Source organism: Paracandidimonas soli, assembly GCF_004342005.1.
GTDB lineage: Bacteria > Pseudomonadota > Gammaproteobacteria > Burkholderiales > Burkholderiaceae_B > Paracandidimonas > Paracandidimonas soli.
In genome coordinates this window covers 1-56455 of sequence record NZ_SMBX01000011.1, presented here as the reverse complement: position 1 = coordinate 56455, position 56455 = coordinate 1, and the positions used below count along the sequence as shown (strand labels likewise).

The window sequence follows — 56455 nt, the reverse complement described above, 5'->3', positions numbered from 1 at the left end:
TGGCCGCCTCGACTTCGATGGCGATGCGGACCTCCAGCAGCGCAACGGCATCGATGGCTGTGCTGACGGAACTCAGCGGGATGTGCATCGGATTTTCCGCCGGCTGCGCCACGAATGTGCCGATGCCATGGCGCGTTTCGACCAGGCCGCTGGCCTGCAGGCGCGAAATGGCCTCACGCACGACGGTGCGGCTGACTCCCAGCTGGCGCATGATTTCCGATTCAGTGGGCAGCTTGTCGCCCGGGCCGAGCTGGCCGCTGTGGATGGGGGCGGACAGGGCTTCGACGGCTTCCTCCGCGAGCGTGCGCGAAGAGCGTCGAATCAGTGAGGTCAGGCGAGGAGAGGTGGTTGTCATGTCCGGGGCTGGTGGTGTGGTGATCGGTTATCCACAGGATTATAGATGGCCCGGCTGCCGGATGGGGCCTGCGCCCTGTCGGCGGCAGGCCCGTCGGCCGTCAGAAAATATCTGGTTCTCCGGCGGCCTTGCCGAAGTCGCGGGTCAGGTAGTCGAAGTCGCAGCCCTCGTTGGCCTGGCTGATGTGCTTGGAGAACATCCAGCCGTAGCCGCGTTCGAACTTCGGCTCCGGCTGCTTCCATTCGGCGCGGCGCTTCTCCAGCTCCTCATCGCTGACCAGCATGTTCAGCGTGCGCGCGGGGATGTCGATGCTGATCAGGTCTCCGGTGCGCAGCAGCGCCAGCGGACCGCCGATATGGGCTTCGGGCGCGACATGCAGCACGCAGGCGCCGTAGCTGGTGCCGCTCATGCGCGCGTCGGAAATGCGCAGCATGTCTCGGTGTCCCTGCTTGAGCAGGGCCTTGGGCATGGGCAGCATGCCCCATTCCGGCATGCCGGGGCCGCCCAGCGGACCAGCGTTGCGCAGCACCAGGATATGGTCGGGCGTGACATCCAGGTTTTCGTCGTCGATGGCGGCCTTCATTTCGGGGTAGCTGTCGAACACCAGCGCGGGACCCGTGTGCCTCTGGAAACGGGCGTCGCAGGCAGCCGGCTTGATGACGGCGCCGTCCGGGCACAGATTGCCGCGCAGCACGGCCAGCGAGCCTTCGTGGTAGACGGGGTTGGACAGCGGGCGGATGACGTCCTCGTTGTAGACCGGCGCATCGGCGATGGCCTGGCCCAGGGTTTCGCCCATGACGGTGAGGCAGTCCAGGTCCAGCTTTTCCTTCAACTGGCCCATCATCCCCAGCAGGCCGCCGGCATAGAAGAAATCCTCCATCAGGTAAGTCGAACCCGATGGCCGGACATTGGCGATGACCGGCGTGGTGCGGCCCAGCGCATCCAGGTCGTCCAGTGACCAGTGCACGCCCGCGCGGCGCGCCATGGCCAGCAGGTGGATGACCGCGTTGGTGGAACAGCCCATCGCCATGGCGACCACGGTGGCGTTGCGCACGGCCTGCGGCGTGACGATCAGGTCGGGCGTCAGGTTTTCCCAGACCATTTCCACGATGCGCCGGCCACAGGCGGACGCCATGCGGATGTGGTTGGCATCCGGCGCGGGAATCGAAGAAGCGCCCGGAATGCTCAGGCCCATGGCGTCCGCGATGGCCGTCATGGTGGAAGCCGTGCCCATGGTCATGCAGTGGCCGTACGAGCGCGCGATGCCGCCTTCCACGCCCAGCCATTGCTGGGCGGTGATCGTGCCGGCGCGGCGCTCGTCCCAGTACTTCCAGGCGTCCGATCCCGAGCCCAGCTGCTGGCCCGCGTAGTTGCCGCGCAGCATGGGGCCGGCCGGCAGATAGATCATGGGCAGGCCCGCGGTCAGCGCGCCCATGGTCAGGCCCGGGGTGGTCTTGTCGCAGCCGCCCAGCAGCACGACGCCGTCGACCGGATGGGCGCGGATCTGCTCCTCGACTTCCATGGCCAGCAGGTTGCGGTACAGCATGGTCGTCGGCTTCATGAAGTTTTCCGACAGCGTGATCGCAGGCATTTCCACGGGGAAGCCGCCCGCCTGCAGGACGCCGCGCTTGACGTCCTCGACGCGGTGCTTGAAGTGCGCATGACAGGGATTCAGGTCGGACCAGGTGTTCAGGATGCCGATGATGGGCTTGCCGGCCCAGTCCTCGGGCGCATAGCCCATCTGCATGATGCGCGAGCGGTGGCCGAAGCTGCGCAGGTCGTCGGGAGCGAACCAGCGCGCGGAGCGCAGGTCTTCCGGCGACTTGCGGCGAATGCGTTCGTAGGGTTGTGTCATTTGGGGTGCCTGTTGTTCGTATGAATGACCGCGGGCGGAGAGAAGCCGCCCGGGTGTTGTGCCGCGTGGCTCAGACGGGCGTGACCAGCGGCCTCTGCTGGAAGTGCGCGATGAGATTGTCGACCACCAGTTGCGACATGGCGTCGCGCGTTTCCGTCGTGCCGCTGGCGTGGTGCGGGTAGAGCACCACGTTGTCCAGCGTCGAGAAGCGAGGATCGATATTGGGCTCGTTCTCGAACACGTCCAGCGCGGCCCCGGCGATGCGGCGCTGCTCCAGCGCGTCGATGAGCGCGGCTTCGTCCACCACCGAGCCGCGCGCCAGGTTGACGAGCCAGCCCTTGGGGCCCAGGGCTTCGAGGACGGCCGCATCGATGATGTGGTAAGTCTGCTTGCCGCCGGGGCAGGTCAGCGCCAGCACGTCGCTGTTGCTGGCCAGTTCGGCCAGGCTGGCGTAGTAGGTGTAGCCGACATCCTGCTTGTTGCGGCCGGTGTAGGCAATCTGCATTTTCAGCGCGGAGGCGCGGTCGGCCAGCTCGTGCCCGATGCGGCCCAGGCCGACGATGCCCAGGCGCTTGCCTTTCAGCGACGTGGTCAGCGTCATCATGCCGAGGCGGCCCCAGTCGCCGCTGCGTGTATAGGCGTGGCCGTCGCCGAGGCGGCGCAATGCGTTCATGATGAGGCCGATGCCGAGATCGGCGACATCGTCGTTCAGGACGTCGGGCGTGTTGGTGACGGCGATGCCCCTGGCATGGCAGGCGGCGATGTCGATGCTGTCGGTGCCGACGCCCGAAGAGGCCACGATCTCCAGCAGGGGTAGAGACGACAGCATCTCGGCCTTGAAGCCCAGTCCGCCGCTGGTGACGACGCCGCGGATGTTCGGGCCGACGGCGGCAAGGAGCGACGCCTTGTCGTCGGCCTGGTTCAGCCGGTGCAGAGTGAAGGACTGTTCCAGTTGCTCCATCTGTGCGGGCCTCAGGTTGTAGAGAACCAGCAGTTGGGGCTTTGCGGAGTCGGGTTGTGCCATGGTCGGGGATCCTGTTCGGGGTTATACGGGTTTGCCGGGAATGAAAGATCCGCTATCGTGCGTCTCTTAAGATGTCTGACATCATATATTGTCCGAATTATCTATTCAATCATCAGCATCATGGGAGACTATCCGATATGAGCATGGAAATCACGAAAATCATCAAACAAGGCTCCTCGCTGCGTCGCCGCGCATTGCTGGGCGGCATGGCAGGCCTGACCGCGGCGTTAGCGCTGGGCGCGCCGGCCGCGTCCCAGGCGCAGGAAACGGACTGGCCCACCAAGCCGATCCGGCTGGTCGTGCCGTTTCCGCCTGGAGGCAGTACCGATGCGGTAGGGCGCATGCTGGGCAACCTGCTGGCAGAACGGCTTGGACAAAGCGTGATCATCGAGAACCGGGGCGGAGCCAGCGGCACGATCGGTTCCAACGTCGTGGCAAAGGCGGAGCCGGACGGCTATACGCTGTTGCTTTCCGGCGTGGGTTCCAATGCCATCGGTTATGCGCTGTATCCGCAGATCGCCTATCAGGACAGCGAATTCGCGCATGTGTCCCTGCTGGCCACGGGGCCTAACGTATTGGTGGTAAACCCCTCGTTCGAAGCCAAGACCTTCAAGGAGTTCATCGATATCGTCAAGGCCAATCCGGGCAAGTATGTGGCGGCCAGTTCCGGCAGCGGATCTTCGGGCCATCTGTCGATGGAAATGCTCAAGCAGGTCGCCGGACTGGACATCGTTCACGCGCCGTACAAGGGCGGCGCGGCCGCGATCACCGCCGTCATGGGCGACCAGGTCAATGCGTTGCTGTTGAATCAGGATAACCTGCTGCCTCATGTGGAGGGGGGCAAGTTGCGCGCGCTCGCGGTCACCAGTCTTGAGCGCAACCCGGCCTATCCCGACGTACCCGCGATCGCGGAATTCTATCCCGGCTATTCGGCCGAATCCTTCTTCGGCCTGAGCGCGCCGGCGGGAACGCCCGAGCACATCATGGAGAAGCTGCATCGCGAAACCGTGGCTGCCATGAACGATCCCGCCATTCGCGAAAAGCTGGAAGAGGTCGGTTTTGTCGTGGTCGCAAATTCGCCCAAGGAGGTTTCCGATTTCATGACGGCCGAGATCCGGAAATGGGGTGATACCGTCAAGAAATCCGGCGCCAAGATGGATTGAGGGCGATCGCCGCCGAAGATTCTTGCGGATGCATGAAGCATGACCGGCGAGCGTTGCGTCCAGGCCCCGGCCTCCGGGCCGGGGTTCCGCGTTCTCCGGGCGGGCAAGAATGACGCTGGCCCCGGAACCGCCGCAAGCGGTTTCAGATGACGCCGACGCTTTTCAGCATGGTCTTCATGCGTTCCTGCTGCGAGGTTGTCAGCGGCCAGGCGGCGGGCGCGCGCGTGGGGCCGCAATCGTTGCCGAGCAATTGCAGCGCGGCCTTGACTCCGGTTACGTTGGTGCCGTTCAACTCTTCGGCCCGGATGGCTTCGAACTCTTCGATTTCTCCGATCAGGCGCATGGCTTCCTGGTACTGGCCGGCGCGCAGCGCTTCGAGGATGGCGACGGAGCGGGCGGGCCAGACATTGATGAGGCCTGACGTGAAGCCCTGTGCGCCGACAGCGTACATGGACGGCGCCCAGACTTCGGCCAGTCCGCAGACCCAGACGATCTCCGGCGCGGCGGAACGGATGGCCTGCGCCAGCTTCAGCGGGGCGGGGGTCGCCCATTTCACGCCGGCGACGCCGGGAATCTCTGTGAGCTTGACGATGTTGTCGATGCCGATGGCGTCATTGCGCAGGTACAGCATCAGCGGCAGGCCGTCGGCAGCGTCGGCCACGCGGCGGATGTATTCCAGCACGCCGCGCGGCGCGGCGAAAGGATCGGGCGGCTGATGCACCATGATGGCGTCGACGCCGGCCTTCCTGGAAGCGCGCGCCAGCGCGCAGGCTTCGCCGACGCTGCGGCCCACGCCGTTGAGCACGGGAGCGCGCCCGGCCACTTTCTCGACGACGGCCTGCATCATCCGCTCGGCTTCGTGCGCCTGGAGAGAGTAGAACTCGCTGGTGTTTCCGTTGGCGACCAGGATGTCGACCTTGGCTGCGATAGCGCGCTCGATGATGGGGTCAAGCTTGCCGGGCTCGATATTGTCGTTGGCGTCGAACGGCGTCACCAGAATACCGGAGATGCCGGTAAGCGCCTTGCGCAGGCCGGCGGAAATTTCAGCCATGTGTGGCTCCTGAAAGTGAAGGTTTGGGTTGCGTGTCTATTGTCAAACAAGTATATTTTTACTGTATTTAGTTGTCAACCAAGTTGCGGGGGCGGCGAAAGCTCAAGGCAGGTACTGTGGTTATGGCGCCGACATGCGGGCGTGCGGCCAAAGGCAGGCGCTGCGAGGTTATGATGCGGCATTGAACGCTTTCACGCGCAGGCGCGGAGCCTGATCATCGATGAAAAAGAAAACTACGGAATCCGGATCCAGGACGGAGCTTGCGGCAGTTGGCGTGGCGCGTCCCGACCAGCGCCAGAGGCTGGGCGACAAGCTGTACGGCCTGATCCTGGAACAGATCATGTCGGGCGAACTGAAGGTGGGAGACCGTCTGGCTTCCGAACACGAAATCAGCCGCCAGCACGACATCTCGCGCCCCGTCGTGCGCGAGGCCTTGTTGCGGCTGCGGGCGGACGGCCTGATCACCGCTCACCAGGGAATGGGTACATTCGTCACGCACCAGCCCGAGGTGCGACTGAAGACGTTCGACGACGCCGGCAATGTCGCGTTCTACTTGCGCGCGCAGGAGCTGCGCCAGACTATCGAAGGCGATGCCGCCAGGCTCGCCGCCTTGCGGCGCAGCCGTGCCCAGCTCAAGGCGATCGAGACTGCGCACCGGAAGTTCAATGCCCTCGTGCAAAAAAAAGGAGCCACGGCGGAAGCCGACCTGGCCTTTCACATGAGCATCGCGCACGCCAGCGGCAACGAGCTGTACGCTTCTGTGCTGGAGTCCGTGCTGGAGCCGGTGCAGGGGTTCATGCGGCTCGCGCTGAACCTCACGCGCACGGGAACGCAGCAGCGTTCGATCATGGTGATGGCCGAGCACGAAGCGATCGTACAGGCCATCGCCAAGCAGGACAGCGAGCAGGCGCGCATCGCCATGAAGTATCACCTGGGACAGGCGCGCGGCAGGCTGGTCGGCCAGTCGGCCGATGCCATGCAGGATACGGGCAATCGCGCATGAGACGTTTCGCGCCCGTCTTTGCTCGGGTGCGAGGCTCGACGAACATCGGATACAACATGAACTGAAGCATCTTCGAAGGAGAGCAGTATGGCTGCAAGCGATGTACTCAACGGATTCCGCCAGCGGATCCTCGACCGTGAGCAATTGATCGGTTTCTGGAACTGCCTGACCGGCAGCGTTACGATGGAAATAGCCGGGCTGGCGGGCTACGATTGGCTGCTGCTGGACAGCGAGCATTCCCCCACGTCGCTGCCGCTGCTGATGGCGCAGTTGCAGACGCTCAACGGCAGCACAGCGGCAACCGTCGGCAGGCCGGCCGAGAACAATCCCGTCATGATCAAGCAGTTGCTGGACATTGGCTTCTACAATCTGCTGATCCCCTTCATCGAATCGGCCGACGATGCCCGCAAGGCCGTGTCCGCCACACGTTATCCGCCGCACGGCATTCGCGGTGTGGCCGGTGCGCATCGCAGCAATCGCTATGGCAGCATCGCCAACTACAACCAGGTCATCAACGACAGTATCTGCGTGCTGCTGCAGATCGAAAGCGTGAAGGGTATCGAGGCGTTCGATGACATTCTCGCGGTCGAAGGCGTGGACGGCATTTTCATCGGCCCGTCCGATCTGTCGGCTGCGCTGGGCCATCTGGGCAACCCCAATCATCCCGATGTGCAGCGCGTGATCCGCGATCTGCACGACCGCGCCCAGGCCGCAGGCAAGGCCACCGGCATCCTGGCTCCCATCCAGGCGGATGCGAAGCGCTACCTGGAATGGGGTTTCAACTTCGTGGCCGTGGGTACGGATCTTGGGGTGTTCAAGCAGGCGGTGTTTGGGTTGAGGGATGCGTTTCGCTGATTGATAGGCGGTGACGCAGGATTCGTGATCTGTAGTCTGCATTGATGCGTTCTTATTGACTGTTGATTCGCAGTAACCCGCCTGGAGGCTGAGCGAAGACTGCCGGGCTAGCGTTGCCGGGTCCCTGCGCTGCGTTCCGGGACTGCCCGGCAGTCCTTGGTCAGCCTCCAGGCTCGACGTCATGGAGAATTGCGGCAGAAGAATGACGAAAAAACAATTCGAATAAAAAGGGCGGCCAAGATGAAAAGGCCGCCCAAGCAAGAAAGAAGAAAGCGCTATCAGATATCGGGTATCAGGTAATCGGCGCCGGATTGAACAAAGCCAGAGAGTTATAAATCTTCAGGCTTTCGGCGCACGTTTGCTTGCGCCCGCTGGCCACGTCGATCATGTAGCGGAACATCTCCCAGCCCATTTCCTCGATCGTCGCATCGCCGTCCACCACGCGGCCCGCGTTGATGTCCATCAGATCGTGCCAGCGCCGTGCCAGATCGCTGCGCGTGGCCACCTTCACCACCGGCGCTTCCTTCAGACTGTAGGGCGTGCCGCGTCCCGTCGTGAACACATGCATCGTCATCCCTGCAGCCAGCTGCAGCGTGCCGCAGACAAAATCGCTGGCCGGCGTGGCCGAGAAATTCAGCCCGCGCGTCGTGCAGCGCTCGCCTGGAGGCACCACGCCCTGGATCGGCGTGCTGCCCGATTTCACGATCGAACCCATGGCCTTTTCCACAATGTTCGACAGGCCGCCGCGCTTGTTGCCCGGTGACGTATTCGCACTGCGGTCCGCGCTGCCGCGGCCCAGATACTGATCGTACCAGCGCATCTGATCGATCAACTGCTGTGCGACCTCCGGACTGGCCGCCCGCGCCGTCAACTGGGCGATGCCATCGCGCACTTCCGTTACCTCCGAGAACATCACCGAAGCGCCCGCACGTACGAACAGATCCGTGGCGTAGCCCACCACCGGGTTGGCGGAAACGCCCGAGAACGCATCGCTGCCGCCGCACTGCACGCCGATTACCAGATCGGAGATGGGACAGGTGGTGCGCACACGCTTGTTCAGGACAATGAGATGCTCCTCCGCCGCGCGCATGATGGACTGGATCATTCCTTCGAAACCAATGTTCTCCTCATCCTGCAGCGTCACCAGCGCGATATTCTCGTCCTGGCGCTGGAACCCCCCATTCTTGATCGGAATGAACCTGTCCGGGAAGAACACGTCCGCCTGCAGCTTCTCGCAGCCCAGGCTGACGACCAGCGTGCGGCCGCCGAAGTTGGGATTGCGGGCGATATTGCGCAGCGTGCGGATCGGGATCACCGCGTCCGGCGCCTGGATGGCGACGCCACAGCCGTAGATGTGCTCCAGCGAAATCACATTGTCGACATTGGGGTACTTGGGCAGCAGCTCGGCGCGGATGCGCTCCACCGCATGGGCGACGACGCCGGACACGCATTGCACCGAAGTGGAAATGGCCAGGATGTTGCGCGTGCCGACGCTGCCGTCCGGATTGCGGAAGCCCTCGAACGTATAGCCTTCGAGCGGATCCAGCGTCGTTTTCTCCGTGGCGATCGGCAGATTGTCCAGTTCCGGCGGCGCGGGCATGTCCAGCCTGTGCTCGTTCAGCCAGCTGCCCTTGGGCAGGTCGGTCTTGGCGTAGCCGATGACTACGTTGTAGCGGCGCACGATATCGCCAGCGGCCAGATCCGTCAGGGCGACCTTGTGGCCCTGGGGGATGGCTTCGCGCAGCTCGATGCCGTTGTCCAGCACAGTGCCGGCGGGCAGGCCGCCATTGTTGGCGATGATGACGACATTGTCGTTGTCGTGCATCTTCACGTAGCGGGGTTGTTGGGAACTCATGGTGTCTCTCCGTATGAAAGCAGGGAAGCGGAGCCGGCGCGGCCGGCCCCGGACTTGTCCGTAGAAGCTCAGCGCCCCAGGTCGCGCACGATGGAGGAATCCAGCTCGCTCAGGCGGTTGATGCCCAGCAGCGCCATGTTGCGATGGATCTCCGTGCGCAGGATATTGATGGCGTGGTTGACGCCTTCCTTGCCGCCGACCGTGGCGGCATAGTTGAAGGGACGGCCGAGGAATACGCACCGGGCGCCCAGGGCGAGAGCCTTGAGCACATCGGAGCCCCGGCGGATGCCGCTGTCCATGATGATGGTGGCGCCGCCGGCGGCGCGCACGATCTCGGGCAGGACCTCCATCGGCGAAATGGCGCTGTCCACCTGGCGGCCGCCGTGATTGGACACGATCAGCCCGTCGACGCCCATGCCCGTGGCGATGGCTGCGTCGCCGGCCGACAGAATGCCCTTGAGCAGCAGCGGCCCCTTCCAGAGCTCGCGCACGCGCTGCAGGTGCGACCAGTCCAGGTGATCCCGGGCCTGGAAGTCGCGCTCCACCGTGGCGGAAAGAATCGGCGCGCCGCGCTCCGCCCGCCAGTTCTCGAAATGGGGCATGCCGTGCCTGGCCAGCGTGCGGAAAAAGGTGCCGAACAGCCAGCGCGGATGGCTGATGCCGTCCCAGGCCAGCCGCAGGCTGGGGCGCAGCGGCGTGCTGAACCCGTTGCGCAGGTAGTTTTCCGGGTTCACCTGCACGGGCAGGTCGGCGGTGATGACCAGCGTCTTGAAACCGGCATTGGCGATGCGCGTGATCAGGGCTTCCACGCGGGCGGGATCGCCGGGCATGTAGGCCTGGAACCAGGTATTGGGCGCCGCCTTGGCGACGGTTTCCATGGGGATGAGCGAGGCGCCGCTCATCACGGCGGGGATATTGTTCTCCTGGGCAGCCTCGGCCAGGACGACATCGCCCCGATAGCACCACATGGCGCTCAGGCCGACCGGTGATATGCCGAACGGCGAGGCGTACTCCTGGCCGAACAGCGTGATCTTCTGCTCGCGTTCGGACACGCCGGTCAGCAGCCTGGGGACGAAGGCATAGCGATCGAAGGCCTTGCGGTTGTCTTTCATCGTGCGCTCTTCGTCGGCGCCGTTGTAGATATAGCTGAACAGTTGCCGCGGCAGTTTGCGTCTTGCGGGCTGTTCGAAGTCGTTCAGGGAAAAAATGCGTTTCATGATCAGGTTGCAGGGTTGCGGATGGTGCCGGCGGGCGGAAGCGCCCTGATATTGCGAGGCCGATGCGTGCAAGGACTCTATCTTACGAGAGTCTGTTGTTTATATATATTGAATATATATATCTTATAATGTTCGGAAAATTCGAATTTCCTGAAAGCTCATGACACTCAAGCAACTGGAGGCGTTCTACAGGGCGGCCATCTGCGACAGCTTCGCCATTGCCGCCGAACGGCTGCATGTCTCCGTTTCCACCTTGTCCAAGCGCATCACCGACCTGGAAGCCTCGCTGGGGCAGACCCTGTTCGACCGCGATCAGTACCGCGCCAGCCTGACGACCGCCGGCCATGCGCTGCTGCCCCATGTCCGCCAGTTGCTCGACCAGGCCGACGCCCTGCGCCAGGTGGTGCGGGACGATGCGGGCGTGCAGGGCAATTTCCGCTTTGCCGTGGGCGAGCTGTCCTCCCTGACGTGGCTGCCCAGGTTCATTGCGCAGGCGGCGCAGCGCTATCCGAACCTGCATCTGGAGCCGCACATCGATGTCGGCCCCGCGATGGAGGCGGGAGTGGAGAGCGGCGAGCTGGATTTCGCGGTCATCTCCGGGACTTCGTCGCGCCAGCGCATCGTGTCCTTTCCTGTCGGGGAAGCGGACTTCGACTGGTTCGTGTCGCCGGCGCTTTATCCTTCCTGCCGGACCGTGGCCGATGCCGCCGCCAGGCATATCTCCCTGATCACCATGCCGCAGGGGGCTGGCACGTACCGCATGCTGGAGGAGTGGATACGTTCGCACGGCATCTTCTGGCGCAGTTGCCTGACCTGCAATACCTGGGGCGGGGTGACCTCGCTGGTCCTGGAAGGCGTCGGCATAGGCTTCATGCCCAATGCCTGGGCCCGGCCGCTGGCCGAGCGCGGCCTTTTGGTGAAGCTGGAGCAGTGGCAATCGCTGCCGTCGATGTCATACTCCATGCAGATGCGCCGGGACGACTCCCGCGCGGGCATGCTCCTTCTGAAGGAACTGCTGATGGAGGTGGTCGACTTCAGCCTGCCCATACGCTTTCTTTCCGCCGGCAGCGACCGCGCGGCGGCCTTTGTTCCCGGCCCGCCGCTCGCCGATCGGACGGCGCGAGGCTCCTTTACGCATAAACAGGGCTGCCCATGAATCCATCCACGATAGAGTTCTTCGTCATGGTTGCCCGACTGGGCAGTATTTCCCGCGCCGCTCTCGAGCTCGGCATCGAGCAGTCCACCATCACCAGGCATATCGGCAAGCTGGAGTCCGATATCGGCGTGCGCCTGTTCCACCGCAGCGGCAGAGGCGTCATGCTGACGGATGCCGGGCGCGTCTTCCTCGCCAGGGCGCAGGAGGTCGTGCAGGCGCTGGAGCAGGCCAGGCAGACGGCCGCGCACCTGGCGGGCTCAGGCCCGGCGCAGATCGTCATCGCGGCGCAGCCCACGATCGCGTGGCAGATGTTCGGCAGGCTGGCGCATGTCCTGTCCGCCCGGTTTCCCGACGCGAAGCTGCGCTTCATGGAAGGGCTCGGCAGCCAGTTGATGAACTGGCTGGTCGAGGGGCAGATCGACATGGCATTGCTGTATGTGCCGACCCAGGCCAATGTCGTCGATTTCGACGAACTCCTGAAAGAGCCCCTGTATTGCGTTGCCGCGCAGGATTTTCCGCTGCCGGCCGGTCCGCTGGACATGCGGGCGCTGCTGTCGCTGCCCATGGTGCTGCCCAGCACGCAGCACGGCTTGCGCGGCCTGATGCAGTCCCTTGCGCACCAGGAGGGCCTGTCGCTGCATACGGCGATCGAGTGCGATGGTTCGATCGCCGTCACCAAGCGCCTGGTAGAGGCCGGCCACGGCTGCACCATCTTGCCGCTGGCCGCCATCGCGCGCGAGCATGAGGCCGGGCTGTTGAAGGCTGTGCCGGTGAATGACGCGCGCCTGCTGCGGACCGTGGCGATCGCCACCGCCAGGAATCGTCCCCTGATGGATGCCAACTGGGAAATCGGCCAGATGATACGGCAGGTCGGCGCTGAACTGGTGCAGGCGGGCGCATGGCCGGGCGTGCAAGGCATGCAGCGGCGCGCTTGACCACGGGCCCAAGCGCAAGCCTCGTCGTTCACGACGAGGTCAAGCGAGGCAGTAGTTATACGGCGCCGCAGGCGCCCCCGTATTGTGGCGAGGAAGCTCCCGACTTGAGGCGGGAGTGACTCACAATCATGGCCGCCCGCATCGGCCTGCGAAAAATGCCTCCCACGCTGCGCCTTCGGCTTGCTGCCCTCCCGAGGAGGGCGCTTTTTGCCTTGGGGCGGCCCGGCGGCAAAAAATGCCTCCCACGCTGCGCCTTCGGCTTGCGCTCCACCGCGCGGCTTGCAAGCCGCTTGGATTCGCCAGGCCCAGGACAGTCCGCAGTGGACTGTCCTGGGTCCGGGCTCATCCCCAAGGGTGCGCTTTTTGTCTAGGGGCGGCCCGGCGACAAAAAAAACGCCAGTACAGTCTTTATGCTGTACTGGCGTTTTTCCTGGCCCGGGCGTGTGCCGGGATGCCGTGGCGCGGCCTTGCGGACCGCACCTGTCGAAGCGGCGCTCAGTCCATCGTGATGTTGGCGTCTTTGGCGACCTTGGCCCACTTCTCGACTTCGGCCTTCTGGAATGCCAGCAGTTCATCGGGGCCTGCGCCGGAGATCGTCAGGCCGACGGACTTCAGACGTTCCTGCACATCGGGCTTTTGTAGTGCCGCATGCATGGCCTTGTAGAGTTTGTCGATGACCGGCTTGGGTGTTCCCGCAGGCGCGAACGTGGCCTGCCAGGACACGACTTCGTAGCCGGGCAGACCGGACTGGTCCAGCGGCTTGACGTCGGGCAGCGCGGAATCGGGCTGCTTCGACGTGACGGCCAGGGCCTTCAGGTTGCCCGACTGGATGAAGGGCATTGCGGAGGTCAGGTTGTCGAACAGCAGGTCGATCTCGCCGGCCAGCAGTGCCTGCAGCGACGGTGCGCTGCCCTTGTAGGGCACGTGCAGCAGTTCCGCGCCGACCATCGATGCGAACAGCTCGCCCGCCAGGTGCTGGGAAGAGCCCACGCCCGAAGAGCCGAACGTCAGGTTTTCCTTTTTCTCGCGCGCGGCGGCGATGAGTTGCTCGACCGAGTTGTAGGGACTGTCCTTGCGCACGACGAGAACATTGGGCAGCGTGCCCGTCAGGATGATGGGCGTGAAGGATTCGACCGGGTCATAGCCGATATCGGGGTAGATGCTGACGTTGATCGAGTGCGAACTGATCGTTCCGCCGACCAGCGTGTAGCCGTCGGCCTTCTGGCGCGATACATAGGCCGAGCCCAGGCTGCCGCCGGTGCCGGGGCGGTTTTCCACCACGATGGGCTGGCCCAGCTCGTTGCCGATGCTCTGGCTGTAGATGCGGCCGATCATGTCGGTTGCGCCACCGGGGGCGAACGGTACGACATAGGTGACGGGGCGCTTGGGCCAGTCGTCCTGCGCGTGAGCGGGGGAGGCCAGCAGGCCGCCGGTCAGCAGCAGAGCGCTGCCCAGGGCGGAAAATTGACTTTTGATATTCATTTGTGCTCCTTCTGAATGCGCCTGAGGATAGGGCGGCATTCCTTTCCTTGACTGGATGGTTTCTCATGGCGGCGGGGCGGTTTTGCGCACTGCACCATGAAGGGAGGACACTGTACGTTCGTCTCGCCGATCGGGCCATGGATTTTGTTCATATCAGAAATGCGCGAATATGGGTGCGCCTGATTAAATGTAGAAACGCCGGCTCTTTTGAACCGGCGTTTTCGATGGCTCGATATTGTGTCGAGACCCCGCGCAGCCCCGGCGGGCAGCGGCGTCCGGTTTGTCGCCTACGTTTCGATTGGTGTGTCCACGAACAACTGATAACGCTGACTCTTGGGTTTGTTGAGGTCTGCTGGGTTCACATAGTGAATGGAGGAATGGCCTCCGAGTAATGCGCGCGGCAGCACCATGCATCGGGCAAACGCGGTCGGTTTCGTAGCATCCGCCGCTGCGTATACCGGATCGGGGCCGGCTTCAAACCACGCCCCCATTGGGGCATGGATAGTGGAGTGCCCTTGGGTGTCGACGCGGATGGAGCCCGTCAGGAGACAGCGGATGCCGCCGCCCTGGTGCGTATGCGTGAGTGCTTCTCCAGAGGGAGGGAAATCGACACGATCGCAACGCAGCAAATACTCCTCGTTTGGTTTCAGTGTGAGTGGCGCAGAAAGAAGCAGTCGGCTTTCGCTGGCGGCCGGCACAAGCAGGTGTTGTGGCGCGCCGGCTCGCACCAGATCCCAACGTAAAACACGCGCCGGCTGGCTTGCGCCGGCGATGCTCCACTCGGAACTCAGAGCCGCGCCGCTATTGGAAGACAGCACTATCGTGGTGGCTTCACCTCCGCTAGGGCGTAGTGCAAGCGCCCCCTCGATGACGTATATTGCGCGCGCAGGTACCGCTTCGGGTTGGATGCAGGACGACTTCGCCTCGAAAACATCAAGATATAGTTTCAGTTCATATGACATCTGCTTGCTCCAGTTGTGTTGATACCCAATCGGCAAAGAAACCAGCGGGTCGCAGGATCCGTGTTTCCTGTACCAGAATCAAGGGCCTAATCTTGAGAATGTAGGCCTGCCATTCGGGATTCTGCGTGAGCGCTGCGCGGCGGCGCTCACGTTCCGCGAGGCTGTCGTATGCCCAAAGATGAACCACTGTATTTTGTGGGCCGATGTCGACGCTGTAGTAGCCGACATTGCATCCCAATATTCGGAGCTGGATATCACGGCCATCCTGTTCGTACAGAGCGAGGTATTCTGGTACTTTTCCGTGGTGCAGCGTGTAGATGCGTTCCTCGACCACCATCTTATTTCTCCAAAGAGATGCCGCTGTCGCGAATGACTTGTTCCCAGCGATCGATCTCGCCCTTGAAATAGCGGGCGAATCCATCGGGAGGGTTGATCTGTGCTTCGGCGCCCAATTGCATCAATCTTTCGCTCAGGGCCGGCGCAGCCATAGCCTTGTTGATGGCGGCGTTGAGTTGTTCGACCATCGCGGGCGGAGTGGCGGATGGCGCAAATACGCCGAACCAGGCGCTGAACTGATAGTTTGGAACACCTGCTTCGGCGACTGTCGGCAGATCGGGGAAAAGCGGCGACCTCGTAGCGCCCGTTACCGCCAGTGCCCGCACTGTATTATTCTGGACATGTGGCAATGAGGATGGCATGAGATCAAACATCACTTGCGTGGTGCCTGATATCAGGCTGGGAATGACTTCCCCAGCGCTCTTGTAGGGGATATGCAGCATGTCTACGCCGGCCTCGATCTTGAACAGCTCTGCCGCCAGGTGGTTGGAGGATCCGATGCCGCTCGAGCCAAAGCTGAGCGCGCCGGGATTCGCCTTGGCATAGTCCACTAGCTCCTGGATGCTGTGTATGGGAAGACTATTGTTCACCATGACGATGTTTTGCAGCGTGATCGGACCGGCTATGGCTGTCAGATCCTTTTGAGGATCGAAGTTCATCGTCTTCATGAGGCTGGGGTTGCTGGCCAGGCTAGTCGCCGTGAACAGTAACGTGAGCCCGTCGGGCCGGGCGTGTACCACCCGCTCCGCGCCTACATTGCCTCCGGCGCCGCCTCTGTTCTCGACCACGCAGGCATTGCCGGTCACCGCGGCCAGCTCGTGGGCGAGTGCCCGGCCAAGAATGTCTCCGGTTCCACCCGGCGAGTAAGGTACGACGAGTGTGATTGGACGGCCTTCGGCCAACTGAGCCCAGGCGGGTACGGCGAGCGTTGCGATACCGCAGGCACCGGCCTGCAGTAAATGGCGGCGGGAACGAATGAACATCATGGTGACTCCTCCAGTCAAGGAAAGATTGACGGTATAGTTTTCTACGCTGTTTCTATACAGCTGTTTGGCAAGGGGGGTATACGATTGTTATTCCACTTGCTTATTTCAGCACTACAAATCCAGGGACTGTTACGATCTCGGCACGTAGTAAAGACAATGTACAGTGCGCTCCTGAAATTCAGCCATGGATTTTGTTCATATCAGAAATGCGCGAATATGGGTGCGTGCGGGTGGGGAGTTGTTTATGCTGTCCGGGAATTTCCAGGCCGCCGGATAGCGGCGCGCCCGGGCCGTGAAAATATCACTATGAGTCGTGGAGAATAACGTGCAACAAGACAAACAGAACGATGCAGTCGAACCAAGGACGGGAGGGCGGCTTATCGTCGAATCGCTGCGCCAGCATGGCGTGGATCGCGTCTACTGTGTGCCGGGCGAAAGCTACCTCGAGGTGCTGGACGCCCTGCACGACGTGCCGGAAATCGAGCTGGTGGTCGCCAAGCACGAAGGCGGGGCGGCCAATATGGCCGAAGCCGACGGCAAGCTGACCGGCCGTCCCGGCATCTGCATGGTGACGCGCGGTCCCGGTGCGACGCATGCCAGCATCGGCGTGCACATCGCGCAGCAGGACTCCACGCCCATGATCCTGTTCGTGGGCCAGATCGCTCGCAGCCACGTCGGCCGAGAAGCCTTCCAGGAAGTCGACTACCAGGCCATGTTCGGCGGCCTGGCGAAGTGGGTGGTGGAAATCACCGATGCGGCGCGCGTTCCGGAAATCATGGCGCGCGCATTCCACACGGCGGTTTCGGGTCGTCCCGGCCCCGTCGTGGTTTCGCTGCCTGAAGATATGCTGGTGGACAAGGCGGCGGTTCCCGTCTGCGCCGCCACGCCGATGCAGCCCGTGGCGATGGCCGAAGAGACCACGCGCCAGATCGTCGAGGCGCTGTCCGCCGCGAAAAAGCCGATGCTGCTGATCGGCGGCCCTGACTGGAGCGACAAAGCCGTCCAGGACCTGAGCGCCTTCGCCAAGGCATGGGACCTGCCCGTCGCCTGCGCTTTCCGCCGCCAGGACGTGCTGGACAACCGCGACCCGCAGTTCGTCGGCCATCTCAGCCTGGGCATGAATCCCGCGCTGGCCGCGCGCGTGCGCGACGCCGACCTGCTGATCGCGCTGGGCACGCGCCTGGGCGACATCGTCACCGACGCTTACACGCTTCTGCAGCCGCCCAAGCTGCCGCAGAAGCTGATCCACATCCATGCCGAGGCCAATGAACTGGGCAGGGTCTACCAGGCGGACATCGCCGTACCGGTATCGGCGGGAGACGCCCTGGCCTCGCTGGCTGCGCACAAGCCCGCCGCCGCGCCGGCATGGAGCGAGTGGCGCAAGGCGGCGCGTCAGGACCTGGACGCGTTCCGCGCCATGGCCAATGCGCCGCTGCCCGCCGAGGGCTACGTCGACATGACGCCCGTGGTCAGGCATCTGAACGACGTCCTGCCCGACGATTCCATTCTGACCAATGGCGCCGGCAATTACTCCGTATGGCTGCATCGCTTCTATGAATATCGCCATCCGCGCACCCAGCTTGCGCCTACCTGCGGCGCCATGGGCTACGGCTTGCCTGCGGCTGTGGCGGCCTCGTTGCGCCGACCCGAGAGCACCGTGGTCTGCTTCGCGGGAGACGGCTGCTTCCTGATGTATCCGCAGGAAATCGTGACGGCCGTGGAGTATGGCGCGAAGTTCGTCGTACTGGTGGTCAACAACGGCATGTACGGCACCATCCGCATGCACCAGGAGCGCGAGCATCCGGGCCGCGTCAGCGGCACTCGCCTGAAAGGGCCGGACTATGTCGCCATGGCGAAATCCTGCGGCGGCTACGGCGAGCTGGTGGAGCGCACGGAAGACTTTGCCGCGGCATTCGAGCGCGCGGCAGCTTCCGGCACCGTGGCATTGCTCGAGCTGCGCGTCGATCCGGCGCAGATCACGCCCGCCAAGCGCCTGTCCTGATCCTGCGGCTGGAAGGCGTCGTCCAATGAAAATGCCCTGTTCCGCGAGCGGAACAGGGCATGAATGTCCCGGCATTGGCCGGGACCGGAGACGATCGGAATCAGTCGACCTGGATATTGGCCGTCTTGATGACTTCTTTCCAGCGGGCGACTTCCTGCTGCTGGAATGCGCTGAACTCGTCAGGCGTATTGGCGACGACTTCGAAGCCCAGGCCGTTCAGCGTCTTGGTGACGTCGGGCTGCTTCAGCGTATCGCGCAGCGCGCCGGACAGGCGGTTCACGATGTCGTCAGGCGTGTCCTTGGGAACGGCGAAGCCTTGCCACGAGTACACCACGATATCGTCGTAGCCCAGCTCCTTGAGCGAAGGCACGTCGGGCAGGTCGGGAGCGCGTTCCGCGCCGCTCACGGCCAGGGCCTTGAGCTTGCCGCCCTTGATGTGCGTCAGCACGGCGCCCAGGTTCTGGAAGGAAACGTTCACCTGGTCGCCCATCAGGTCGACAATGGCCGCGCCGCCGCCGCGATAGGGGACATCGACGCCGGTGGTGCCGGTTTTCTGGCGGAACAGGATGGCGGTCAGCTGGTCGGAGGAACCCGTGCCGGAGTTGGCGTAAGAGACGCTGTCGGGATTCTTCTTGGCGTATTCCAGCAGTTCGGCAACGGAGTTGGCCGGGAAGTTGGGCGCGGTCACCAGCACGTTGGGGTTGCGCACGGCCTGCGTCAGGTAGCGGAAATCCTTGCTGGGGCTGTACGAAAGGTTCTTGAACAGGGCTTCGTTGATGGAGAACGTACCGATGGAACCGACCATCATGGTGTAGCCGTCGGGCGCGGAGCGGGCCAGCGCCTGGGCGCCGATGGCGCTGTTGGCGCCCGGCTTGTTGTCCGCCACGATGGTCTGGCCCAGCCGTTCGCCCAGCCCCTGGGTCACGCTGCGCGCGGTAATGTCGGAGGAGCCGCCGGGCACGAAAGGCACGATGATGGTGATCGGCTTCTGCTTGGGCCAATCGTTGGCCTGCGCGCCGGTGGCAGCGACAGCGCCGAGCAGGCAGGAGGCTGTGATCGTCATGGTCTTGCGTGTCAGGAGTTTACTGATGAGCATGATGTGAGTCCCTTTTCTAGTAGTCGTTGTCTCTTGCGCTTATGGCGCATCATGGATGATGTATGTCATCACATGTCTGGCAATTTATGGCTTATGCACTAATATGTCAATCGTGCTTTTACCGGGGTTTTCCTGTGGTCGCATGGGAAAAATCACGAGTCGTCGAAGAAGGAAGGAGAAACAATGAGCGATGGATGCACCCCTTATGAACGGCTTCACGCGCAGGCACGCGGCGTGCTCCAGGCATGGGGCATGACGCCGCAACTGGCGGGAGTGACGGCCGACCTGATGTGCCAGACGGATCTGCTGGGCGTGGATTCGCATGGCATTTCCATGCTGCCGACATACGAGGCCAAGCTGCGCGAGGGAACGCTGGACATTGCCGCCCAGCCCAGGGTGACGCAGCGCTTCGGCGCGACCGCGATGGTGGATGGCGGCGCGGGGCTGGGACATCCGGCCGGCGAACTGGGCATGAGGACGGCAATGGAACTGGCCAGGGAGCATGGGGTGGGCGTTGCCGTGGTTTCCAACTCCCATCATTTCGGCGCGGCGGGAGCCTACGCCCGCCTGGCGCTGGAGCAGGGCATGATAGGCCTGGTCACGAGCAGCGCGACCGTGCCCATCCTCGTGCCGACGGGCGCGCGGCAGCCCGCGCTGGGTACCAACCCTATCGCATTTGCCGCGCCGGCGGCCAATGGGGACTCTTTCGTGCTGGACATGGCCACGACGACGGTGGCGGCCAACAAGGTCAAGGTCTACGACTATCACGGCAAAACCTTGCCGCAGGGTTGGGTCATCGACGCCGATGGGAAGTCCGTGACGGATCCGGCGCAGGGCATGGAGTGGATCTATCGCCAGCCGCTGGGCGGGCTGACGCCTCTGGGCGGAACCCCGGAGATGGGCAGCCACAAAGGCTACGGACTTGCGATGATGATCCAGATCCTGGGCGGCACGCTGGCCGGCGCGGCCTTTGCGGGGACGCTGGGCCTTACCCGCAAGCCGGGAGATCCGGACAATGTCGGCCACTTCATGCTGGCGCTGAATCCGGCGGTATTCCGCGAGCCGGAAGTGTTCGAGCAGGATTTGTCCGGCTTGCTGGGGCACATGCGCGGCCTAGCCCATGTGACGGAAGGCGAAAGCGTGAAGGTGGCGGGCGATCCGGAAAGCGTCATGGCCGCGCGCCGGGCGACGGAGGGCGTGCCATTGAGCGATACGCTGAAACAGCAATTGCGCGCGCTGTGCGGGCGCTGCGGCGTGGAATACTTGTTGTAGGCTGCGGCGGCGTTTCCAGACGGAGCTTCCGCATGGGTGCGCCGGCTCACCGGGTGATACCTATTTTGAATCATTCGATGCTTTCATGAGATTGGACGCCTAATCCCGCACGGGATAATCTGGCGTTCGCTGCATGCCTGGGCTCATCCTAGGGGGCGGCCCGGCGAAAAAAACAGGAGGAGTCCGCGATGATGTTAGTTGTATGCACCGCTTTGCCGGTGAATGCCCGGAGGGTGTCATGAAGCCTTCCGTGCTGATTGCGCGGCCGGTTCCCAAGGCCGTCGTTGATTACGCCAGCCAGCATTTCGATGCGGTTTTCTCCGAACAGACCCTGGCGACCGAGCAGGCGCTGGAGAAGGCGCAGGCGCTGCGGCCCTCCGGCATCGTGTTTGGCGGACACCTGAAGCTGCCCGCCGAGGCGATTGCCCGCTTGCCCGATTCCGTGCGGGTGCTGTCGACGACCAGCGTCGGCTTCGACCATATCGACGTCGAGGCGGCGCGCAAGCGCGGTATTGTCGTGACCAATGCGCCGTCGGCGATCACGGACTGTACCGCCGACCTGGCATTCATGCTGCTGCTGTGCGCCAGCCGCCGCGCCTACGAATACAGTACGCTGGTGCGCACCGGCTGGAAGCGCAACCTGGGCTTCGATGAAATGCCCGGCATGCGCGTTTCCGGAAAGACGCTCGGCATCTATGGCATGGGCCGCATCGGACGAGCCGTGGCCCAGCGCGCGCGCGGTTTCAATATGCGCGTGCTGTACCACGACGTGCAGCGCCTGCCCGAAGAGCTGGAGCAGGGCGCTACATATTATGAAACGCTGGAGGCGATGCTGCCGCATTGCGATGCCCTGACGCTGCATGCGCCGGCCACGCCGGAGACCAAGGGGGTCATCGACGCCCGTCGGCTGGCCCTGCTGCCGCGCGGCGCGGTGCTGGTCAATGCGGCGCGCGGCACGCTGGTCAACGAGGACGACCTGATCGAAGCGCTGCGCAGCGGCCAACTGCGCGCGGCGGGACTGGATACCTTCCAGCGCGAGCCCGATCCCGATCCGCGGCTGGTGGAGCTGCCCAATACCTTCCTGACTCCGCATATCGGCGGGGCCACGGAGGAAACCCGGACGGGGTTGGGACTGCGCGCCCTGGAAAACGTGCGCGAGGTGCTCTCGGGCAAGCCCGCGCTGGACCCGCTCTAGCATGAGCGACAGGACGGCGGCGTGTGCCGCCGCCCGGACAATGGACAAGACAAAGGAAGGAAACAATATGTCGGAATCGGTAGGCCGCTATGAATATGACGCTTTGCTGGATTACGCGCAACGCCTGTTCCGCGCCGCGGGCATGGAGGAGGACAAGGCGCGCAGCGTAGCCTGGGTGCTGGTCGAGGCCGACCTGATCGGCCATGCGACGCACGGTCTCGCCCTGGTCCCGGTATACCTGGATGCCCTGCGCAAGGGGATAATGTCGCCGTCGGGCGAGCCCGAGGTGATTTCCGATCGCGGCGCCAGCATGGCGTGGCGCGGCAATATGCTGCCCGGCGGCTGGCTCGTGCTCAAGGCGCTGGATCTGTGCGTCTCCCGCGCGGCCAATTACGGCACGGCGACGTGCGTCATCGACAACAGCCAGCACATCGGCGCTCTGGCCGTCTACATGAAGCGCGTGACCGACCTGGGCATGATGGCCATCATTTCCAGCTCCACCTCTTCTTCCAGGGGCGTGGCGCCCTACGGCGGGACCAAGCCGCTGTTCACGCCCAATCCGCTGGCCGCGGGCATGCCGACGAGCGGCGATCCCATTGTGCTCGACATCAGCGCGTCGATCACGACCATCAATTACGCGAGGCAACTGCACAAAAGGGGAGAGCGCTTTCCCCAGCCATGGGCGCTCAGCGCGGGCGGCGAACCCAGCGACGATCCCGATGTGCTGGTGAACCAGGGCGGCTCCCTGCTGCCGGTGGGCGGCATGGACCATGGACACAAGGGCTACAGCATGGCCTTGCTGGTGGAGGCCATGACGCAAGGTCTGGGCGGCCGCGGGCGCGCCGATGCTACGACGGGAACCTACACCTCCGTCTTCATCCAGGTGCTGGATCCAGCGGCGTTCGGCGGCCGGGAAGGCTATGTGCGGCAGATGGACTGGCTGGCGGACGCCTGCCGCAGCAATCCGCCCGTGCCGGGAGGAAAACCGGTGCGTGTTCCCGGCGACCGGGCCGCCGTCAATCGGGAGGAGGCCTTGCGCAATGGCGTGCCGTTGCGCCAGTCCATCGTCGAACCGCTGCTGGCCGCATCGCAGCAATTGGGAGTGGAGATGCCCGCCGCCATCGCGGCAGGCTGAAGACATGGCGGTGTACGGCGAGAGCCGGCGGTAGCAATAAAACGTAGTAAATACAGCAGTTCAATAACGATATCAACAAGTGACAAACCAGGAGACTGAGTCATGAGCATGAAGAAATATCTACGCGGCATGTTGGTTGCCGGAGTGCTTGGAGCCGTGGCAACGGGAGCCGCTGCCCAGGACAAATGGCCTGCGCATTCGATCCAGCTGATCGTACCGTTCGCTGCGGGCGGCGATACCGATTTCAATGCGCGCGTGTACTCGCAGTACATGGCGGACGAGCTGGGCGTCAGCCTGCCCGTCATCAATGCCACGGGCGCCGGCGGCTCGATCGGGGCAAGGCAGGTCAAGAATGCAAAGCCCGACGGCTATACGGTACTGTTCTTCCACTCGGCCATGTTCGTCAACCAGGCCTCGGGCCTGATCGACTTTTCGTTCCGGGACTTCGAGTTCGGGGCGATCGTCGCGCGTGAAGCCGGCAACCTGATCGTGGTGAAGTCGGATGCCAAGTGGAATACCCTGGAGGAGCTGGTCAAGGATTCGCAGGCCAACCCCGGCAAGATCAACATCACGGGCAACATCGGCGCAACCACCTACCTGATCGCCAAGCTGCTGAACAAGGCGGGCGCCGAGCTCAACATTATCGACATGGGCGGCTCGTCCGAGCGCCTGCGCGCCATCATGGGCGGGCATATCGAGGTGTCGCAGAACCCGCTCGGCCAGATCAAGCCGTTCATCGAGAAAGGAGACATCAAGGCGCTGGCCGCCTTGACGGATGAGCGCCTGCCGCAGTTCCCCGATGTGCCGACCACGAAGGAGGCCGGCTACGACGCCACCTTCCAGTACGACTACTTCTTCCTGTTCCCCAAGGGTACGCCGCGGGAAATCGTCGACCGCTTCATCGATGCGGCCGAGCGTGTTTCGAAGAATCCCAAGTACATCAAGGATATCCAGGAAAAATACTATCAGCAGCCGTTCTTCCTGCGCGGCGAAGAGGGCCTGAAGCGCATGGAAGCCATGGACAAGGTGGTGAGGGCCGTGGATCTGAAGATCGAGAAGTAGTCCGTGCAATGCGCGCCGGCCTGGGCTTGGCGCGCTTGAACCGGGATCGCAGGCAGTGCAATGCATACCGCGTTGCACTGCCTGTTCGTTTCAGGACGAACGCTTGTCGTAAAGCGAGTAAGTGAATATCGGCGCCCCCTGGGGCAGGGGGAATTTTTCCAGGATGGCGTCGCGCACGGTGATCGTCATCGGATCATCGATATCGTTGCGCCAGCATAGGCAGAGTTCCGCATAGACGTCCTCGGGCATGTCGTCCAGCAGGACGAATGCCAGGTTGCTGTATCCCATGGCTTGCGCGAATTCGGGCACCAGCGCGACGCCGATGCCGGCGTTGACCATGGACAGCAGCGTGTGGCTGTGCCTGGCGTACTGCACATAGTTCGGATAGATGCCGCGGACATGGAACATGCCCGACAGGATGCCGTACCGGTCCCAGATGCTGGACGGCGAATACATGAGCACCTTTTCTTCGTCCAGGTCCTTCAGCGACCGGATGTCGCCGTGCCTGGGCGCGTATTCCCGGTGCATGGCCAGGACGAACGGCGTGCGGACGATCGGCTTCACGGCGAGGCGCGGGTCGTTGTGCTGCATCCCGATCACGCCCAGCTCCAGCTGGTGGTTGGCGATGGATTCGACCAGCTCGCTGGTCTGGATCTCGTTGAGGATCAGTTGGGCGTCCGGCAACTGGCGGGTGACGTGCGCCAGCAGGGAGGGCAGCAGCGAGAACGCCGCGGCGGTGATGAAGCCCAGGCGGATCTGCCCTTTTTCTCCGATACAGAGGCGCCTGGCGTTCAGCATGGATTCCTCGGCGCGCCGCAGCAGGTCCTGCGCCTCGGGAAGGAACATGCGGCCCACGGTGGTCAGCTTGACGCTGCGGCCCGCGCGGTCGAACAGTTCGGCGCCCAGGATGTGTTCCAGCTGCTGGATCTGCCGGCTCAGCGGCGGCTGCGTCATGTTCAGGCGCTGCGCGGCGCGCCGGAAGTTCAGCTCGGTGGCGACGGCCACGAAGCAGCGCAGTTGGTTCAGATCGAACATAGCGCTTGTACGCATTCCGTGACCAGGGCGGGGCCGCGATAGATCAGGCCCGTGTACACCTGGACCGCGTTGGCGCCCGCCGCGATCTTTTCCCTGGCCTGCCGGCCCGATGCGATACCGCCGACGCCGACGATGGGGTAGTCGGGGCCCAGCTGGGCGCGCAGCCGCTCTATCACGGCGAGCGACAGCGTATGCACGGGAGGGCCCGACAGGCCGCCGGCCTCGTCCGCATGCGGCAGACCCTGTACGGCATCGCGCGACAGCGTGGTGTTGGTGGCGATGACGCCGTCGATTTCGTGGCGCACCAGCACTTCCGCGATGGCGTCGATCTGCGCCTGGGTCAGGTCAGGCGCGATCTTGACGGCAATGGGGACGTGGCGGCCATGCTGGTCCTGCAGCGCCTTGCGCTTTTCCTGCAGGGCGGCCAGCAGGTTCGAGAGCTCGTCGTGGTCCTGCAGGGCGCGCAGGTTTTTCGTGTTGGGAGAGGAAATATTGACGGTCACGTAGTCGGCATGCGGGTAGACGCCTTCCAGGCCGATCAGGTAGTCGTCCGTGGCGCGCTCGATGGGCGTGTCGGCGTTCTTGCCGATGTTCAGGCCCAGGATCCCGCCCTGCGTGCGCCACTGGCTGCGTTGCACGTTTGCCAGGAATGTCTCCAGGCCCTGGTTGTTGAAGCCCAGGCGGTTGATCAGCGCGTCGGCCTTGGGCAGGCGGAACAGGCGCGGCTTGGGATTGCCCGGCTGCGGGCGCGGTGTGACGGTGCCGACTTCCACGAAGCCGAATCCCAGGGCGCCCAGCGCGTCGATGTGCGCCCCGTTCTTGTCCAGTCCCGCCGCCAGCCCGACCGGGTTGGGCAGCGTCAGCCCCATGAGCCGCACCGGCTTGCCGGCCCGCGCTCCGGCCGACATCAGCTTGCGAGTGGCCTTGCAGGCATGCGCCTTGTGCAGCATGGAGAGCGTCAGCTCGTGGGCGGCTTCCGCGTCCATGGAAAACAGGGCGGCGCGCGCCAGGGGATAGGCATTGAACAGAAGTGACATGGTATGGCGGAGTTCCGTAGCGTTGGTCAGTTGCCGAGAGCCGTGTCCCGCAGGAGGATCCGGAACGGCGCGTATCGGTTCTTGGATGCCATTTTACGGCTTTCGCGCATCCGGCAGCCCCCCGGGCCATGCCGGGGCTGCGCCCGCCGCCTTCCTTGCTTCGATTCAGTCGGGTCGCGGCGGTTCGTCCATCGTGCGCAGCACGTTCTCGGCAGCCTTCCGCACATGCATGCTGCATAGGCGCGCCGCCGATTCCTCGTCGTTGTTCTCGATTGCGGCGACGATCGCGTCCATCTCCCGGATGGTGTCGGGAAGCCGATGGGGCTGGGCCAGCGACACCCGGCGCAGTACCGTCACGCGGTTGTTGAGCTGGCGCAGCAACTGGCCGGCCACAGCATTGCCGCAGCCTTCGATGAGAATGTCGTAGAACTGGTTCTTGATGGCCAGGATGCGGCTTTGTTCAGCGGCCACGCCGGGGCCGGCAAGTTCCGTCACTTTGGCCCGCAGCGCCTGGCGTTGCGCCGCCGAGGCGTGGGTGACGAACCCCCGGACGGCCAGGCTTTCCAGGGTGGATCGCACCGCATAGATGTCGCGCACCTCCTGGGCGGTGATGGCGGTGACCTCGGGCCCCCGATGAGGGACGATGGTGATCAGGCCTTCGGCCTGCAGATGCTGCAGCGATTCGCGCACACAGGAGCGGCTGACGTCCAGGCGCTCGCATAGTTCGCGCTCGGACAGCTTCTGGCCGGGGGAGAATACGCCTTCCAGGATGGCGGTGCGCAGGGCTTGTGTGGCGCGTTGACGCAGCGAGGTTTCTTCGCGGGAAATACGGGTGATCGAATTCATGAGTGCATATGATACCGAGGTTTTCCGTATTTATTTCATTGCGGATCGCCAATATCCCAGTGTGCCGGCTGTGTCAATACCTACATTCCATAAATCATATTGTCAGACAATCTGATTATAATAAAAATGCTTCGCCGCTAACCGCGGCGCGTGCCCGTAACGGGCGCACTGACATCACACTTCGCTTTACTTATTTAATTTACTGCGACTGGAGCCATACATGACTCGTGCATTTGCGCCAAAAAATCCCGAACTCTTCGATCAAGGCCTGGCTACGCGCCGCGAGGTTCTTGGTGCGGCATATGTCGACGCCTCGATCAACAATGCGACGGATTTCAACATCGACATGCAGGAACTGGTCACCCAGTACTGCTGGGGCGATATATGGAACCGTCCCGGCCTGGACCGCCGCACGCGCTCGTTCCTCAACCTGGCCATGATCACGGCGCTGAATCGCCCGCACGAACTCAAGCTGCATGTGCGCGGCGCCATCAACAACGGCCTGACCAAGGACGAGATCAAGGAAGTGCTTCTGCAGGCGGCCATCTACTGCGGCGTGCCGGCGGGGATCGACTCGTTCCGCGTCGCCTCGGAAGTCTTCAAGGAAATGGGCATCTAACGGTCGGAGATCGAAATGAGTCGAATTGGAGTCGTAGGACTGGGCATGATGGGCAATCCCATGGCGCACCTGCTGCATGAGGCCGGATACGCCCTGGTCGTGAAGGATGCTGATCCGCAGGCCGAGCAGCGCTTCGTGCAGGTGCACCCCGGGACGGTATCCGCAAGCGGTCCGCAGTCGTTCGCCGAATGCGATGTGGTCATGACGATGCTGCCCAACTCGGACATCGTCGACAAGGTGGTGAACGAGCTGGCCCCGCACCTGAAGCGGGGCGCCTGCATCATTGAGATGAGCTCGGCCGATCCCAACCGCACGCGCGCCCTGGTGGGGCTGTTGCGCGAACGCGGAGCGGGCCTGATCGATGCGCCGGTGTCGGGCGGGGTCAAGAAGGCGGTCAATGGCACGCTGTCCATCATGGTGGGCGGCGAGCCGGCCGATTTCGAGCGTTGCCGGCCCATCCTGGAGAAGATGGGCAAGGATATTACGCATGTAGGCCCGGCAGGCTCCGGCCACGCTCTCAAGGCGCTGAACAACTACGTGTCGGCCGCGGCGCTGATCGCCACCGCCGAAGCCGTGCATGCGGGCGCCGCATTCGGCATCGATCCGGAGACGGTGGTGAATGTCATCAATGCGTCCACTGGCAAGAACAACACCACCGAGAACAAGGCGCACCAGTACATGCTCAATGGCGCTTTCAACTCGGGCTTCTCGCTGGCGCTGCAGGCCAAGGACGTAGGCATTGCGGCAAAGCTGGGACCTTCCCTGGGCCTGCCCATGGACCTGGCCCAGAAGGTCTCCGCCATGGCCAACGATGCGTCGGCAAAGCTGGGCAAGGCGGCCGACCATACAGAGCTGTACAAGTACGTCGCCAAGGAGTAAAGCCCACGCCGCCGCGCATTCGCCGCGGCGCTGTGTTTCGCGATCCACAGGCCTTTCGCGGCAGCGGTACCGGATCGCGAGCCGGACTTGGCATCCTGGCGGCGCTGCCGCCAGGATGCCGTGCGGCGCATATGCACCACCGCTGCCGAACATCATCAACCACAGAAGTTGCTCTTCATACAGAGTAAGGAGACTCGCATGCGCAATATATTGAAGACCCTTGTTGCCGCGACGCTGGCGATGGCCTCGGCGGCCGTGCTTGCCTTTCCCACGCGTCCCATCACAGTGATCGTGCCCTATGCCGCGGGCGGCTCTACCGACGTGCTGGCCCGGATCATGGGCGACGCCTTGAGCCAGGAACTGGGACAGCCCGTCATCGTAGAGAACGCCGGGGGCGGCGGCGGCACCATCGGCACGGCCAAGGCCGTGCGCGCTGCCAACGACGGCCATACTCTGCTGCTGCATAACATGGGAATCGCAACCGCCCCGGCGCTGTACGACAACCTGAGCTTTGACGTCACCAAGGACCTCGAGCCGATCGCGCTGATCGGAGACGTGCCCATGATTCTGGTGCGCAACAAGGACTTCCCGCCCTCCACGGTCGCGGAACTGCTGCAGACGATGAAGGACAAGCCAGGCCAGGTGAACTTCTCGCATGCCGGCGTGGGCGCCACGTCGCATCTGTGCGCGGTGCTGCTGACGCAGGTCACCGGCACGCAGGCCACGCTGGTTCCTTATCGCGGTACCGGCCCTGCACTGCAGGACCTGATTGCTGGCAATGTGGACCTGATATGCGATCAGCCGGTCTCCACAGGTCCGCATCTCAAGGCGGGCTCGCTCAAGCCTTATGCGGTGGCCACCAAAGAGCGCCTGTCCATCATGCCGGATGTGCCGACGTTCGCGGAGTCGGGCCTGCCGAACTTCGAACTGGCGGTGTGGCACGGCATATATGCGCCCAAGGGCACGCCGCCGCAAGCCGTCGAGCGCCTGAACCAGGCCATCCGCAATGTGCTGGCCCAGCCCGCCCTGGCCCAGCGCCTGCTGGACATGAGCGTGGTGGCGCCGCAGGGTGATCGCCTGGCGCCGCAGGCCTTGCGCGACCATCTGCAGGCCGAGGTCAAGCGTTGGGGCGAGGTGCTCAAGGCCGCTGGTGTCAAGGCCAATTGATATTCGGTATGAGCCAGGAGCGGCGGATGCGTCAGTCGCCGCCGTCCTCGGCCCAGTCTCCCTGGCGCAGGACCTGGAACGGCCTGTACTGGTTCTTGTACGCCATTTTGCGGCTTTCCCGGATCCAGTAGCCCAGATACAGCCAGGGCAGCGAGTGCCGGCGGCAATACTCGATCTGCCACAACACGCCGTAAGTGCCCAGACTGCCCCTGGCGTCCGGATCGAAGAAAGTGTAGACGGCGGAAATGCCATCCTCCACCAGGTCGATCAGCGACACCATCTGCAGCTCTCCCGAGGGAAGGCGGAATTCCACCAGGCGTGAATCCACCCGGCTGGTCAGCAGGAACTCGCGGTACTGGTTCGCATCGTCTTCGTCCATGCCGGCGCCCGGATGGCGGCTGCGCTGGTAGCGGCGATACATGGCGTAATGCTCTTCGGACCAGAGCAGGGGCAGGACGCGGGCCTGGAGTTCCCGGTGCCGCCGCCAGGTGCGCTGCTGCGTCCGTCCCGGCTGGAAGCCGGAGGCATCCACGCGGATCGGCAGGCAGGCCTGGCAATTGTCGCAGTGCGGACGGTAGGTGAACAGCCCGCTGCGCCTGAAGCCCCGCCGTATCAGCTTGCTGTAGGCGGCGGTGTCGATCAGGTGCGTGGGTGCGGCAACCTGCGACCTGGCCAGCTTGTCGGGCAGATAGCTGCAGGGATAGGCCGCCGTGGCGTAGAACTGCAGCGTCTGAAAGGTAGGTTCGTTCGGCAGGCTCATGGCATGTCGCCTGGCCGCGTGCGGGAGAAAATGTGCGCGCGCGGCACAGCGGAATTCGTCGCGTTGTCCGATTATGGCTTGCCTTGCGGCAAAGGGACAAGTTCTCCGGTTTGCAGCAGGCGTCCCGGCCGCCATTCGGGGCCCGGCTGGATGCGCAGTTGCGCCAGCCGCCGCAGGAATTCGCCGCGCGGCACCGGGCCGGCGCCCAGGCTGGCCAGGTGGCTGGTTTGCTGCTGGCAGTCGATGAGCTCGACGCCGCAGGCGCGCAGCCGGCACACCAGATAGGCCAGCGCGATCTTGCTGGCATCGGTGGCGCGGCTGAACATCGATTCGCCGAAGAACATGCGGCCGAGCGAGACGCCGTACAGTCCGCCCACGAGAATCCCGTTCTGCCAGGTTTCGATGCTGTGCGCGCGGCCGGCCTCGTGCCAGCGGGTATAGGCTGCCTGGATTTCCGCCGTGATCCAGGTGGATGGCCTGCCCGGACCAGGCTCGGCGCAGGCGGCGATGACCTGGGCGAAGGCCGTGTCCACGCGCACTTGCAGCGTGGCTTCGGGATCACGGTCCGCACGCGCCAGCTGGCGCAGGCGCTTGCGCAGCGAATGCGAGGGATGGAAGCCGCCGCACTCCAGCACCATGCGAGGATCAGGGCTCCACCAGAGCACGGGATCGCCCGGGCTGTACCAGGGAAAGATGCCCTGCGTGTAGGCGGCCAGCAGGCGCTCGCAGTCCAGCGTGCCGCCGACTGCCAGCAGGCCGTCGGGCAATGCGCGTTCGGGCGGAGGGAAAGGCGTATCGCCGTCGATCCAGGTCAGCATGTCCATGGCGCCGGAAATCCTGCTCTATTTCATACGTGAATGCGAAGGCGAAGCGCAGGCAAGACATGCGCAAGACAAGCGCAGCCGACAAAGTGCACATTCGATCCAGGCGTGAAATCAACCGGGGTAGGGGGCGGAAATTTCATAATGATGCAAGCCGAAAGCCCCCGTCTTGCTGTCGGCGACGAAATGTTCCAGCGTCGAGCGGATGGTATGGAAGGCCAGCTTTTCCCAGGGAATGTCTTCCGGCGAGAAAAAGGCGGCTTCCAGTGTTTCGGGGCCGGGGTCCAGCGCGGGGTCCAGCACATCGGCCAGATAGAAGAAGTGCACCTGCTCCGCGTGGGGGACATTGATCACGGTGAACAGCGAGCCCAGCCGGATGCTCACGCCGGATTCTTCCAGCGTTTCGCGCATGGCGCCTTGCCCGGTGCTTTCGCCGAGCTCCATGAAGCCGGCGGGCAGGGTCCACTTGCCGTGGCGCGGTTCGATGGCGCGACGGCAAAGCAGTATTTTGTTTTCCCACACCGGCACCACGCCGACCACGTTCAGTGGATTCTGGTAGTGGACCGCGCCACAGTTTTCGCAGACGTCGCGCATGCGATTGTCGTCGGGCGGAATGATGCGGTTCAGCCGCGTACCGCACTGGCTGCAGAAAGACAGGGTTCGGGGTGCGGGGTGATAAAACGAAGGCGGGTGCGGACTCATGCCGTGATTCTACCGAAAAGCGGATACATGCAGATGTGCGGGCTTGCGCTTTGGCCCGGGTCAGGAGCGATCGTCGTCCGCGTCGTACTCCTGGTCGGCGGCCATGCGCCTGAGCGTGCTCATGTGATCCTGCTGCCTCGGACTGAGCGACAGCGACAATTGCTCCTGGGGACTGCTGCCAACCGAGGAAAAGTAGAAAACATTGATCCGCCGCTGGCGCAGCTGCCTTGAATAATGCATCAGATTTCTCATCGTCGTTCTTCCTGTCATGTCGTTCACCTCACCATAGCACAGACGCATGCGCTCCATGGCTGGACGATGCAAGGACTGGGCGTTTGCGGCTGTTCCTGTGCGATATTCCACGAGCGCAGGCGCCCAAGGAATTGTTTAGTTGCATTTGTTATAAACAAATAGAAAATCCATCGTTTTTATTATTTGGGAGTCATACTAAATTTCGTATTCTCCAATCAGGACTGCCGCATCGGGCGGTTGTCCCATTCCTTTTCTTGATCCAGGGCAATCATGATGAAAACAATGTTCCCGGCAAGCAGGCGCATGGCCTGTATCTTGCGCGCAGTGCTGCCTGGCGTGGCGCTTGCTGCGGGCCTGGCGGCGCCGGCGGCAGCGCAGCAGCCTTCGCAATCCGACACTTCCGCATTCACGCATCAGGTCAAGGTAATGGCCGGCGCCTGCGCCAATTGCCACGGCACCGACGGGGCCTATGCCGGGGCCATTCCCGCTATCGCGGGACGCCCGGCCGGCGCGCTCGAGGCGCAGTTGCTTGCCTTCAAGAAAGGCGAAGCGGGCCCGGCCAATACGGTGATGGGCCGCATCGCCAAGGGATTCACCGACGAAGAGCTGCGCCAGATCGCGCAGTATTACGCCGCCATCGGCAAGCGCTGAGGGAAGACAAGATCATGAAGAACAATACCTCCAATTTCCTTCCGCGCCGCCGCAGCCTGCTGACGGGCGCAGCCGCCGCAGCCGTGCTGCCCGCTCTCAGCGCCTGCGGCACGACGACATCGTCCACGGGCAGCGCAGGGCGCGTCGTGGTCGTGGGCGGCGGATTCGGCGGCGCCACAGCCGCCAAGTACATCAAGCGCGGCAACCCCGCCATCGACGTCGTGCTGGTCGAGCCCGGCAAGACCTTTCATACCTGCCCGTTCTCGAATCTGGTGCTGGCGGGCGAGCTGACGCTGGACGATATCGCGCACGGCTACGACGAACTCAAGAACGTCTATGGCGTGCGCGTCGTGCATGCGCTGGCCCAGGACGTGGATCCCGTAGGCCACACCGTGCTGCTGTCCAATGGCAGCAAGCTGTCCTACGATCGCCTGCTGCTTTCGCCAGGCATCGATTTTCGCTGGAACGCCATCGAAGGCTACGACGAGGCGGCTTCCGGGCTGGCGCCGCACGCCTGGAAGGCGGGAGAACAGACGCTGCTCCTGCGCCGCCAACTGGAACAGATGGAGGATGGCGGCACCTATGTGCTCAGCGTGCCTCCCGAGCCGTTCCGCTGCCCCCCCGGCCCGTACGAGCGCGCCAGCCTGATCGCGCACTACTTCAGCAGGCACAAGCCGCGCTCCAAGGTGCTCATCCTGGACGCCAAGGACAACTTTTCCAAGCAGGGGCTGTTCACCGCAGGCTGGAAGGCGCTGTATGGCGACCGTATCGAGTGGGTCGGTTTGTCGGACGACGGCAAGGTGGTGCGCGTCGACGCCGCGCGCCGCGAAGCGCAGACCGAGTTCGGCACGGTCCACAAGGCCTCCGTGCTGAACGTTGTGCCGCCGCAGAAGGCAGGCTTCATCGCCGACCGCGCCGGCGTCGCCAACGAGTCCGGCTGGGTGCCCGTCAATCCGCATACGTTCGAGTCCACGCAGCAGAAGGACATCTACGTCATCGGCGATGCGGCCATTGCCTCGCCCATGCCCAAGTCGGGCTTTACGGCCAACGCGCAGGGCAAGGTATCGGCGGCTGCCATCGTGGCTTCGCTCGAAGGACGAGACCCTGCGGAGCCGTACTGGGTCAATACCTGCTACAGCCTGCTGGCGCCCGATTACGGCGTCACGGTTGCCGGCGTCTACCGCGTGGAAGACGATAAAATCATCACGGTCCCAGGCTCGGGCGGCCTGAGCCCGGCGGAAGCCAGCCTCCAGACGCGGCGCAACGAGGCGGACTATGCGGTCGGCTGGTACAAGGCCATCAGCCAGGATACGTGGGGCACGCGGCGCTGAGCCCGCGCCCTGACGCCAGTTCGCAGTAGTCCCGGCCGCCCCGCATCGTCTTGGTGCGGGGCGGCGAAGTGTCTTCAAGGGACGGCCGGCGCAGGCAAGTCTGGACTTATTACAGGAAGGCAATATGGATTTGGCTGTCGTGTTTCAGGAGCATCGCATCCAGGCGGCGCTGGCCGTCGCGCTGCTGCTGGGCATTGCATTCGGCGCATTGGCGCAGTGGAAAGGATTCTGCCTGCTGCGCAGCCTGGAGGACGCCAGGGTGCATCGCCGGTTCGGCAAGCTGCGCGTATTTGCGCTGGCCATGCTGGCGGCGCTGCTCATGAGCCAGGCGCTTGCCTACGGATGGGGCATCCCATTGCAGCGCTCCGTGTATGCGCAGCCCGGTTTGTCGCTGGGGCTGCTGTTTGGCGGACTGATGTTCGGCGCGGGCATGACCCTGGCAAACGCCTGTGGCGCGCGCAGCCTGGTGCTGCTCGGCTCCGGCAACCTGCGCTCGTTGCTGACGCTGATGTGCATCGCAGTGGCGGCGGGCGTCACCATGTCGGGCGTGCTGGCGCCATTGCGGATGTGGATGGCGGGCGTGAACCTGCCGGTTCCGGCCGCCACCGTGCCGCAATGGCTGGCGAGCGCCGGCCTGGGCGAGACGGCGGCTCGCGGCATTCCCGTCGCCTTGCTGAGCGTCTTGCTGCTGCTGTTCATCCTGCGCCGTCCGGAGAACGACGACGGAAGCGCGCCCTGGTCCGGCCTGGCCGCCATCCTGATCGGTCTGCTGGTCGGGCTGGGTTGGTTCGTCACCGGCCATCTGGGCGCGGACGACTTCGAGCCCATGCCGCTGGCATCGCTCTCGTTCATTGCCCCGATGTCGGAATCCCTACTGTATCTGCAGTTGTCCAGCGGCATTTCCGCCGGGTTTGGCGTCATGATCGTGGCAGGCGTGCTGGCCGGCGCGTTCCTGCTGGCCATCGCTACGCGCAGCTTCGAATGGCGCGGTTTCTCGTCGGTCGGCCAGATGGCGCGCAGCATGATCGGGGGACTGCTGATGGGAGTCGGTGGCGTACTGACGCTGGGATGCAGCATCGGTCAGGGCCTGAGCGGGTTTTCCACGCTGTCGCTGGCAAGCTTCGTATCCCTGCCCGCCATCGTGCTGGGCAGTCTTCTGATGTTGAACGGTTCATTCAAAGGACAAAGCGCTTGAAACCACTAGTGATGAAGCGGTTGCGCCGCCTGTCCGCGCTTGCCCTCGTATCCGCCGCAGTGGCGGTTTCGTTCCCGGCGGCGGCGCAGTGGCAGCGCTTCGCGCCCGCGGCCGAACTGGTGCAGGGCAAAGCCTTGCAGGACAAGGGCTTGAAACTGGACCTGCCGTCCCTGTCGGAAAACGGCGGCGCCGTGCCGCTGGGGATCGTATTCGACGGTGTGCTGGACGAGGGTGATGCGCTGGACGCCATCCATATTCTGGCGACGGCCAATCCACGTCCAGAAATCATTGCTTTCCGCTTCCTGGACGAGAGCGTCGTGCCGGATCTCTCCACGCGCATACGCCTGAGCGAAAGCCAGTCCGTCATCGCGATCGCCGTCAGCCGGTCGGGCAAGGCATGGGTCGCGGAGCAGCCGGTGCGCGTCACGGTCAGCGGCTGCCTGATGCCCGACGAGGAGCAGCCGCAGGCCCGCATGCGCAACCCGCGCGTGGCGGTGTCGCCCAAGATCGCGGCCAACCGTCCGGTCGAAATCAAGTCCATGATCCAGCATCCTATGGAAACAGGGCTGCGGGAGGGGGCGGACGGCGCGACGGTGCCGCAGAACCTGGTCCGCTCGCTGGAAGTCAGTCTGGCGGAGCGGCCTGTCCTGCAAGCCAGGTTTCATAGCGGTACCGCATCCAACCCCTATGTGCGGCTGCATGTGCGCCCGGGCGGCGCTGAGGCGGTGCGCCTGGTCTGGACGGACCAGGATGGCGGGCAGCTGTCCGAAGAACGGCCTTTACCGGCCTGATACCGCAAGCCTGGATGGGGGGTGCGAATACGCCGGCTTCAGTTCACTGAGCCGGCGTATTTTTTGCCGTAGGCTACCGGCTTCAGTTTTTGGCCGGCACGTCCAGCGCGGTTTTCAACGCTTCCTGGTATTGGGCGACATAGGTCTCGAAATTGATCTTGTCGCTCTGCTCGATCCTGGCCTGCGCCTCGATGGAGGATTTCGCCTTGCCCAGGAATTCCTCCTGCGTTTCCGCAGGCAGCGGCGCGGCGCTCAGGGTCTCGTGATGGCGCAGGCTTTGCTGGAGCGTGAATTCCTGCAGGCCGATATTGTCCTTGCGCAGGGCGGCCAGCAGCCTGGCGGAAGGCGTATTGTCGCTGTCGTCCAGCTTCGATTGCTGGACGGCGACGGCATCGGCGTACGACGCGCCTCCGTGGGCCTGGTCCAGCAGGCCGGCATAAGGCCTGATGGCGTCCAGGAGCTCCGTGCCCCAGTCCTGCAGCGAGATGGACTGGCCGTCGCGGTCCAGCAGCAGGCCGGGCTTGCGGCCCTCCTTGACCACGGTGCCGAAGTTGTTGTTGCTGCGCTTGCAGAAACCGTTTTCCGGGAACAGAGGGCTGGATTGCGCAGCGCAGAACAGCAGGAAGGCGTCCATGAAGCGGCAGCTTTCCACGGAAATGCCGGTAGGCATCCATGGGTCGATGTCCAGGCAGCGCACCTCGACATATTCGATGCCGTGCCTGGCCAGCGCGCTCACGGGGCGCTCGCCGCGGCCCACCGTGCGCTTGGGGCGGATGTTGGAATAGTATTCGTTCTCGACCTGCAGGATGTTCGTATTGAGCTGTATCCATTCACCGTCGCGGTGCGTGCCGATAGCTTCGTAGTCGGGCCAGGGCGTGGAAACGGCACGGTGCATGCGCGCCAGGAACGTGGGCAGATCGTTGTAGCACAGTTGCAGTTCGGCCTGGGCCTTGCTGCTGCGGTAGCCCAGGTCGCTCATGCGCAGGCTGGTTGCATGCGGCAGATACCAGGTATCGCCATGCAGCAGCTCCAGACCGTGGTTCGGATGGCGCAGGAAATTGTCCGATGCCGCGGGCGACGCGCCGAACAGGTACATCAGCAGCCAGGAATAGCGGGTGAAATTGCGGATCAACGCCATGTATCCGCTGGAGCGCCTGCCCGAGACCGGGTCGGACGGCATGTCCAGGACTTCCCACAGCCGGTCCGGAAGGGAAAGGTTGTAGTGGATGCCGGCGATGCACTGCATGGTGCGCCCGTAGCGCATGGCCAGGCCCCTGCGATAGACGTGCTTGAGCATGCCGGTATTCGACGTGCCATACCAGGCAATGGGAATTTCGTTCTCCGCCGGCAACTGGGCGGGCATGGACTGGTTCCATATCAGCTCGTCCCGCAGGTTGCGGGCGACGAAGCGGTGAATGGTCTCCAACTCGGCCACGACGTCCTGGGCGCTGCCATGCGTGCCCGTGATCAGCTCCAGCAGGGCTTCGGAATAGTCGGTGGTAATGGAATCGTGCGTCAGCGCGCTTCCTAGCGCTGCGGGATGGGGAGTATCGGCGAGCTTGCCGCTGTGGTCGACTCTCAGGCCTTCCTTTTCGATACCGCGCAGCATCTGCATCAGCAGTTCGGGTTCGGATGCAAGTGGTGCGGGAGGCGGCTTCAGTAGATTCATTGGCATGGCGCCGCGAACACGGCGAAGATTGAGAATGGTCGGGCGATTTTACCCGACGGAATTGGTGCTGTATTGTAGCCGCCGGACAAGAGCCTCGCCGGTCTTCAGCCGGCACTGGAGCGCAGTTTCGTGCCGCTCGCCCCTGTCCTGGCAGGCGGCGCCAGAAATCCGGTTTGCGCTGCGATGGTGATGGCGGCCTGGCGCCGGGTGACGCCAAGCTTGCGGCATATGTTGGCCATATGGAAATTGATAGTGCTTTCCGCCAGGCCCAGGATGGCCCCGATTTCCCAACTGGTTTTGCCCTGTGCGGCCCAGTGCAGGCACAGTTGCTCTCGTGAAGAAAGAGGGTTTTTCATAAGCGTTATTGCCGTGTAGCTATGGGAAAGAATGACAGAGCGGATGCGGAGATCCATGGCCGCAGAGTGATGAGGATGAATGCCTGTCATGTATGACAAAATATTACCAAACATTAGTAAAATATTAATATCAGGCTTAGGGATTACTGGTCGAATTGAAAAAAGCTTGATGCAAATCAGGTTTGCGGCCCAGGAGATGCGCCAGAAGAACGGCGTCCAAGAAAAACCACGGCGCCCCCATGCATGCTCCATCCCCGGTCCGCAGGTGCGAATCCGCCCCAGGGGTGCTAGAATCTTTTACTAATTAATTTCGTCGCGCCGATTTGCCTGATCCGCTTGCGGGCGCTTGATAAATCCAGCTAAAGAGGTCCGAATGACCACTGCACACGCTTCTCATCAGCCCGGCATCCCGTCCGGATCCGTCGGCATCGTATCCCCCTCCTTCATTCGCTTCGACGAGCCCTTGCAGCTCTCCAGCGGACGCGTTCTTCCGCAGTACGAACTGGCGGTGGAAACCTATGGCGAACTGAACAGCGAACGCAGCAATGCCGTGCTGATCTGTCACGCCCTCAACGCCTCGCACCACGTCGCGGGCATCTCCGCCGACAACCCCAAGGACATCGGCTGGTGGGACAACATGGTGGGTCCCGGCAAGGCGGTGGACACATCCCGCTTCTTCGTCATCGGCGTCAACAACATCGGCTCCTGCTTCGGCTCCACCGGCCCCGCCAGCATCAATCCCGAGACAGGCAAGCCATGGGGCGCGGAATTTCCGCTGCTGACCGTCGACGATTGGGTGCGCGCCCAGGCCAGGCTGGCCGACTACTTCGGCATCGGCAAATTCGCCGCCGTCATGGGCGGCTCGCTGGGCGGCATGCAGGCGCTCAGCTGGTCCATCACCTGTCCCGAACGGGTCGGCCACTGCATCGTCATCGCCAGCACGCCGCGCCTGTCGGCGCAGAACATCGGCTTCAACGAGGTCGCCCGGCGCGCCATCATCTCGGATCCCGACTTCCACGGCGGCGACTACTACGCCCACCAGACCGTCCCGTCGCGCGGCCTGTCCGTGGCGCGCATGGTGGGCCACATCACCTACCTGTCCGACGACGACATGGCGGAAAAATTCGGCCGTGCGCGTCGCGGCAAAGAGGCCGGCGGCGAATTCCACTACGGCTACGACGCCGAATTCGAAGTGGAATCCTACCTGCGCTACCAGGGAGAAAAATTCTCCCGCTACTTCGATGCCAACACCTACCTGCTGATCACCCGCGCCCTGGACTACTTCGATCCGGCGCGCGGCCACAATGGGGACCTGGCCCGGGCGCTCAAGCCCGCCGTAGCGGACTTCCTGCTGGTATCTTTCACCACCGACTGGCGCTTCCCGCCGTCCCGCTCGCGTGAAATCGTCCAGGCGCTGCTGAAAAACCAGACGCCCGTCACCTATGCCGAAATCGACGCTCCGCACGGCCACGACGCCTTCCTGCTGGGCGATACGCGCTACCACGCGGTAGTGCAGGGATACTATGACCGTATTGCGGCCAAGCTCGGCCTGCCCGAGCGCAGCCATGTAACCGGGGTGCTCGCATGAACCTTTCCATTCGCCGCCGCCGCGAACTCCGCCCCGACCTGGTGCGCATCGCCAGCTGGATCGAGCCGGGCAGCCGCGTGCTCGACCTGGGCTGTGGCGACGGCAGCCTGCTGGCGCATCTGCAGGAGCACAAGAGAATCGTCGGCGTCGGCGTCGAGCTGAACGACGAATGCGTCATCGCCTCCATCCGCAAGGATGTGCACGTCATCCAGCAGAACCTGGAGGAAGGTCTGGCGCTGTTCGACGACCAGCAGTTCGACACCGTCGTGCTGTCGCAGACCTTTCAGTCCATGCATCACACCGAGCATATCCTGCGGGAAATGATACGGGTGGCCAAGCATATCATCGTGTCGTTCCCCAACTTCGGCTATTGGCCGCATGGCTGGTCGATCCTGCGCGGCCGTATGCCCGTCACGGGCGAAATGCCTTACCAATGGTATGACACGCCGAATATCCATCTGTGTACACTGCGTGACTTCGAGGATCTTGCTTCGGACTTTTCGCTGCGCGTGACCCATCTGGCCGCGTTCAAGGATGGCCACGAGGTCAAGTTCCTGCGCAGCTGGCGCAGCACGCTGGCAGTCTACCGGCTTGAATCGCCGATGGCCGCCGGCCGGCAAGGCTGAGGCGGCGCAGGCATATATCTAGGAATAAAGGAGTTTCATGGCTTCGGCCTCACGCGTCTATCTCAGTCCCCGTGTAGCGCCGCTGCTGGTCCTGGGATTTGCCAGCGGCCTGCCTCTGGCGCTGACCAGCGGAGCGTTGCAGGCCTGGGCCACCGTCGAGAACGTATCCCTGCAGAATATCGGCTTCCTGACGCTGATCGGCACCGCCTACACGCTGAAATTCCTCTGGGCTCCACTGGTCGACCGCTATGCGCCTCCCTGGCTGGGCAGGCGGCGGGGCTGGGTGCTGCTGACGCAGCTGCTGCTGGCGGCGACGATCGCGGGCATGGGCCTGATGTCTCCGTCCAAGCACCTGTTCTGGCTGTCCATGCTGGCAGTGCTGGTCGGATTCCTGTCGGCTACCCAGGACATCGCATTCGATGCCTACAGCACCGATGTATTGCGCAAGGACGAGCGCGCGGCGGGAGCCGCGATCAAAGTGCTGGGCTACCGGCTGGCCATGATCGTCTCCGGCGGCCTGGCGCTCATCCTGGCGGATCGTTGGCTGGGATGGCACAACACCTATTTCCTCATGGGCGGCCTGATGGCGCTGTGCGCCATTGCGACCGTGCTGGCGCCGGAACCCGAGGAAGTGGCGCGCGCGCCGCGCTCCCTGGCGCTGGCGGTCGTTGAGCCGCTGAGGGAATTCTTCAGCCGCAAAGGGGCCGTCACGCTGTTGTTGCTGATTGTGCTCTACAAACTGGGCGACGCCTTTGCCGGGGCGCTGTCCACGACATTCCTGCTGCGGGGAGCGGGCTTCGGACTGTCCGAGGTCGGCGCGGTCAACAAGGTTTTCGGGCTTGCGGCGACGATTGTCGGCGCGCTGGCCGGAGGGGCGCTGATGGCGCGCATGGGGCTGTACCGCTCCCTGATGGCCTTCGGCCTGTTCCAGGCCGTGTCCAATTTCGGCTACTGGGTGCTGGCGGTCCTGGGCGAACCCAACCTGCCGTTCATGGCGCTGGTCGTCGCGGTGGAAAACCTGTGCGGCGGACTGGGTACCGCCGCCTTCGTGGCATTGCTGATGGCTTTGTGCCGCCAGGAGTTTTCCGCCACGCAGTTTGCATTGCTGTCCGCATTATCCGCCATCGGGCGGACTTATCTTGCAGGTCCCTTGACGCCGCCGCTGGTCGAGACGCTGGGGTGGCCAGCCTTTTTCGCAACGACGGTAGTCATTGCATTCCCAGGGCTGGCGCTATTGTGGTGGCGGCGAGGGGAAATCAGGGCTCTGGACGCTCCGGAGCGGCAGTCACAGGGATGACCCCCCTGTTTATAGGGTAGGACTTGATATAAATTAAGAAACATAGTGCATTTTGCTGTCAGAATATCAGTGAAATAACGATTTATCCCTTACCTTACCCTCAGGAGCCTGGATGAAAACCGTACTGTTTCCCTATGATGATTCCGCACCCGCCCAACGTGCCCTGCAGTACCTCGTCGACTTTTCCAAGCGCTGCGAAGGGTTGACCGTGCATGTGCTCAATGTGCAATCCGATCCCAAGCTGTACGGCCGCTACGGCGCCCTGATGGATGTGCTCAAGCAGCTGAAGGAAAATGCCACCGCGCATTCCAAGACCTTCACGGACAAGGCCGTGGCCACGCTGGAAGCCGCCGGCGTCAAGGCTGTCGGCCATCCCGCCATCGGCGAGGTGCTGGAAGAAGTGCAGCGCGTCATCAAAGAAAACGACTGCGATACCGTGGTCATGGGTACGCGCGGCATGGGAGGCCTGGGCAACCTGCTTCTGGGCTCCATGGCGACCCAGGTGATCCACGGCGTATCGATTCCGGTGCTGCTGGTGAAATAAGCCTTGCAACTGTGGCCCTTCGGGGCCACAGTTTTTTTGCCGCCGGGCCGCCCCCAAGGCGAAAACACCCCCTTGGGGGGGCAGCAAGCCGACAGGCGCAGCGTGGGGGCTTTTTTTGCCGGCCGTTCTTTCTTCGGCGCGCTGCGCCCTGGTCCGTGCCGGACTTTCTTCAACCCGCTCTTTACAGGAGGTTGTCATGGGTCGCGTATCAGGAAAAGTTGCATTGGTTACCGGAGCCGCCCTGGGTATCGGCAAGGCGACGGCGGTACTGCTGGCGCGCGAGGGCGCCAAAGTCGTGGTGTCGGACATCAATGCCGAAGAAGGCCAGGCCACCGTCCGGCTCATCGAGGAACAGGGCGGCGAAGCCATTTTCGTACAGCAGGACGTTGCGAAGGAGGACCAGTGGAAGGCCACGATGGCCGCGGCGCTGGAAGCCTTTGGAAAGCTGGACATCGTGGTCAACAACGCCGGGATAGCGCTGAGCAAGAATGTCGAGGAAACCACGCTGGCCGAGTGGCGCAGGGTGCAGGATATCAATCTGGATGCCGTGTTCCTCGGAACCCGCTACGGCATCGAGGCGCTCAAGAAGAGCGGCGGCGGCTCCATCATCAATCTGTCGTCCATCGAAGGACTGATCGGGGACCCCAATCTGGCGGCCTACAACGCCAGCAAAGGCGGGGTGCGCATCTTTACCAAGTCGGCCGCCCTGCATTGCGCCAAGGCCGGCTACGGCATCCGCATCAATTCCGTGCATCCGGGCTACATATGGACGCCCATGGTGGAGGCTGTGTCCGAAGGCAAGGACAGCGAGAAATACCGGCAACTGGTCGGCCTGCATCCCATCGGGCACTTGGGTGAGCCGGACGATATCGCCTACGGAATTCTGTACCTGGCCTCGGACGAGTCCAAGTTCGTCACGGGTTCCGAACTGGTCATCGATGGCGGCTATACCGCGCAGTAGATAAACAGGTATTCGACCGGTGGACAAGACAAAGCCCTGGCGGAACTGAACCAGGGCTTTGTGCTTTTCGGCGCTCCCGGCGCCAAGGCCGGGAGTGTCGTCCACGAGGGATGGAGGCGTCTTAGAAGCCGCCCATGCCACCCATGCCGCCCATGTCGGGCATTGCGGGAGCGGCAGGCTTGTCTTCCGGCAGTTCGGCGATGCCGACTTCCGTGGTCAGCAGCAGGCTGGCGACCGAGGCGGCGTTCTGCAGGGCAGTGCGCGTTACCTTGGTGGGATCCAGAACGCCTTGCTCGACCAGGTCGCCGTACTCACCGGAGGCGGCGTTGTAGCCGTAGTTGCCCTTGCCGTTGGCCACGTTGTTGACCACGACGCTGGGCTCATCGCCGGCATTGGCGACGATCGTGCGCAGCGGAGCTTCGATAGCGCGCAGGACCAGCTTGATGCCGGCGTCCTGGTCGATATTGTCGCCCGTCAGGCCTTGCACGGCAGCCTTGGCACGGATCAGTGCGACACCGCCGCCAGGAACGATGCCTTCTTCGACGGCTGCGCGCGTTGCGTGCAGGGCGTCTTCGACACGCGCCTTCTTTTCCTTCATTTCGACTTCGGTGGCGGCACCGACGCGGATCACGGCAACGCCGCCTGCCAGCTTGGCAACGCGTTCCTGCAGCTTTTCACGGTCGTAGTCGGAAGTGGCTTCTTCGATCTGGGCGCGGATCTGCTTGACGCGCGCTTCGATGGACGTGGTGTCGCCGGCGCCGTCGATGATCGTGGTGTTTTCCTTGCCGACTTCGATGCGCTTGGCCTGGCCGAGTTCTTCCAGCGTGGCCTTTTCCAGCGACAGGCCGGTTTCTTCGGAGATGACCGTGCCGCCCGTCAGGATGGCGATGTCTTCCAGCATGGCCTTGCGGCGGTCGCCGAAGCCGGGAGCCTTGACGGCGGTGGTCTTCAGGATGCCGCGGATGTTGTTGACGACCAGCGTTGCCAGGGCTTCGCCTTCGACGTCTTCAGCAACGATCAGCAGGGGACGGCTGGACTTGGCGACTTGCTCCAGAACGGGCAGCAGGTCGCGGATGTTGCTGATCTTCTTGTCGAAGATCAGGACATAGGGATCGTCCAGCGCGGCGACTTGCTTGTCGGGGTTGTTGATGAAGTAGGGCGACAGGTAGCCGCGGTCGAATTGCATGCCTTCGACGACGTCCAGTTCGTTTTCCAGCGACTTGCCGTCTTCGACGGTGATGACGCCTTCCTTGCCGACCTTGTCCATGGCATCGGCGATGATCTGGCCGATGGAGGAATCGCTGTTGGCCGAGATGGAGCCGACCTGGGCGATTTCCTTGGAAGTCGTGCAGGGCTTGGAGATCTTCTTCAGTTCTTCGACGATGGCGGCGACGGCCTTGTCGATGCCGCGCTTCAGGTCCATCGGGTTGATGCCGGCGGCAACGTACTTCAGGCCTTCTTCGACGACGGCCTGTGCCAGCACGGTAGCGGTCGTGGTGCCGTCACCAGCGTTGTCGGAGGTCTTGGAAGCGACTTCCTTGACCAGTTGCGCGCCGATGTTCTCGAACTTGTCCTTCAGTTCGATTTCCTTGGCGACGGAGACGCCGTCCTTGGTGACGGTGGGGGCGCCGAACGAACGGTCCAGCACGACGTTGCGGCCCTTGGGGCCCAGTGTGGTCTTGACGGCGTTGGCCAGGGTGTTGACGCCGCGGACGATGCGCACGCGTGCGTCATCGCCAAAGAGAACTTGTTTAGCTGCCATTTTTCAAATTCCTTGATTTCGTATTCGGTTCAGTCGTCTTGCGAGTGGATTACTCGACTACGGCGAGGATTTCGTCTTCGCGGATGACCAGGACTTCCTGGCCATCGACCTTGACTGCCTGGCCGGCGTACTTGCCGAACAGAACTTTGTCGCCGACTTTCAGATCGACGGGGGTGATTTTGCCGTCATCGCTGCGCTTGCCCGGGCCGACAGCCAGGACTTCGCCCTGGTCGGGTTTTTCAGCGGCGCTTTCAGGAATGACGATGCCCGAAGCGGTGGTGCGCTCGTTGTCCAGACGTTTGATGATCACGCGATCATGCAAAGGACGCAGTGCCATGAAGGAACTCCTGTAGATAAAGAAAGAAGGTTGATACCAGTAATCGTAAGCGTGGCAGGGTTGCTGTTAGCACTCACCGCCATCGAGTGCTAATTATAGGGATGATGTCCGAATCTTCAAGAGCACGGACCGTTGTTGTTACAAATTTGGTGCGCATTGCCGATCAGCCGCCGAAGAATGAGCGCTACCTCGCGGGCCGCCCGGCTCAGGGGGGGGTGCGTGGTCGTCCGGAGCACGACATAGCGGGGCAGGGAAGGCTGGGTTATGCGGCAGGCATGGAATTCGCTGTCGTAGTTTTCCTGCCGCACCAGGTGCTCGCTCCAGATGGCGTAGCAGTCGTAGCGCCGTATCAAGGCCAGTTGCGCCTCCAGCGAGTCGGCCTCGAAAATGACGCGCAGCTGCACTCCCTGCCTGTGGGCTTCCTCTTCCATCCGGACCCGCAGGCCGTTGGGGGTGGCGGGCAGCACCAGGGGCAGGCCGTTCAGGTCCCGGAACAGGATGTCGCTCTTGTCGGCCGTGGGCGGCTTCTGTCCCACCAGCGCCAGATCGGACTGGGCAAGCACGTCTTCGTTGGCGACGCGAGGCGCCCGGTATTGGGTGATCAGGGCGATGTCCACCTGCCCCTTGGCCAGCCACTCCTCATGCTGGACGCTGAAGCTTTCCACCATGCGCAGCATGACGCCCGGGTATTTCCGCCGCACTTCGTCGAACAGGTCGGCCGCGAATGCCCGCATATAGGCGGTCAGCAGCGCGACCGATACGATGCCGCTCGGCCCGTTGGCTTGCTCGCGGATGTCCCTGACGAAACCGTCGCATCCATCGACCACCATCCTGGCGCGCTCGATCGCCAGGGCGCCGATCGCCGTGGGCTGCACGCCGTGTCCGGTCCGGTGGAACAGGGGCGCGTTCAATGATTGCTCCAGGGCCTTCAGACTGCGGCTGACGGAGGGCTGCGACAGCCCGCAGGCGTCCGCGGCGCGGGAAATATTGCCCAGCTCGGCGATCTTCAGGAACAAGCGCAATGTCTGGATATCGATTTTGTCTGCCATACGCGCACTGAATACCTGTTAGAGGGAAGGAGTCATAGGAAACGGGGCGGGCTTGCTTTATGGTTATGCCACGTTTTTCAACGAATGCAAACCAGACAAACAAATCATCGGAGGCAATCCATCATGAAGCGTCGCTTATTCCTCATGCTCCCGCTGGCCGCGGCTTGCGCCTTGCCGTTGACGGCGCAGGCGCAGACTTTTCCCGACAAGCCGATCCGCATCATAGTGCCTTATGCCGCGGGCGGCACGACGGACATGCTCGCCCGCGTGGTCGGCAAGCATGTGTCGGAGAGCCTGGGACAGAGCGTCATCGTTGAGAACAAGCCCGGTGCCAACGGCATGCTGGGGTCCTCCATGGTGGCCAAGGCGGCTCCGGACGGCTATACCCTGGGCATCGCCACACCCGGCAATCATGCCGCCAATGCCAGCCTGTACAAGGAAGTCCCTTACGACACGATCAAGGATTTCACCGCGGTTTCGCAGGCGGTGAATTCCCCCATGATCCTGGTGGCGCATCCCAGCCTGGGCGTGAAGACCGTGGCCGAACTGATCGCCAAAGCGAAGGCTGCCCCCAATGAGATCGTCTACGCCTCCGGCGGAACCGGATCCTCGATGCACCTGGCGATGGCGCAGTTCGCCAAGATGGCCGGCATCGAAATGACGCATGTCCCGTACAAGGGTTCGGGCAATTCCTATGTGGATCTGCTGGCCGGCCGTGTTTCCCTGTTGATGGACATCAGCCCCCAGGCGCTGCCGCGTGTGCGCAACGGCGAACTGGTCGCGCTGGGCACGGCTTCCAAGGAGCGCCTGCCTGAGTTGCCGGATGTGCCGACCATAGACGAGGCCGGCGTCAAGGGATATAGCGCCGGTTCCTGGTACGGATTCGTCGGTCCGGCCGGCATTCCGCAGGACAGGCTGGCCACGCTGAGCAAGGCGATCAATACGGCGCTCAGGGATCCCGCCATAGAGCAGCAGCTCAAGGATGCGGGCTTGCAGGTCGTCGCGGGCACGCCCGAGGCGTTCCAGGCGTTCATCGAGGCGGAAGTGAAGAAGTCGGCCGAAATCATCCGCGATGCGGGCATTCAGCCAGAGTAGTCAGGGTAGTCGTTGTCATCGTCATAAGTCATAAGGTAATGCAAATGTCAGAGTTCACCCCCATAGATTTCCATGCGCGCCGCCGGAAGATCGCGGCATCCGTCCGGGCAGCCGGGTTCGATGCCTATGTCGGCACGCGGCAGGCCGGCCTGCATTATTTGAGCGGGGCGTTCATGCCGTGGCGCGGAGCGGTGATCGTCACGGCGAATGGCGATTGCAAGTTCGTCTATTGGGCATGGGATGCCAGTCGGATCAAGGAAGAGGGCGTCGATGTCGATATCACGACTTTCACCTTCTCCGATTTCACGCGCGCCATTGCGCAGAAGCTCGATGAGATGGGACTGTCCGGCGGGCGCATCGGCATCGATCTGTCCCATCCCGGCGCGGCGCAGGTGGCGCCCGGCATGATTTGCGCCAGCGAATTTCTGGAACTGAAGGAACTGCTCCCTCGCGCCGATATCCAGAACGGCGTGAAGCTGCTGGACGATGTCATGCTGATCAAGGAAGCGGCGGAAATCGAGCGCCTGCGTTTCGCCGCTCACGTCGCCGATATCGGTTTCGATGCCGGCCGGCGGGCGGTGCGTCCGGGTGTTACCGAGAACTCGGTGGCGGGTGCCATCGAAAAGGCCAATCGCGACAATGGCAGCACCTGGGCATGGGCGTTGACGGGCGGTACGGAGGTGGGATCGGGCCGACGGACCGGATACCTGCACGGCGTTACGCAGCAAGCCTCGGAAAAGCGCATCCAGGAAAACGAATTCGTGATCCTCGACCTGCATCCCATGGTCGACCTTTACCTGGCCGACTCGTCGATTCCGGTATTCCTGGGCAAACCTACCAGCCAGCAGCAGGGCATGATCGACTGCTGGGAAGAGGTGGTCGCCACCATGATCGAGAACATGAAGCCCGGCAATCCAATCCCCGAGGTGGTGAAAAAGGGATTGGCCGTGTTCGAGCGCCATGGATTGTCCGACTATTGCCTGCCGACGTTTGGCCATGGCCTGGGCACCTGCGCCAGGACTCGGCCGTTCATCAATCTGCGCAGCGAGGATGTGGTCCAGGCCAATATGGTGGTGGCCCTGGGAACGCACCTGTATGTGCCCGAGGTCGGCGGGATGCGTCTGGAGTTTCCGCTGCTCGTCACGGAAAAGGGTGGGGAAGCGCTCATGCGCACGCCGCCCAAGGTACATTTCGTCTGATCGGATCGCGGGGCGCCGCCCGCGCAGCGCCTTGGGGCCTTTGCGCCGCGAGGCCGGCGGCGCGCTACAGCGATTCGATGTGCGCAATCATGCGGCGGCGGCCCTCCGCGTCGGGCAGGCGGCCCGTTGCAGCGCCGAGATTATCGACCAGGTTGCGCACGTTGCTGGTGGCCGGCGTGGCAGAGGTCACCGCCTGGTGAGAGACGACGAACTTCAGGAAAAACTGGCCCCACGACGCGATGTCGTATTCGGCCGCCCAGTCCGGAACCGTATGGCCCTTGACCTTCTGCCACAGGCGGCTGCGGCCGAAGGGCTGGTACGCCAGGACGCCGATGCCGCGTTCCTGGGCCAGCGGGAATATCCTGTCTTCCATGACGCGGTGGTCGATGGCATAGTCCACGCCGATGAAGTCGAGCTCCTCTTCCTGCATGATGCGCTCCAACTGCCCGTACTGGTCCGGGAAGGTGGTCGTGACGCCGATATGGCGGATGCGGCCGGCATCCCGGTATTCCCTCAGCAGGCCTAGCTGGGTCGGCACGTCGCCCAGATTGTGCACCTGGATCAGGTCGATGGGGGACTTGCCCAGCCGCTCGATCGAGCGATCCAACTGCTCCCGCGCTGCAATAGGGTCGGCATTGGAGCCGCCGCGGCCGGCGACGTTGACCTTGGTGGCCCAGAACAGCTTTTTGTTGAGTCCTGTCTGGCGGGCAATGCTGGCCGCGACTTCTTCCGCCGCGCCGTAGCTGGGGGCGGTATCGAACACCGAATTCGGATTGCCGGCCAGTGTTTCCAGCAGTGTCTGGATATCCGCGATATTGCCCTCGCCGGCAATGCGCGCGAAAGACGCGGAACTGCCCAGGCCGACGACCGGGAGCTCCTCGGTTTTGCCGGGGATCGCCCGTGTGATCAGCTGGAGCTGGCCGCCTTCGGCGGCGAGCAGCGCCTTGGGGCCGGCCGACAGTACGAGTCCGGCCATCGCGGACAGCTTGAGGTAGTCGCGTCGTGAAATCAAGATGGGCTCCTTGTCGTTGAGGATGGATCCGCGTCCGAAGCGCGGACGGAGGCTTGCGTCGAGTCTGGCGCCGAACCGGCGCTCGCGGGCGTTTCCCGGACGATGCGCTGCTGGGCGCGACCCAGCCAGAGTCCCAGCGCGGCCCAGGCAAGCGCCATCGGCACGGCCACGCTGGCCAGTCCGGCCAGGCCCATGCCGAGGCGGCCCAGCAAGCCCTCGACCTGCGCGCCGGCGACATCGCCGCCGCGGTAGCCGAAGGTGTCGATGAAGGCCTTGGACTTGTATTTGTCTTCGCGGCCGACGACGGTGTAGAGGGTTTCGCGCGCGGGCCGGGTGATGGCGCGCTGGATGGCGCGGAACGCCGCCTCGAACACGATGAGCATGGCCAAGGTGCCGATGATGGCGAGTCCGATGAAGCCGAGCGCAACAGTCAGGGGCAGCAGCATCAGCGTGACGTGCACGCCGAAACGCTTCATCAGCTTTCCTGCGAAGACGGCCTGCAGCACCAGCGTCGCTACCTGGGTCAACAGGTCGATGCGCGCGAACATGGCGGTGCGCATGTCCATGTCGTGGCCGAGCGCTGCCACCATCTGCAGGCGTGTGAAGTACAGCAGGGTTGCCATGATGCTCATCAGGATCACGTAGCCGGCGATGCCGAGCAGATACCGCGACCGGAAAACCGCCTTGATTCCCTGCCACGCGCTGCCGCCGATGATGGACTGGTTCTCCGGGCCGGACGAGTGCTCTCGGGAGGCGGCCCGGGCGCCGCCCTGGCCGCGCGCAACGGCCCACGCCAGGACGAGCGCAAGGACCAGGAAGCCGGCCGAGACCAGCAGCAATGCCGGCGTGCCCAGCGGCCGCGCCAGCACGGAGGTCAGCCATGGGCCGAAGATCGCGCCCAGCGTCCCGCCGACCGAGATCAGCGCGAAGAAGCGCTTGCTCTGCTCCAGGGAAAAGCGATCCGCCATCAGCGCCCAGAACAGCATGGTGGCGAAAAGATTGAACACGCTGAACCAGACATAGAACACCTGGCCGCTGGTGATGCCGACGGCTTCCGGCGCCAGCGTCAGCAGCAGGAAGAAGCCCGCCAGGCTGGCCGCGAAGAACAGATAGGTAAGACCGATGAACTGCAGCCGCCGGAAGCGGCTGACGAGCCAGCCGAACACGGGATTGGCGATGAGCGTGACCAGCGCAGTGCCGACGAACAGCCAGCGCACGGCCTCGATGCCGCGCTGCATGCCCAGGGCGTCCCGCGCCGGGCGCAGCAGCATCAGCGCGGTCAGCACGCAGAAAAAGAAGGCGCCCGAAAGCAGCACTGGCATCAGTTCTTCGCGCCGGACATTGAATAGCCCGATGATGCGCGCCTGCAGGCTGTTGTCTCGTGGCATGTGGACCCCGGCTCGGGAAAGGCTGCGGTGCAAGTTCCGCTAATGATACCGTTTCGCCGGGATTGCCGTGGTCATCGATGCGGCACAGCCCTTGCCGCAATATGCCGGTACCGCGTTTCCTGCCGCCAGGCCAGCCAGTACACCAGCAGTCCGGCAATGCTCAGCAGGGCGCCTGCCCAGCCGGTGTAGTGCGCGGGGAATCCGCGCTCTATCGTCCAGCCGCCCAGCAGCGCGCCGATGGCGTTTGCCAGGTTGAAGGCGGAATGGTTCAGCGAGGCGGCCAGGGTCTGCGCCTGGGCCGCCACGTCCATCAGGCGTACCTGCAGCGGTGGCCCCAGCGCCACGCATGAGCCAGCCAGGAACACGCCGATGAACAGTCCCACGGCGTGCGGCGCCAGGAATGGGAACACGATCAGGATCAGCAGGCTCCATGTCAGGATGACGCCGATGCCGGGGATCAGGGCGCGGTCCGCCCACCAGCCGCCGACCGCGTTGCCGGCGATCATGCCTGCGCCGAAGACAGACAGGGCCAGCGGCAGCCAGGCTTTCGGCAGGTGCGTGACGTCCACCATCACGGCGGATACATAGCTCATCACCGCGAACATGCCGCCGAAGCCGATGGCGCCTATCGCCAGCGTCATCCAGACGCGGCCGTTGCGCAAGGCGGCCATTTCCCTGGAGGGAGAGCTGCCCCTGCCTTCGCGCGGCAATGGTACGAAGCGCAGGATCAGCAGGATCGTCAGGACGGAAATGGCGCCGACCATGGCAAAGGGATAGCGCCAGCCCAGCGTCTGTCCCAGCCAGATGGCGACCGGGTTGCCGGCCAGCGCGGCAACGGTCAGGCCCATCATGACCCGGCCCACGGCGAAGCCGCGCCTGTCCGGATCGACCAGCGATGCCGCGATCAGGGCGGCAACGCCGAAATAGGCGCCGTGCGGCAGGCCGCTCAGAAAGCGGAACAGCATCAGGGACCAGAATCCCGGCGCCATGGCGCTGGCGAAGTTGGCGGCCGCATACATCACCATCAGCAGGATGGCCAGCCGCAGCCTGGACATGCGCGCGGCGGTGATGGCGATGACCGGCGCGCCCACGACGACGCCGAAGGCGTACGCGCTGATCAGGTAACCGGCGACCGGTTCCGAAACGTGGTGGAAGGCGGCGACTTCGGGCAGGATCCCCATGATGGAGAATTCGCCGGTGCCGATGCCGAACCCGCCCATGGCGAGCGCCAGCAGGGCAAGACGCAGGGGCCAGCCGGTCAGAGGCTGGCGTTTGGGAATTTCAACAGGAATGGACATGAATGGCGACGATGATCTGTCGGGAGGCTGCCTGGCAGCGCGGGGTGTGCGGGAAGGCGGGCCTGATAGGTGCCGGGCGTGCCTTGGAAGCCGGACCAGTGCGGGAAGCTTTCTGCCCGGCCGACCGGAATGGATAGGTGCACAGCGGATTATTGTAAACCAGAGCGGCGGCCGGGCAGGTCGGTTCCATGGGATTTGTGAACGCATCCACAAGGACGTCGAGAATCTGTGCTGGCCATGGCGCACGATGATGGCGGCAGTCGCGCTGCTGAGCGTATCGATACCGCTGCATTTGCCTTGCGGTGATTCCAGCGCATAATCTCCGCATGAAAAGCGGAGAAAATCTCTACATCAGGCAGTCTGCCGACTGGCCGAACTGGCGCTATGACTTGGCTGCACTGGCGGCCCCCATGGCGCAGGAACGGCTGTGCGGATGGCATGCGGCGCTTTTTCCGACAGGCTACTCCGGCCTGTCCAGGATCAGGACGGGAAGTTGGCGCGATGATGCCGCTGGTCCCATGCGGGTAGTGTCCGGCGCCATGAGCCGGCGACGCGTACACTTCGAAGCGCCGCCCGCCGATCGCCTGGCAAACGAAATGCAGCGGTTCATTGCCTGGCTGAATGATGGCTCCGGCGATCCTGCATTGATCAAGGCGGGCCTTGGACACTTGTGGTTCGTCACGCTGCATCCGTTCGATGACGGGAATGGCCGCATCGCCCGTGCCATAGGAGATTTGCTGCTGGCGCGCGCCGATGGGAGTCCCCAGCGGTTCTATAGTCTGTCTGCGCAGATCCAGCGGGAGCGCAAAGCCTATTACGATATCCTGGAGAAAACGCAAAAAGGGTCGATGGACGTCACCGAATGGCTGGCCTGGTTCCTAAACGCTTTGCTTCGCGCAGTCGAGCAGGCGCAGCATGCGCTGGATACCGTGCTGGGCAAGGCGATATTCTGGCAGCGCTGGGCAGCCATCCCTTTGAATGAGCGGCAGGTGAAGCTGCTGAATCGGCTGCTGGATGGCTTCGATGGCAAACTGACCAGCAGCAAGTGGGCGGCTATTGCGAAATGCTCGCCAGACACCGCGCTGAGGGATATCAACGATCTGCTGGCTCGCGGCGTCTTGCGTAAATCGGAGGCGGGAGGACGCAGCACCAGCTATGAGTTGAGTGATTGATTTGATAGCGTCCAAGGCTGGATATCGGGCCAGTATGGTCGAAACAACATCTTTTAAACTACCAGCTCTTCTTTGCAGTAGTTTGTTTTCATAACGTTTTTCTCTCCTCCGCTTACAATAAGCAAATTACCCTCATGGGGAAAAAGGCGAGGCGCTTCGTACCCGCGCGCTGTCGCACAACCCGATCGGCACGGCGGATCCCGGCCGCAGAATTTCAATAAATATGCTTCTTGCAGAACCGTCCCATTTGATAGCGCGCCCAGGCGCAAGCCCTGGGCTTGAGACTGAAGGCAAGCGAGGCATTGTTGCCGCGGTTTTTGCGGGGGGCGTTCGACACAGCATCCTGCTGGGCATCGCCTTGTGCGCCTTGCTCGCCAGTCCGGCGCTGGCCTGCAATGGAGCGCAAAATATCCTCTTGACGGGCTCGGTGAATATCGACGCCGGACAGATGGCCGAGTTCCGGTCCATGCCGCCCTTGAAGGTGGTGGCGGTAAGCGCGCCGCCCATGGCGCGGTACGATGAAAAACGGAAGGTCTATACCGGTATAGGCATGGACATATTCTGCTTTATCGCCGAGGAACTGGGCATACGCTTCGAGGTGGCCACCACTCAGGACAAAACCGTAGCGGACAAGCTCCAGTTGATCAGGGAAGGGCTCGCCGACGTATTCATTCCGTTGAGCCATTCGGTCGAACGCGAGAAGCACGGCATATTCACCAGTCCCTATTACGAAAGCCATTATGCGATCATCGCGCGCCATGGACTGCGTGCCCCAATCCATGGCCTTGCCGATCTGGAGAAATACAGAGTCGGTTATGTGAAGGGTGTCGTGTTCGAACCCATACTCCAGGATATCGTCCCCGCTTCCCAACTGCGTGCGTACGACCAGACGAGCAGCGATGGCCTGTTCCTGGCGGTGCGAAACGGCGAAATCGACGTTGCCGTATTCAACAAAAGCATTTTCATAGAAAAACGCTACCGCCAGGAATTCTTCGATCTGGAAGTGATCCATACCCTGCGTGAGCACCCGCGCGCTTACCGCTTCTATTTCAGCCGGACGCCGGAACACCAGCGTCTCGCCGCGGCATTCGACCAGTATCTGGCCGCTATCGACATATCGAAATCGGTCACGATGCACGAGGATGGCGAGCGCGAGTTCCTCGAGCGCTATATGGCGCAGCGTCAGCAGCGGGTGCTGCTGCAATATGCGAGCGTGGGAGCGGCATTGCTCGCCCTGGCGTTTTATCTTGCATTCCTGCGCTACCGGCGCTTGACCAGCCTGCTGGCGGAGCGGAACGGCTACATTCAGCAGCAGCAACAGGCTCTGCAAGACGCCTACCGGAAACTGGAGGCGCTGAGCCGGACCGACAGCCTGACCGGCTTGTCCAATCGCCGTCATTTCGATCAGATGCTGGCCTACGAATATGCGCATTATCAGCGCACAGGTTCGCCTCTCAGCCTGTTCGTCATCGACGTGGACCATTTCAAAGAAGTCAATGACTATTACGGCCACGCCACGGGCGACGAGTATCTGCATACGGTCGCCCGCATCCTGGAGAGCAATGTGACCCGCCTGACCGATCTGGCGGCGCGTTATGGCGGTGAGGAGTTCACGTGCCTGCTGCCCGATACCACGCCGGAAGCGGCGCTCAAAGTGGCCGAACGCATCAGGCGCGCCATTGCCGCACAGGGCCTGCCCAATGCCCTGGCCACGCCGCCGCTGCTCACGCTGTGCATCGGCATTGCGACGGTCATCGAAGGAGACCCCGGCGCCCAGACGCTTTTCGATCAGGCGGACGCGCAACTCTACAAGGCGAAGCAGGCGGGGCGGGACCGCGTGTGCACCACTGTGATCGAGTAGCAGCAAGCAGGTTAGTGGGCCTGTTCAAGGGCGATGCGCTTGGCGTTTTCCTGGGATGACCGAGGTGATGACGGTTTGCCGAATGTCGTGGCGGCTACCTGGTAGCGCGCTGTCTGAAAGCGGGTGTGGCTGATGGGCAGCCTGCTCGCGAGGCCTTCTTGCCATATACCTTATTGAGCCTCAGGATGTATCGCCGTCTCCGGGCGTTGCCCTGCTGGCAGGGGATGAAAAGTGATCGCTGCGCTCGATCAGATGGCGCATTCTGGCTGCCGCCTCTGTGGTCAGCAGGTGCGCCGTGAAACCTTCCCGTGGGGTGATATAGGCTGCCATGTCGCGCACATGCCCGCGCTGTGCGGAGGACGTCTGCGCCAGTAGTGCGACGACCAAGTTTTCCAGCGCAATGACACGGGTGTGCAGTCGCGTGATTTCTCCGCTGAATGCGGCCGGCGTCTGTGGCTGGATGTTTTCGGAAGACTGGATAGATCCGCCTTCATTATCCCAGCGCAGCAGGGCGCAGGAGTTCGGCTTCTGTTGCTCTGTGCCGCCGATGGCGGCCTGTGGGAGGGGGGTGCCCCTATGTTCCTTGTCAAGGATTAGGGATAGGTTGAGGTTGATATAAAGCGCCATCGCGCAGCATGGCGAACAGGACATCACAACGGCGTCGAGCTAATGCGATGAGTGCTTGGTTGTGTCGTTTTCCCTGCTGGATCTTGCGTGTGTAGTAGGCCTGGGAGATGGGGTCTCGCAGGGCAGCAAAGGCAGACAGGAACAGGGCGCGTTTAAGAGTTTTGTTACCGCGTCGGGAGGGATGTTCTCCGCGGATGGACGAGCCTGATCGTCGAGTCACCGGGGCCAGGCCGGCATAGGCGGCCAGGTGAGCGGCAGAGCAGAAGGCTTTGTGGGCGACTTCGGTCAGGAGTCTGGCGGCGGTCCTGACGCCGACTCCCGGCATGCTGGTCAGGACTGGGTAAAGAGGGTGCGCGAGCACCCGTTGTTCGACTTCGGAGGCGATGTCCTCGCGTTGTTTGCGCAGCGAGCCCAGTTGTTGAGTCAGGCGAGGCAAGACGATGGTGGCTGCCTGGGTTCCAGGCACGATGACGGTCTGCTCGCGCAAAGCCTGGACGATTTCGGTGGCAAGGCGCTTGCCCATGCGAGGAG

54 protein-coding genes and 1 riboswitch (1 of these 55 cut by a window edge) are annotated in these 56455 nt (G+C 63.3%); of the genes, 26 read left to right on the top strand and 28 right to left on the bottom strand.

Going from position 1 to position 56455, the window contains the following annotated elements:
• The 3 genes from EV686_RS16470 to EV686_RS16460 form a co-directional block, all read right to left on the bottom strand.
• Positions 1-355: the start of a FadR/GntR family transcriptional regulator gene (locus tag EV686_RS16470; protein WP_132478054.1), read on the bottom strand. 410 nt of this gene lie to the left of the window's left edge; 355 of the gene's 765 nt are visible here — the first part of the coding sequence; the start codon lies at positions 353-355; the stop codon falls past the left edge of the window.
• 100 nt (positions 356-455) lie between these two features.
• Positions 456-2210 carry an L-arabinonate dehydratase gene (gene araD / locus EV686_RS16465; protein WP_132478053.1) on the bottom strand — a complete coding sequence of 585 codons (1755 nt, stop codon included), beginning with the start codon at positions 2208-2210 and terminating at the stop codon, positions 456-458.
• 70 nt (positions 2211-2280) lie between these two features.
• Positions 2281-3234: a 2-hydroxyacid dehydrogenase gene (locus EV686_RS16460; protein WP_132478052.1), complete on the bottom strand. Its 954-nt coding sequence runs from the start codon at positions 3232-3234 to the stop codon at positions 2281-2283.
• Between the two features lie 143 nt (positions 3235-3377).
• On the opposite strand from EV686_RS16460, the gene EV686_RS16455 reads away from it, so the two are divergent.
• Entirely contained in the window at positions 3378-4397 is a 1020-nt protein-coding gene (locus tag EV686_RS16455) for a Bug family tripartite tricarboxylate transporter substrate binding protein (protein WP_377748185.1), read from the top strand.
• A gap of 142 nt (positions 4398-4539) precedes the next feature.
• Here EV686_RS16455 and EV686_RS16450 read toward each other — a convergent pair whose 3' ends face one another.
• The gene (locus EV686_RS16450; protein WP_132478051.1) at positions 4540-5448 is read right to left on the bottom strand and encodes a dihydrodipicolinate synthase family protein; all 909 of its coding nucleotides are present in this window, start codon (positions 5446-5448) and stop codon (positions 4540-4542) included.
• Positions 5449-5668: 220 nt separating this feature from the next.
• Here EV686_RS16450 and EV686_RS16445 point away from each other — a divergent pair, with 220 nt between their 5' ends.
• Together EV686_RS16445 and garL are read left to right on the top strand one after the other, a co-directional pair.
• Complete coding sequence (locus tag EV686_RS16445) at positions 5669-6451, top strand: FadR/GntR family transcriptional regulator (protein WP_132478050.1); 783 nt, start codon at positions 5669-5671, stop codon at positions 6449-6451.
• A gap of 87 nt (positions 6452-6538) precedes the next feature.
• Complete coding sequence (gene garL / locus EV686_RS16440; protein WP_132478049.1) at positions 6539-7306, top strand: 2-dehydro-3-deoxyglucarate aldolase; 768 nt, start codon at positions 6539-6541, stop codon at positions 7304-7306.
• A gap of 292 nt (positions 7307-7598) precedes the next feature.
• On the opposite strand, the gene garD is transcribed toward garL, so the two are convergent.
• Positions 7599-9161 (bottom strand): galactarate dehydratase, encoded by a 1563-nt coding sequence (gene garD / locus EV686_RS16435; protein WP_132478048.1) that lies wholly within the window; start codon positions 9159-9161, stop codon positions 7599-7601.
• Between the two features lie 68 nt (positions 9162-9229).
• Positions 9230-10378 (bottom strand): alpha-hydroxy acid oxidase, encoded by a 1149-nt coding sequence (locus EV686_RS16430; RefSeq protein ID WP_132478047.1) that lies wholly within the window; start codon positions 10376-10378, stop codon positions 9230-9232.
• 160 nt (positions 10379-10538) lie between these two features.
• On the opposite strand from EV686_RS16430, the gene EV686_RS16425 reads away from it, so the two are divergent.
• Together EV686_RS16425 and EV686_RS16420 are read left to right on the top strand one after the other, a co-directional pair.
• Positions 10539-11534 carry a LysR family transcriptional regulator gene (locus EV686_RS16425; protein ID WP_132478046.1) on the top strand — a complete coding sequence of 332 codons (996 nt, stop codon included), beginning with the start codon at positions 10539-10541 and terminating at the stop codon, positions 11532-11534.
• Positions 11531-12469, top strand: a complete 939-nt coding sequence (locus tag EV686_RS16420) for a LysR family transcriptional regulator (protein WP_132478045.1) — start codon at positions 11531-11533, stop codon at positions 12467-12469. The genes EV686_RS16425 and EV686_RS16420 overlap by 4 nt, the downstream gene beginning before the upstream one ends.
• A 495-nt stretch (positions 12470-12964) precedes the next feature.
• Here the strand turns inward: EV686_RS16420 and EV686_RS16415 are convergent, their stop codons facing one another.
• From EV686_RS16415 to EV686_RS16400, 4 genes are all read right to left on the bottom strand, one after another.
• Positions 12965-13951: a Bug family tripartite tricarboxylate transporter substrate binding protein gene (locus EV686_RS16415; RefSeq protein WP_132478044.1), complete on the bottom strand. Its 987-nt coding sequence runs from the start codon at positions 13949-13951 to the stop codon at positions 12965-12967.
• A 287-nt stretch (positions 13952-14238) separates the two neighbouring features.
• Complete coding sequence (locus EV686_RS16410) at positions 14239-14913, bottom strand: hypothetical protein (protein WP_132478043.1); 675 nt, start codon at positions 14911-14913, stop codon at positions 14239-14241.
• Positions 14903-15250: an NIPSNAP family protein gene (locus EV686_RS16405; RefSeq protein WP_132478042.1), complete on the bottom strand. Its 348-nt coding sequence runs from the start codon at positions 15248-15250 to the stop codon at positions 14903-14905. Before EV686_RS16405 ends, EV686_RS16410 begins: the two co-directional genes overlap by 11 nt.
• A 1-nt stretch (position 15251) precedes the next feature.
• Positions 15252-16235 carry a Bug family tripartite tricarboxylate transporter substrate binding protein gene (locus tag EV686_RS16400; protein WP_132478041.1) on the bottom strand — a complete coding sequence of 328 codons (984 nt, stop codon included), beginning with the start codon at positions 16233-16235 and terminating at the stop codon, positions 15252-15254.
• A gap of 325 nt (positions 16236-16560) precedes the next feature.
• Between EV686_RS16400 and EV686_RS16395 the strand changes: the two genes are divergently transcribed.
• Entirely contained in the window at positions 16561-18237 is a 1677-nt protein-coding gene (locus EV686_RS16395) for a thiamine pyrophosphate-binding protein (protein WP_165972657.1), read from the top strand.
• 100 nt (positions 18238-18337) lie between these two features.
• Here the strand turns inward: EV686_RS16395 and EV686_RS16390 are convergent, their stop codons facing one another.
• On the bottom strand, positions 18338-19333 hold the full coding sequence (locus tag EV686_RS16390; RefSeq protein ID WP_243650927.1) for a Bug family tripartite tricarboxylate transporter substrate binding protein: 996 nt from the start codon (positions 19331-19333) through the stop codon (positions 18338-18340).
• Between the two features lie 183 nt (positions 19334-19516).
• Here EV686_RS16390 and EV686_RS16385 point away from each other — a divergent pair, with 183 nt between their 5' ends.
• The 4 genes from EV686_RS16385 (at position 19517) to EV686_RS16370 (ending at position 23997) form a co-directional block, all read left to right on the top strand.
• Complete coding sequence (locus tag EV686_RS16385; RefSeq protein WP_132478039.1) at positions 19517-20605, top strand: Ldh family oxidoreductase; 1089 nt, start codon at positions 19517-19519, stop codon at positions 20603-20605.
• 238 nt (positions 20606-20843) lie between these two features.
• Positions 20844-21800: a 2-hydroxyacid dehydrogenase gene (locus EV686_RS16380; RefSeq protein WP_132478038.1), complete on the top strand. Its 957-nt coding sequence runs from the start codon at positions 20844-20846 to the stop codon at positions 21798-21800.
• A gap of 67 nt (positions 21801-21867) precedes the next feature.
• Positions 21868-22935 carry an Ldh family oxidoreductase gene (locus EV686_RS16375; protein WP_132478037.1) on the top strand — a complete coding sequence of 356 codons (1068 nt, stop codon included), beginning with the start codon at positions 21868-21870 and terminating at the stop codon, positions 22933-22935.
• A 102-nt stretch (positions 22936-23037) separates the two neighbouring features.
• The gene (locus EV686_RS16370; RefSeq protein WP_132478036.1) at positions 23038-23997 is read left to right on the top strand and encodes a tripartite tricarboxylate transporter substrate binding protein; all 960 of its coding nucleotides are present in this window, start codon (positions 23038-23040) and stop codon (positions 23995-23997) included.
• 90 nt (positions 23998-24087) lie between these two features.
• Here the strand turns inward: EV686_RS16370 and EV686_RS16365 are convergent, their stop codons facing one another.
• From EV686_RS16365 to EV686_RS16355, 3 genes are all read right to left on the bottom strand, one after another.
• Positions 24088-25032, bottom strand: a complete 945-nt coding sequence (locus EV686_RS16365) for a LysR family transcriptional regulator (protein WP_207901842.1) — start codon at positions 25030-25032, stop codon at positions 24088-24090.
• Positions 25020-26069 carry a quinone-dependent dihydroorotate dehydrogenase gene (locus tag EV686_RS16360; RefSeq protein WP_132478034.1) on the bottom strand — a complete coding sequence of 350 codons (1050 nt, stop codon included), beginning with the start codon at positions 26067-26069 and terminating at the stop codon, positions 25020-25022. The genes EV686_RS16365 and EV686_RS16360 overlap by 13 nt, the downstream gene beginning before the upstream one ends.
• 165 nt (positions 26070-26234) lie before the next feature.
• Entirely contained in the window at positions 26235-26915 is a 681-nt protein-coding gene (locus EV686_RS16355) for a GntR family transcriptional regulator (RefSeq protein ID WP_132478033.1), read from the bottom strand.
• A gap of 220 nt (positions 26916-27135) precedes the next feature.
• Here EV686_RS16355 and EV686_RS16350 point away from each other — a divergent pair, with 220 nt between their 5' ends.
• From EV686_RS16350 to EV686_RS16340, 3 genes are all read left to right on the top strand, one after another.
• Entirely contained in the window at positions 27136-27534 is a 399-nt protein-coding gene (locus EV686_RS16350; protein WP_132478032.1) for a carboxymuconolactone decarboxylase family protein, read from the top strand.
• Positions 27535-27549: 15 nt separating this feature from the next.
• Positions 27550-28413: an NAD(P)-dependent oxidoreductase gene (locus EV686_RS16345; protein ID WP_132478031.1), complete on the top strand. Its 864-nt coding sequence runs from the start codon at positions 27550-27552 to the stop codon at positions 28411-28413.
• Positions 28414-28611: 198 nt separating this feature from the next.
• Positions 28612-29580 carry a tripartite tricarboxylate transporter substrate-binding protein gene (locus tag EV686_RS16340; protein ID WP_132478030.1) on the top strand — a complete coding sequence of 323 codons (969 nt, stop codon included), beginning with the start codon at positions 28612-28614 and terminating at the stop codon, positions 29578-29580.
• A 31-nt stretch (positions 29581-29611) separates the two neighbouring features.
• Here the strand turns inward: EV686_RS16340 and EV686_RS16335 are convergent, their stop codons facing one another.
• The 4 genes from EV686_RS16335 to EV686_RS16320 all read right to left on the bottom strand — a co-directional run bounded on the left by EV686_RS16335 (position 29612) and on the right by EV686_RS16320 (position 32115).
• Complete coding sequence (locus tag EV686_RS16335; RefSeq protein ID WP_132478029.1) at positions 29612-30340, bottom strand: arginyltransferase; 729 nt, start codon at positions 30338-30340, stop codon at positions 29612-29614.
• 71 nt (positions 30341-30411) lie between these two features.
• The gene (gene aat / locus EV686_RS16330) at positions 30412-31164 is read right to left on the bottom strand and encodes a leucyl/phenylalanyl-tRNA--protein transferase (RefSeq protein WP_132478028.1); all 753 of its coding nucleotides are present in this window, start codon (positions 31162-31164) and stop codon (positions 30412-30414) included.
• Between the two features lie 111 nt (positions 31165-31275).
• Entirely contained in the window at positions 31276-31863 is a 588-nt protein-coding gene (locus tag EV686_RS16325) for an NUDIX hydrolase (RefSeq protein ID WP_132478027.1), read from the bottom strand.
• 60 nt (positions 31864-31923) lie between these two features.
• The gene (locus tag EV686_RS16320; RefSeq protein WP_132478026.1) at positions 31924-32115 is read right to left on the bottom strand and encodes a hypothetical protein; all 192 of its coding nucleotides are present in this window, start codon (positions 32113-32115) and stop codon (positions 31924-31926) included.
• Positions 32116-32418: 303 nt separating this feature from the next.
• Here EV686_RS16320 and EV686_RS16315 point away from each other — a divergent pair, with 303 nt between their 5' ends.
• The 4 genes from EV686_RS16315 (at position 32419) to EV686_RS16300 (ending at position 36083) form a co-directional block, all read left to right on the top strand.
• Positions 32419-32766 carry a c-type cytochrome gene (locus EV686_RS16315; protein WP_207901840.1) on the top strand — a complete coding sequence of 116 codons (348 nt, stop codon included), beginning with the start codon at positions 32419-32421 and terminating at the stop codon, positions 32764-32766.
• A gap of 14 nt (positions 32767-32780) precedes the next feature.
• The gene (locus EV686_RS16310) at positions 32781-34097 is read left to right on the top strand and encodes an NAD(P)/FAD-dependent oxidoreductase (RefSeq protein WP_132478025.1); all 1317 of its coding nucleotides are present in this window, start codon (positions 32781-32783) and stop codon (positions 34095-34097) included.
• A gap of 124 nt (positions 34098-34221) precedes the next feature.
• A complete protein-coding gene (locus EV686_RS16305) occupies positions 34222-35292 on the top strand; it encodes a YeeE/YedE family protein (protein ID WP_132478024.1) in 1071 nt (356 codons plus the stop codon).
• Positions 35289-36083, top strand: a complete 795-nt coding sequence (locus EV686_RS16300) for a thiosulfate oxidation carrier protein SoxY (RefSeq protein WP_165972655.1) — start codon at positions 35289-35291, stop codon at positions 36081-36083. Before EV686_RS16305 ends, EV686_RS16300 begins: the two co-directional genes overlap by 4 nt.
• 82 nt (positions 36084-36165) lie before the next feature.
• Here EV686_RS16300 and gshA read toward each other — a convergent pair whose 3' ends face one another.
• Both gshA and EV686_RS18915 read right to left on the bottom strand, forming a co-directional pair.
• Entirely contained in the window at positions 36166-37752 is a 1587-nt protein-coding gene (gene gshA, locus EV686_RS16295) for a glutamate--cysteine ligase (RefSeq protein ID WP_132478022.1), read from the bottom strand.
• A gap of 104 nt (positions 37753-37856) precedes the next feature.
• Complete coding sequence (locus EV686_RS18915) at positions 37857-38360, bottom strand: helix-turn-helix transcriptional regulator (protein ID WP_132478021.1); 504 nt, start codon at positions 38358-38360, stop codon at positions 37857-37859.
• A gap of 53 nt (positions 38361-38413) precedes the next feature.
• Positions 38414-38492, top strand: a riboswitch (SAM riboswitch).
• On the opposite strand from EV686_RS18915, the gene metX reads away from it, so the two are divergent.
• The 5 genes from metX to EV686_RS16265 all read left to right on the top strand — a co-directional run bounded on the left by metX (position 38482) and on the right by EV686_RS16265 (position 43124).
• On the top strand, positions 38482-39696 hold the full coding sequence (gene metX / locus EV686_RS16285; RefSeq protein ID WP_132478020.1) for a homoserine O-succinyltransferase MetX: 1215 nt from the start codon (positions 38482-38484) through the stop codon (positions 39694-39696). Its footprint overlaps the riboswitch before it by 11 nt.
• A complete protein-coding gene (gene metW / locus EV686_RS16280; protein WP_132478019.1) occupies positions 39693-40322 on the top strand; it encodes a methionine biosynthesis protein MetW in 630 nt (209 codons plus the stop codon). Before metX ends, metW begins: the two co-directional genes overlap by 4 nt.
• A 37-nt stretch (positions 40323-40359) precedes the next feature.
• A complete protein-coding gene (locus EV686_RS16275; protein ID WP_132478018.1) occupies positions 40360-41619 on the top strand; it encodes a muropeptide transporter in 1260 nt (419 codons plus the stop codon).
• 112 nt (positions 41620-41731) lie between these two features.
• The gene (locus EV686_RS16270) at positions 41732-42163 is read left to right on the top strand and encodes a universal stress protein (RefSeq protein WP_132478017.1); all 432 of its coding nucleotides are present in this window, start codon (positions 41732-41734) and stop codon (positions 42161-42163) included.
• Between the two features lie 196 nt (positions 42164-42359).
• Positions 42360-43124: an SDR family oxidoreductase gene (locus tag EV686_RS16265; RefSeq protein WP_132478016.1), complete on the top strand. Its 765-nt coding sequence runs from the start codon at positions 42360-42362 to the stop codon at positions 43122-43124.
• Between the two features lie 121 nt (positions 43125-43245).
• On the opposite strand, the gene groL is transcribed toward EV686_RS16265, so the two are convergent.
• The 3 genes from groL to EV686_RS16250 all read right to left on the bottom strand — a co-directional run bounded on the left by groL (position 43246) and on the right by EV686_RS16250 (position 46272).
• Complete coding sequence (gene groL, locus EV686_RS16260) at positions 43246-44886, bottom strand: chaperonin GroEL (protein ID WP_132478015.1); 1641 nt, start codon at positions 44884-44886, stop codon at positions 43246-43248.
• 49 nt (positions 44887-44935) lie between these two features.
• The gene (locus tag EV686_RS16255; RefSeq protein ID WP_132478014.1) at positions 44936-45223 is read right to left on the bottom strand and encodes a co-chaperone GroES; all 288 of its coding nucleotides are present in this window, start codon (positions 45221-45223) and stop codon (positions 44936-44938) included.
• Between the two features lie 116 nt (positions 45224-45339).
• On the bottom strand, positions 45340-46272 hold the full coding sequence (locus EV686_RS16250; protein ID WP_132478013.1) for a LysR family transcriptional regulator: 933 nt from the start codon (positions 46270-46272) through the stop codon (positions 45340-45342).
• A 123-nt stretch (positions 46273-46395) separates the two neighbouring features.
• Between EV686_RS16250 and EV686_RS16245 the strand changes: the two genes are divergently transcribed.
• Complete coding sequence (locus tag EV686_RS16245; RefSeq protein ID WP_132478012.1) at positions 46396-47367, top strand: Bug family tripartite tricarboxylate transporter substrate binding protein; 972 nt, start codon at positions 46396-46398, stop codon at positions 47365-47367.
• 44 nt (positions 47368-47411) lie between these two features.
• On the top strand, positions 47412-48566 hold the full coding sequence (locus EV686_RS16240) for a M24 family metallopeptidase (protein ID WP_165972654.1): 1155 nt from the start codon (positions 47412-47414) through the stop codon (positions 48564-48566).
• A 64-nt stretch (positions 48567-48630) separates the two neighbouring features.
• Here the strand turns inward: EV686_RS16240 and EV686_RS16235 are convergent, their stop codons facing one another.
• From EV686_RS16235 to EV686_RS16225, 3 genes are all read right to left on the bottom strand, one after another.
• The gene (locus EV686_RS16235; protein ID WP_132478010.1) at positions 48631-49578 is read right to left on the bottom strand and encodes an aldo/keto reductase; all 948 of its coding nucleotides are present in this window, start codon (positions 49576-49578) and stop codon (positions 48631-48633) included.
• Complete coding sequence (locus tag EV686_RS16230; protein ID WP_132478009.1) at positions 49575-50966, bottom strand: NTP/NDP exchange transporter; 1392 nt, start codon at positions 50964-50966, stop codon at positions 49575-49577. The genes EV686_RS16235 and EV686_RS16230 overlap by 4 nt, the downstream gene beginning before the upstream one ends.
• 71 nt (positions 50967-51037) lie before the next feature.
• Positions 51038-52264: an MFS transporter gene (locus EV686_RS16225; RefSeq protein ID WP_132478008.1), complete on the bottom strand. Its 1227-nt coding sequence runs from the start codon at positions 52262-52264 to the stop codon at positions 51038-51040.
• 326 nt (positions 52265-52590) lie between these two features.
• Between EV686_RS16225 and EV686_RS16220 the strand changes: the two genes are divergently transcribed.
• Together EV686_RS16220 and EV686_RS16215 are read left to right on the top strand one after the other, a co-directional pair.
• A complete protein-coding gene (locus EV686_RS16220; RefSeq protein ID WP_132478007.1) occupies positions 52591-53436 on the top strand; it encodes a Fic family protein in 846 nt (281 codons plus the stop codon).
• 247 nt (positions 53437-53683) lie between these two features.
• Positions 53684-55297: a GGDEF domain-containing protein gene (locus tag EV686_RS16215; RefSeq protein WP_165972653.1), complete on the top strand. Its 1614-nt coding sequence runs from the start codon at positions 53684-53686 to the stop codon at positions 55295-55297.
• 180 nt (positions 55298-55477) lie between these two features.
• Here the strand turns inward: EV686_RS16215 and EV686_RS16210 are convergent, their stop codons facing one another.
• Both EV686_RS16210 and EV686_RS16205 read right to left on the bottom strand, forming a co-directional pair.
• Positions 55478-55684, bottom strand: a complete 207-nt coding sequence (locus EV686_RS16210; RefSeq protein WP_132478005.1) for a hypothetical protein — start codon at positions 55682-55684, stop codon at positions 55478-55480.
• A gap of 199 nt (positions 55685-55883) precedes the next feature.
• Positions 55884-56455: transposase (locus tag EV686_RS16205; protein ID WP_132478004.1), on the bottom strand; the 572-nt coding region annotated here is incomplete at its 5' end.

Coding starts and splice junctions, on each gene's coding strand:
- EV686_RS16310 (WP_132478025.1), top strand. CDS start 32,781: ATGAAGAACAATACCTCCAATTTCCTTCCGCGCCGCCGCAGCCTGCTG.
- EV686_RS16345 (WP_132478031.1), top strand. CDS start 27,550: ATGAGTCGAATTGGAGTCGTAGGACTGGGCATGATGGGCAATCCCATG.
- EV686_RS16360 (WP_132478034.1), bottom strand. CDS start 26,069: ATGTCACTTCTGTTCAATGCCTATCCCCTGGCGCGCGCCGCCCTGTTT.
- metW (WP_132478019.1), top strand. CDS start 39,693: ATGAACCTTTCCATTCGCCGCCGCCGCGAACTCCGCCCCGACCTGGTG.
- EV686_RS16245 (WP_132478012.1), top strand. CDS start 46,396: ATGAAGCGTCGCTTATTCCTCATGCTCCCGCTGGCCGCGGCTTGCGCC.
- EV686_RS16320 (WP_132478026.1), bottom strand. CDS start 32,115: ATGAGAAATCTGATGCATTATTCAAGGCAGCTGCGCCAGCGGCGGATC.
- EV686_RS16450 (WP_132478051.1), bottom strand. CDS start 5,448: ATGGCTGAAATTTCCGCCGGCCTGCGCAAGGCGCTTACCGGCATCTCC.
- EV686_RS16370 (WP_132478036.1), top strand. CDS start 23,038: ATGAGCATGAAGAAATATCTACGCGGCATGTTGGTTGCCGGAGTGCTT.
- EV686_RS16340 (WP_132478030.1), top strand. CDS start 28,612: ATGCGCAATATATTGAAGACCCTTGTTGCCGCGACGCTGGCGATGGCC.
- EV686_RS16375 (WP_132478037.1), top strand. CDS start 21,868: ATGTCGGAATCGGTAGGCCGCTATGAATATGACGCTTTGCTGGATTAC.
- aat (WP_132478028.1), bottom strand. CDS start 31,164: ATGGACATGCTGACCTGGATCGACGGCGATACGCCTTTCCCTCCGCCC.
- EV686_RS16270 (WP_132478017.1), top strand. CDS start 41,732: ATGAAAACCGTACTGTTTCCCTATGATGATTCCGCACCCGCCCAACGT.
- EV686_RS16225 (WP_132478008.1), bottom strand. CDS start 52,264: ATGTCCATTCCTGTTGAAATTCCCAAACGCCAGCCTCTGACCGGCTGG.
- groL (WP_132478015.1), bottom strand. CDS start 44,886: ATGGCAGCTAAACAAGTTCTCTTTGGCGATGACGCACGCGTGCGCATC.
- EV686_RS16380 (WP_132478038.1), top strand. CDS start 20,844: ATGAAGCCTTCCGTGCTGATTGCGCGGCCGGTTCCCAAGGCCGTCGTT.
- EV686_RS16400 (WP_132478041.1), bottom strand. CDS start 16,235: ATGATGTTCATTCGTTCCCGCCGCCATTTACTGCAGGCCGGTGCCTGC.
- garD (WP_132478048.1), bottom strand. CDS start 9,161: ATGAGTTCCCAACAACCCCGCTACGTGAAGATGCACGACAACGACAAT.
- EV686_RS16405 (WP_132478042.1), bottom strand. CDS start 15,250: ATGGTGGTCGAGGAACGCATCTACACGCTGCACCACGGAAAAGTACCA.
- EV686_RS16275 (WP_132478018.1), top strand. CDS start 40,360: ATGGCTTCGGCCTCACGCGTCTATCTCAGTCCCCGTGTAGCGCCGCTG.
- EV686_RS16460 (WP_132478052.1), bottom strand. CDS start 3,234: ATGGCACAACCCGACTCCGCAAAGCCCCAACTGCTGGTTCTCTACAAC.
- EV686_RS16325 (WP_132478027.1), bottom strand. CDS start 31,863: ATGAGTCCGCACCCGCCTTCGTTTTATCACCCCGCACCCCGAACCCTG.
- EV686_RS16335 (WP_132478029.1), bottom strand. CDS start 30,340: ATGAGCCTGCCGAACGAACCTACCTTTCAGACGCTGCAGTTCTACGCC.
- metX (WP_132478020.1), top strand. CDS start 38,482: ATGACCACTGCACACGCTTCTCATCAGCCCGGCATCCCGTCCGGATCC.
- EV686_RS16220 (WP_132478007.1), top strand. CDS start 52,591: ATGAAAAGCGGAGAAAATCTCTACATCAGGCAGTCTGCCGACTGGCCG.
- EV686_RS16410 (WP_132478043.1), bottom strand. CDS start 14,913: ATGTCATATGAACTGAAACTATATCTTGATGTTTTCGAGGCGAAGTCG.
- EV686_RS16350 (WP_132478032.1), top strand. CDS start 27,136: ATGACTCGTGCATTTGCGCCAAAAAATCCCGAACTCTTCGATCAAGGC.
- EV686_RS16255 (WP_132478014.1), bottom strand. CDS start 45,223: ATGGCACTGCGTCCTTTGCATGATCGCGTGATCATCAAACGTCTGGAC.
- EV686_RS16420 (WP_132478045.1), top strand. CDS start 11,531: ATGAATCCATCCACGATAGAGTTCTTCGTCATGGTTGCCCGACTGGGC.
- garL (WP_132478049.1), top strand. CDS start 6,539: ATGGCTGCAAGCGATGTACTCAACGGATTCCGCCAGCGGATCCTCGAC.
- EV686_RS16445 (WP_132478050.1), top strand. CDS start 5,669: ATGAAAAAGAAAACTACGGAATCCGGATCCAGGACGGAGCTTGCGGCA.
- EV686_RS16430 (WP_132478047.1), bottom strand. CDS start 10,378: ATGAAACGCATTTTTTCCCTGAACGACTTCGAACAGCCCGCAAGACGC.
- EV686_RS18915 (WP_132478021.1), bottom strand. CDS start 38,360: ATGGAGCATGCATGGGGGCGCCGTGGTTTTTCTTGGACGCCGTTCTTC.
- EV686_RS16250 (WP_132478013.1), bottom strand. CDS start 46,272: ATGGCAGACAAAATCGATATCCAGACATTGCGCTTGTTCCTGAAGATC.
- EV686_RS16230 (WP_132478009.1), bottom strand. CDS start 50,966: ATGCCACGAGACAACAGCCTGCAGGCGCGCATCATCGGGCTATTCAAT.
- EV686_RS16455 (WP_377748185.1), top strand. CDS start 3,378: ATGGAAATCACGAAAATCATCAAACAAGGCTCCTCGCTGCGTCGCCGC.
- EV686_RS16265 (WP_132478016.1), top strand. CDS start 42,360: ATGGGTCGCGTATCAGGAAAAGTTGCATTGGTTACCGGAGCCGCCCTG.
- gshA (WP_132478022.1), bottom strand. CDS start 37,752: ATGAATCTACTGAAGCCGCCTCCCGCACCACTTGCATCCGAACCCGAA.
- EV686_RS16390 (WP_243650927.1), bottom strand. CDS start 19,333: ATGCTCATCAGTAAACTCCTGACACGCAAGACCATGACGATCACAGCC.
- EV686_RS16415 (WP_132478044.1), bottom strand. CDS start 13,951: ATGAATATCAAAAGTCAATTTTCCGCCCTGGGCAGCGCTCTGCTGCTG.
- EV686_RS16315 (WP_207901840.1), top strand. CDS start 32,419: ATGGCCTGTATCTTGCGCGCAGTGCTGCCTGGCGTGGCGCTTGCTGCG.
- EV686_RS16305 (WP_132478024.1), top strand. CDS start 34,222: ATGGATTTGGCTGTCGTGTTTCAGGAGCATCGCATCCAGGCGGCGCTG.
- araD (WP_132478053.1), bottom strand. CDS start 2,210: ATGACACAACCCTACGAACGCATTCGCCGCAAGTCGCCGGAAGACCTG.
- EV686_RS16425 (WP_132478046.1), top strand. CDS start 10,539: ATGACACTCAAGCAACTGGAGGCGTTCTACAGGGCGGCCATCTGCGAC.
- EV686_RS16355 (WP_132478033.1), bottom strand. CDS start 26,915: ATGAATTCGATCACCCGTATTTCCCGCGAAGAAACCTCGCTGCGTCAA.
- EV686_RS16365 (WP_207901842.1), bottom strand. CDS start 25,032: ATGTTCGATCTGAACCAACTGCGCTGCTTCGTGGCCGTCGCCACCGAG.
- EV686_RS16240 (WP_165972654.1), top strand. CDS start 47,412: ATGTCAGAGTTCACCCCCATAGATTTCCATGCGCGCCGCCGGAAGATC.
- EV686_RS16385 (WP_132478039.1), top strand. CDS start 19,517: ATGAGCGATGGATGCACCCCTTATGAACGGCTTCACGCGCAGGCACGC.